Origin of the sequence: Marinospirillum alkalitolerans, from assembly GCF_045055655.1 — a bacterium.
GTDB classification, from domain to species: domain Bacteria; phylum Pseudomonadota; class Gammaproteobacteria; order Pseudomonadales; family Halomonadaceae; genus Marinospirillum; species Marinospirillum alkalitolerans.
Genome location: NZ_JBANFI010000001.1, coordinates 459,952 through 517,622 on the forward strand (window position 1 = coordinate 459,952; position 57,671 = coordinate 517,622).

Genomic DNA, 57,671 nt, shown 5'->3' on the forward strand with positions numbered 1-57,671 from the left:
CCGATTGTGAAGCAGAGTCCAAGTTGGTCGCACACGGTTAACAGTGGGATGATGCTGGCGTCTGTAGAGCAAGGTGTGCGCGCTCTGCAAGCTGAGTGGAGTCAAGGAGGTAGGTATGCTCGATGATTTTGAACTCAAGCAAAAGGTCACCTTGTATCAGGATTTTCCTAAAAAGGGTTATCACATGCGTGATTTATCCGGCTTACTGGATGATCCTAAGGCCCTGCAACTGATCACTGATACCTTTGTGCATCGCTATTTGGATGCCCAGCTGACACGTATTGTGGCCCTGAAAGGACGAGGTACCATGTTTGCTGCGGTTTTGGCTTATCGCTTGAATCTGCCTTTAGTGGTGATTCGTGATCTAGGCGAAGAGCCGGGAGAGGTGCTCTATGAGCGGGCCCCTAGTGCAGCAGGCGAGCGAACCCTTGAAATGCGTGTCGGTGCTGTGCAGTCAGAGGATCAGGTGCTGCTGTTTGACGATATTCTGTCCAGCGGTGCCACGCTGCTGGCCGCCGCATCATTGATTCGCCGCCAGGGAGCACAGATTTATGAGGTGGCAACGCTGATTGATCTGCCCGATCAGGGAGGGAGTGAGCGCTTACAGGAGATAGACGTCTCGACCTATGCGCTGATGGCCTTTGCACAGGATCAGGCTTAGTCAGAGAGCGGGCTCAGGTGCCATGACCTGCGCCCGCTGATGTTTAGGCTGGGTGAGAGAGGGTATCAACCAGTTGAATCCTTTGTGCCAGCTGAGCCTTCTGCTTGGCTTCTAATCCAACAAAATCAAAGAGTTGACGATCGGCCAGCTGTGACGGCGCGACGTTTTGTAGCGCGTTAAAAATAGTCTCGCTGCGCCCAGGAAATTGCTTATCCCAATCCTGGAGCATCTCTTTAATGACCTGGCGCTGTAAGTTTTCCTGCGAGCCGCATAGGTTACAGGGGATGATTGGAAACGCCATCATCTGTGCAAAGGTGGCGATATCCTTCTCTTTACAGTAGGCCAGTGGGCGAATCACCACATTTTTGCCATCATCAGACAGCAGCTTGGGTGGCATGGCTTTTAAGCTGCCGCCAAAGAAGAGATTTAAAAACAGGGTTTCGAGCAGATCATCGCGATGATGCCCAAGCGCAATTTTCGTGGCCCCTATTTCTTCGGCAAAACCATAGAGGCTACCGCGTCTGAGTCGCGAACAAAGGCCGCAGGTGGTTTTGCCTTCAGGAATAATCTCTTTGACGATGCTATAGGTGTCTTTTTCAAGAATATGAAATGGCACCCCGATCTCAGTCAGATAAGCAGGAAGAATATGTTCAGGAAAGCCTGGTTGCTTTTGGTCGAGGTTGACGGCAACCAGCTCAAAGCGCACTGGAGCACTTTTCTGTAAACCCATTAATAGATGCAGCAAGGTAAAAGAGTCTTTGCCGCCAGAGAGGCAGACCATGACCTTATCGCCTTCCTGGATCATATTGAAGTCTGCAATCGCTTGTCCTGCCTGGCGGCGCAGGCGTTTTTGGAGCTTATTAAATTCTTTTTTGGCCTTGGGAAGGAGTTCTTGCATCTGCGGCACCTATTGCGATTGACTTCAAAGGCAGGCAAATTAACCAAAGCCACAGCAAATGTAAATGCCTGAAGCGTTTTCTATCGGCTTCAGCCCTGCTAACATCAGTAGAAGTCTTTTATTCCGTTCAGGCCTAGAGAAAAACATGACTGCTTTACAAGAAACCCGCATATTTGAGGACTTGATCGAAGTCTTACAGGAATTCCCCGAGGGCGTGAATGAGCATACCTTGCTAAAAAAGCTCGATGAAAAGGGCACGGTCGTTCTGGAGCCAGACACTTTTAGTAACACCAATAAGCTCTTTAAAACCCACTTTCTGCTCTATCATGCCCTTTATCAACTCAGGGATGATCTGTGGAAGCGGGCGAAAGGCCATCTGGAAATCACCGCGGTGCGGGTACAACTGCAAACCTATCAGCCAGGTCATGTGGCTTTGCAACAGCATGATCCAATGCGTGATTACTATCTGGATTTAGAACAACTTGAAAAAACCACGGAACAGGATTTAGAAACAGCACTCAAAAATTTCTGGAAAAAACTGCACGAAGAAACAGTCTTTACTGGCGGTGGTGTCAAAGCCAAGGCTTTGCAGGCATTGGGTTTAAAAGAAGGCGTATCGAGTAAGGAAATCAAACTCAGCTACCGTCGTCTTGCCATGCAGCACCATCCAGATCGCGGCGGTGATCCTGAAAAGTTGCAAAGTATTAATGAAGCGATGGAGGTGTTAAAGCCTCTACTCAGAAACGCTTAGCACAGAATAAAAAGGTGGAAAGATGGAAAAGAATCACGGGATGCGCCGTCTTGTGCGCTGGCCCCTTCTCGCATTGCTGTTATGCCTAGGGATTTCGCATAGCTGGGCGAATGACACGGCGGAGCCACGTTTTCATGCCTCAATCTTGCTCTACCACCATGTGAGCAGCAGCACGCCCCCTTCAACCAGCCTCAGTCCTCGTCAGTTTGCAGAGCATTTAGAAATGCTGGAGCGTGATGGCTTTGAGGTGTGGCCTTTGCCGCGCGTGATTCAGCATCTCCAGCGCCGCCGTCCGATGCCTGATCGTGTCGCGGTGCTGACTTTTGATGATGCTTATATCAGTGTCTATGAGAATGCCTTGCCGTTAATGCGCGAGCGTAATCTACCCTTTACTATTTTTGTCAATGCGCAGTTTATTGAGGAGAGGCGACCTCTGTATATGAGCTGGGCGCAGCTGCGCGAAGCTCAGCAGGCTGGTGGCACCATCGCCAACCATAGTTTGACTCATCCTTATATGGTTCGTCGTGATGGAGAAGAGTCAGATGCCGCTTGGGAAGCCAGAATGCGCGCCGAAATCGAAGACAACCAACGTCTTTTAGAAGAGCGCCTGGGCAATGTACCACGCTTATTTGCCTATCCTTATGGTGAATACACCCCTGAGCTAGAAGCGATTGTGGCCTCGCTGGGCTATGTGGCCTTTGGTCAGCACTCAGGGCCAGCCAGCCCTTTTAGCCGCCTGACAGCGATTCCACGCTATGCTGCCAATGGCGTTTTTGCTAATCCGGCTACGCTCAGAACCAAACTCCATGCGCTGCCCTTTCCGGTGGTTGAGGATCTGCCCGCTTCTGATCTAGTCGATGGAGCGCGTCCGCGTCCAACCTGGACTTTTACGATGGAAGCAGGGGATTATCGCCTCAATCAGCTGCGCTGCTATGGTCCTCAGTCGCGTTTGCTCAATACTGATATAGAGCGAGCGGGTGAAGGCCGTGTCCGCGTGACAGTGACGGATTCAACCGCTTTGAATCCAGGGCGCTCACGCTTTAATTGCACCGCACCACATCGCACTGAGAACCGCTACTTCTGGCTATCGCGCCAGTGGCTGGTACCGCGCCCTGATGGAAGCTGGGGGCGCCAGTAGCCTTTTCTAGGATCATCAAAGCCGAGCTAATGCTCGGCTTTTTGTTAGGTGAGGATGAGGCAGGTTACGTATTTAATAGCTGGGCGAAGGCCCTTTCAGCAGACGCACATACATTAAGGCTGTTGTGACGGCATCGCCGAGTGCAGTATGGCGCTCACCCACCATCGGGACCCCCAGCTTCTCGGCAATAGTTTCAAACTGGAGATCAGGTACCAGTTCGGGATTCGCACGCTGGATTTTATGAAGGTAGCAGTGAGACAGCTCAATAGTTTTGTTGGGCAGGCTGAACCCAAAGCGCGGGCGAATAAAGCGATTAAGCACGGTCATATCGTAATCGATATAGTAGCCCATAATCGGACGGTTACCGATAAACTGAATCAGCTCATGCAGGGCATCCCCGAGCACCTCGCCACCGAGCAGATCCACTCCACGGATACGATGCACTTTGATCGAATCTCCGCTCAGGCTCTCTGGTTTTTGTAGCTTAATATCGAGCTTTTCACTGGTCAGGACCTGGGTGCCCTTGATCTTGACTGCGGCAATCGAAACCAGCTCCGCTTTTTGCGGATCAAGACTGGTCATCTCACAGTCCAGAGCAATCACTTCATCCCCTGTATAGGGTTCGAAAATCCAGGCAAATTCGCCATTCTTTTGATTCCATCGATCTGTTGCGCTTCTTATTGTTTTTAAGACCATGGGAACTACCTCTCTAGATGATAGCGGTGGGTCATACGGGATTTAAATTCTTTGGCAATATGTAGGGCTTCCCTGAGAAGATCTCGATCCAGTTTGTTTAATGATGTGGCGGTGATCTGGTTGGCTTCATCGCTACTGGCTTGGCCTTTGGCCGCTTTGAGCTGTTGCTGGAGGCGCAGTTGACTAAACACCGCCAGTGCTTCGGCCAGATCATCGGCAAAATCTTTTTTCAGTATCTTCTTTTCAGCCAGCTGTTCAAGGCGAGCGAAGGTGTTGGTGTCATGAATATGATGTTGCAGGGCCATAGTGCGGATACCATGCACCAGCGGAAAGATTCCTCCTTTTTTCAGATCGATACCATCGGATTTTTTCAGGCCGCCAAAAAAGGTCAGGGGGCTGCTGAATTGGCGCAGTGGCATCGCAAAATAGGAGTAGAACACATCCTTTCCTTGCAGCTTTTTATAAAGGTGTTCACGCAGTTCGGTGAAAAGCTGAGGGGCACCGCTGACAGGATGGGCATCAACAAAGATCGCCAGGTTCATCAGCCCCTTGCCTTCAACGGAGCTGGTCCACTGCTCAAGCTTTTTCTTCCAAGCGCTGACTGGCATAGCCCACTCAGGGTTCGACACCATGATCTTGCCCTTACACAGCGGATAGCCAAAATCGAGCAGCGTTTGCGTGAAGCGCTCCATCACCTTGCTGCACTCGGGCCAGTCCAGATCATCAGCAAGAATTAAGGCATTATCCTGATCTGTTTTTAGAACCTGCTCGCCACGCCCCTCACTGCCCATGACCACCAGGCAGACCTTATGGCGAATTTCCTCAGGCACCAGATATTCAAAAGCCTTGGCGATAATGCGGCCATTTAAGGCAGCAAGAAGATCCATCGCAAAACGGATTTTGACTCCCTGTGCCATCAGCCCACTGACCAGATGGGTGGTGCCCTTGGCCGCACGGGCCAGTTCCTCTAGGTTGCTGGCCCGTTCAATCTGCATGCCGATAACATGAGACTGGCTGGAGAAGAAGCTCAGCACATCCGTCAGCTCAACCAGCCCTGCCAGCTTCGGGCCATTGAAGACCACCACACGCTGTATCTTGTGACGCGTCATCAGGACTAAGGCGTTAAAGAGAAAATCCTCACTTTGTACGGTCAGCAGGTTATAGCTGGCCAGTTCGGTAATATCTGTCTCCAAACTCAGGTTATTGAGCACAACGCCTTCGAGCAGATCAGTACGCGTGACCATGCCATATTGGCTACCTTTACGAACCAGTAGGCTATCGGCATGTTGTTCACGCATGGTGCGGGTTGCCTCTAAAATACTGGTGCCTGAATCAAGCAACACTGGCTCTCTGAGTACTGAGCTGCCTACTTTGGCGAGCATAAAAGCTGACATATCGCTGCCGCCTTCACGCTGGCTGCGACGGCTTTCTAGTAGGCGCGCTTTTTCTGCGAGGGTATTCTGGAAATAGGCTGAGAAGGCGGTGTTGGCTTCGAGCAGTGACAGAAACACCGCCTTGGGAATCATCCAGGCAATGGTTTCTTCAAGCGTTAAAAAGGTATAGCGGCTGACGCCATTGATGATGCTGATCGCACCAAAGATATCCTCGGCAGCATACTCGCGTAGCACACCGGCTTCTGGATCTTGCTGTGCCTGACGTGGATCGATTTCAGCGACCGCACCCTTGAGTACGACAAAAACATATTCGCTACTCTGCCCAGCTTCAATCACCTTTTCCTTGCTTTCAAAATAGCCAATATCCAGGCGTGTGAGCAGCTGCTGTTGTTGCTCAGCCGTGAGTAGATCAAAGGGCGGGTGGGAGACGTCAAACTCATTGCTCATACAGCAGCATCCTTATTATTGTTAGTCTGAGAGCGGGCCATCGATCAAGATGACCTATCTGCAATCTAACAAAGGCAGGCCAGACAAAGAAGCTGGACTTTAGTCTTGACCTGTGTCAGTCGCTGGTTAAGCAGAGTAGAAGGGGCGTGAGCGCTCAGCCTCGCTAGGTCTGTGCGCTCAGTGCTCAGTCTTGATATGGCAGTTAGTCTGCTTGGCAGATCAGCTGTCGTAAGGGGTTGGCTTCAGCCAGATAGCTCATGGCTTGCGGGCGAGGGGTGTGGTTGGCATCAAAAGGAGTGAGTGCACCGTCCTGACAATTGAGCAGATAGCGCTCAACTTCGAGTAAATCAACATAAGCCCGTTCAAAGTGATAAAGATAAAACTCTGCCAGGGGGCCAGAGCGCTGTACCTGAGCGATATCCACGACGGTAAAGCCCGTAGTCATGGGCACCAGATAGGTCCAAGGACGCCAAAAATAGCGGCTTTCCTGAGTGCTGATAATGACGCTGCCTTCAGGCAGTTGTGCCTGCTTGGTCTTCAGCCAGCCATATTCGATGCCGAGCTGGAAGGCCAGCATCGCCACACCCGCAAAAGCCGGAATGATCCACTTCGGCAAACGATTGCGACTGAGTTTTCTCAGTAACAGAGCAACACCAGCAGCACCAAGGCCAGCAAAAACAGCAGCAATTAAATGCCAAATCATCGTTGATTGTTCCTTCCAGAATGCAATCGGGCCTCCATGTGGAAGCCCGAAAGTGTGTGGTTTAACAGTGGGCGCAATCACCCACTTTAAGGGGGTTTGGCTTAGTGATCAACTGCAGCACCAGCGCCTTTAGGGAAGCGAACACTTTCCACCAGATCTTGGATTTCCTGAGGTGGAGCCTGAGTCGCGCTGGAGACAGCAAAGGCCACACTGAAGTTGATGATCGCACCAATCACACCGAAGGACTGAGGTGCGATACCGAACAACCAGTTATCTGGTGTGTTAGGCAGCATGTTGGTGCCAGGAATGAACAACCAGCCGAGGTAAGTGAAAATATACAGCAAGGTGGTGATCAAACCCGCCAGCATACCGGCAATCGCGCCCTTGTCGTTCACGCGCTTGGAGAAGATCCCCATCATCAACACTGGGAAGAGTGAGGCACCCGCGATACCAAAGGCCAGAGCCACCGTTTGTGCTGCGAATCCGGGTGGATTCAAGCCAAGGTAGGTTGCCAGCAGAATGGCGACTGCCATCGAGATACGCGCAGCCAGCATCTCACCTTTTTCACTGATATTGGGGTTGATGGTTTTCTTGATCAAGTCATGACTGATCGCAGAAGAGATGGCCAACAATAAGCCTGCAGCAGTCGATAGCGCCGCAGCAATACCACCAGCAGCAATCAAACCGATAACCCAACCAGGCAGCTGTGCAATTTCAGGGTTAGCCAGTACTAGGATATCGTTGTTGACCGTCAGCTCATTGCCAGCCCAGCCGCGTGCTTCAGCTGTGGGGGCAAAGGCCTGGTTGGCCGAGTTATACATCTGGATGCGGCCATCATTGTTGTGATCAGTAAAGCTAATCAGGCCAGTTTGTTCCCAGGTTTTGACCCAATCAGGACGCTCTGCATATTCCAGTGCAGGCTGATCAGTGCCATCAGGATAGATGGTGGTAATCAGGTTCAAGCGTGCCATAGAACCTACCGCAGGTGCAGTCAGGTATAACAGCGCGATGAAGACCAGTGCCCAACCAGCAGACCAGCGTGCATCAGCGACCTTAGGTACAGTGAAGAAGCGAATAATAACGTGTGGCAGACCGGCTGTACCCACCATCAGCGACATGGTGAACAGCACCATATTGAGCTTGTTAGAGGGGTCCGCTGTATAGGCAGTGAAGCCCAGATCTTGTACCAGCTCATCCAAGAGTTGCAGCATGGGCAGGCCAGATTCAGCGTGGGTACCGAACATACCAAACATCGGAATCGGGTTGCCGGTCAGCTGCAAAGAGATAAAGACCGCAGGAATGGTGTAGGCAATGATCAGCACGATGTACTGCGCAACCTGCGTATAGGTGATGCCTTTCATACCGCCGAAAACGGCATAGAGGAATACGATTAACGCGGCAATCCAGATACCCGCACTGCTGCTCACTTCAAGGAAGCGCGAGAAGGCTACGCCCGCACCCGTCATCTGACCGATAACGTAGGTCACAGAAGCAATGATCAAACAGGCAACCGCGATAGTCCGTGCGGTGCTGCTGTAGAAACGATCCCCGATAAAATCAGGCACAGTAAACTTGCCGAATTTACGCAGGTAAGGTGCCAGAAGCAGGGCGAGAATAACATAGCCGCCTGTCCAGCCCATCAGGAAGGAAGAAGCCGCATAGCCACCTGAGGCCAGCAGACCCGCCATAGAGATAAAAGAAGCCGCAGACATCCAGTCTGCCGCCGTTGCCATACCGTTGGTGACTGGGTGGACTCCGCCGCCAGCGACATAGAATTCTTTTGTCGAGCCAGCACGCGCCCAGATCGCGATCCCGATATACAGCGCAAAGGAGGCCCCGACAAAGAGCAGGTTGATTGCAAATTGACTCATAGTGGCTTACTCCTCAAGACCGAATTTTTTATCGAGCTGATTCATTTTCCATGCGTAGACGAAAATGATCGCGATAAATGCGAGAATCGAGCCTTGCTGGGCAAACCAGAAGCCAAGATCCGTTCCGCCTACCGCAATGCCAGCGAGCATTGGGCGCAGAAGGATGCCAAAACCAAAAGATACCAGCAGCCAAACGGCAAAACTGATAAAGATCAGGCGAAGGTTCGCCGACCAGTATGCAGCAGCATTGGAGTTATTATCTGCCATAGTGTTGCTCTCCGTTTATTGTTATTGAGAGTGGGGATATCCCGCATTGCCTGGAGAAGATCCAATTGCATTCTGCAAAATTCATTGCGGACTGAATAGCCCCGACCTTAGTCTTAAACTGGATGCGTGGCGCAGTTTTTATTGTTTAAATCAATAAAAACAATGGCTTGTATTTGTGTGAATCTTTGGTGGCAGTAGCGGAGCAGGACAATAGTCTAATCTCTATTTGGCGATCAACCTGTCTCAGCGGTGAGGTAGAGCGCTATTGTTCAGCGTCTGAAGCCGTTATATTGTGCGTCGGCAAGGGTAGAAGGCGTTTTTTTGATGCGGATTTCTTTTAAGTGGCGGATACACGATGTTTGATAGCTGGCAGCTGATACTTTTCTCTCTCCTTTATTTGCTTCTTTTATTTGGTATTGCATGGCATGGAGATCAGCAGGCACGTCGGCAGCAGATGCCCGTTGCGCGCCCTTGGATTTACAGCTTGGCGCTGGCTGTCTATTGTACTTCTTGGACCTTCTATGGTGCGGTTGGGCAGGCGGCGGCCGGAGGGTGGATGTACCTGAGCATCTTTCTTGGCCCAGTCTTGACCTATCTGCTGGCCTGGCCTTGGGTGCGTAAGCTGTTTCGTGTGAGCAAGGCACAGAATATTACCTCGATTGCTGATTTTATTGCCTCTCGCTATGGTAAGTGGCAGCCTCTGGCGGTGATGGTGACTCTCTTCGCCTTGGTCGGGACGCTGCCTTATATCGCGCTGCAGTTAAAGGCGATCAGCATGGCCTATAGCCTGCTAACAGACCCTGATCCGGTGGAGGCTCTTTCTGGGTTAGATGGGCTGGGACAGGAAGCGCTGCTACTCGATACGGCCTTTTATGTTGCCTTGGCACTGGGGGCTTTTGCCTTGCTGTTTGGCACACGTCAAGTCAATGCAACCGAGCATCATGAGGGGCTGATGCGGGCCATAGCTTTTGAATCCGTGATTAAAATCGGTGCTTTTTTGCTCTTGGGCAGTTTTGTGATCTGGGGCGTCTTTGGTGGCCTAGAGTCTTTGATCAGCCAGGTACAGCAGCAACAGCCCTTTACCACCCAGCTGGATTACAGCGTTTTGAATCAAGGTTTTATAGCGCAAACCTTGCTGGCCATGATGGCCGTGATTCTGCTTCCGCGTATGTTCCATGTCACCGTGGTTGAAAACGCCCATCGAGATGATGCCCGCTATGCGCGCTGGTTTTTGCCTGTCTATCTTCTGCTGATTGCTTTGATGGTGATGCCACTGGCGCTGGCCGGTTTGCTGACCTTTACGCCAGGCAGTGTTGAACCCGATACTTTTGTGCTGCTGTTGCCGATGGCCTTTGATTCGCCCAGCCTGACTCTGGTGGCCTATATCGGTGGTTTTTCAGCTGCCACCAGTATGGTGATCATGACCACGGTGGCGGTGAGTATTATGGTCTCAAATGAAATTGTGATCCCTTTTCTTCTGAAGGCGCGCTGGACACCGCGTGGCTCACACCAGCACTTTGGTCGTGTGGTGGTACTGGTCAGGCGGTTGACGACGGTCTTTATCATTCTGCTTGGTTATCTGACCTATCGCACGATTGCTGAATTCAACTCGCTGGCTGCCACAGGTTTTCTGGCTTTTGCCGCCATCGGCCAGCTGGCACCAGCCGCTCTAGGGGGATTGATCTGGAAGACGGGCAATCGCTGGGGGGTGCTCAGTGGCCTGCTGCTGGGTGGTTTTTTCTGGGCCTATACACTGCTGCTCCCAAGTCTTGAGATGGCCGGTTTGGTCAGTCACCAGCTGCTCACTCATGGTCCTTGGGGAGTGGCTTGGTTGCGGCCAACAGCCTTGCTTGGGGTCGAGCAGCTCGACTTTTTTACTCAAGGTGTATTGTGGAGTCTTGGAAGTAACCTGCTCGCTTATATACTGGTATCGCGCTTAACTCGTCAAAGAGTGATTGATCGCATTCAGGCTTCGGCCTTTGTCGATAGTCTGGAGCCTAAGGTGGTCAAGGCACCCCGTCCTTGGCAGGGCGCGACGAAGCTGGGTGATCTGCGCGTGGTCGCTGAGCGCTTTGTGGGCCGTGAAGTGGTCGATCGCGCCTTTTATGACTTTGCCTTTAAGCGCGGACTCGAACCGCTGAAGAATGAAGATCCGGCCAGTATCGAGCTGATTCAGCTGACTGAGCGTCTGCTGGCTGGCGTGCTCGGAGCCTCTTCTGCACGTGTGGTGATGAGTTCGGCCTTGCAAGGCAAGGAGATTAAAATCTCTGATGTGATCTCGATTGTGGATGAAGCCTCGCAGGTGCTGGAGTTTAACCGCAGCCTCCTACAATCGACGATAGAAAACCTCTCTCAGGGCGTCAGTGTTGTCGATAAGCACCTCAATCTGGTGGTCTGGAATCAACGCTACTTAGAGCTCTTTCACTTCCCTGATCACTTTATCCGTGTTGGCCGTCCAGCCATTGAGATTTTCCGTTATAACGCTGAGCGGGGAGAGTATGGGCCTGGCGATCCAGAGGCCCATGTGCAGCAGTTGATGGAAAATATTCGCGAAGGCCAGCCCCATGCTTATGTACGCTACCGCAAGGATGGCAGTGTGCTGGAAATCCAGGGGAATCCCATGCCTGGTGGAGGTTTTGTCTATAGTTATCAAGATATTACCCAGCAAAAGCAAATTGAAGAGGCTTTGATCCAATCCGAAAACAATATCCGTATCTATACCGATAATGTGCCGGCATTGATTGCTTATTTTGATACTGAAAAATGCTACCTGTTTACCAACCGCGCCTATGAAGAAGCCATGGGTGTCGATCGCAATCAGGTGATTGGCCGGCCTATTTATGAAGTGCTGTCCACTCTGGACTATGAGGCGCGTCAGCCTTATATGCGGGCCGCTTTAGATGGACGACGCCAGACCTTTGAGTTGGAAATGCCGGGGCATCACGCCATACGCTATGCGTTGGTCACCTATACGCCACACTTGGCAGAAAGCGGTGAGGTGCTGGGCTTCTTTGCGCTCTATCAAGATATAACCGAGAGGCGCTTGGTCGAAGTGGCCCTGCAAGAAACCAATGAGCATCTGGAAGAGCGGGTGCGGGAGCGAACACTGGCGCTTTCTGAACTCAATAGTGCGCTCTTTAAGGAAAATAAGGTGCGTGCTCAGGCAGAAGAGGATATGCGCCACGCCAAGCAGCAGGCGGAAGAGGCCAATGCTTCTAAAACACGCTTCCTTGCCGCGGCCAGCCATGATCTCTTGCAGCCTTTAAATGCAGCGCGACTGTTTACTTCTGCGGTGGCACAGCAGGTACAAGAGCCTGAGCTGAAAACCACCATCTCGCATATTGATAACTCCTTGAAGGCGGCCGAAGAGCTGCTCAGCACCTTGCTGGATATTTCTAAACTGGATGCAGGAGCCTTGCAGCCACGGATCACTGATTTTGCGCTCAGCGAAATTTTTGAGCCTTTAAAAGCTGAGTTTAGTGTGATGGCGGCAGAGCGGGATCTGGTTTTGCGCCAGGTCAAAACCCAATGCTGGGTGCGAAGTGATGCGCAGATGTTGCGGCGCATTATCCAAAACTTTCTTTCTAATGCGCTGCGTTATACCGGAGAAGGCAAGGTATTGCTGGGGTGTCGTCGCCGTGGTGATCAGCTGGTCGTGCAGGTTTGGGATACTGGGCCTGGGATTCCAGAAAGCCGCCTTGGTGAGATTTTTCAGGAGTTCCGCCGCCTTGACTCCACGCCAGATAAGCGCAAAGAAAAGGGGCTGGGCTTGGGGCTCTCCATTGCCGAGCGTATGTCGCGCGTACTAGGGCATCGCCTTGAAGTGAAAAGCTGGCCTGGGCAGGGCACGGTGTTTTCAGTCGCACTCCCTTGCGTACCCGCTCAGCAGCAGCCAGCGCACTTTTTACCAGGGCGACGCAGCTTCAATCGTCTGGATGGCTTGCAACTCTTATGTATCGATAACGAGCCGCTGATCTTGGAAGGCATGAAGGCCATGCTCAGCGGCTGGCAGTGTGAGGTCGCGACAGCGGCTTCAGAGCAGGAGGCGCTGAGCTTACTACAACAGATGGAGGTGCGTCCTGAGATCTATCTGGCTGACTATCATCTCGATGATGACCTGACCGGTGTGATGGCTTTACAGGGGCTGGCGCGTTTTCTGGGTGAGCCTGCCTTGCCGGGCATTATTATTACAGCGGATCGTACGGATGTGATCAGTGAAGAAGTGCGGCAAGCTGGTTATCAACTGCTGCATAAGCCAGTGAAGCCAGCAGCGCTGCGTGCTTTGCTCACACGTATGATGCAGATGCAAAAGCGCAAAGCCCAGGCGTCGGCGGATCAGCCATAAAAAAAGCCAGCAAGGATGCTGGCTTCGAGGCTGCTGCGTGATAGAAAACAGCTTAAGGCGTATTCACCTTGGGCGCTTCAACCTCTAAACGCTTGGCAGCAATCACCGCCTGGGTGCGTGAATGCACACCGAGCTTGCGTAAAATAGCGGTGACATGGGCCTTGATGGTGGCTTCTGAGACATCCAACTCATAGGCAATTTGCTTATTGAGCAGACCTTCAGTGAGCATATTCAATACACGGAACTGCTGTGGCGTTAAAGAAGCCAGTGCCTCAGCAAAACGTGCTTCTTCTTCACTGATCTCATCGAGATGCTCTGCCACCGCTGGCGGAATCCAGACCTCACCGTTCAGAACCTGAGCAATGGCTTGGCCGATGGTTTCCAGAGAAGAGGATTTGGGGATAAAGCCGGATGCGCCATAGTCCATCGCGCGACGAATAACATGATTATCCTCACTGCCTGAGACCACCACCACCGGAATACCGGGATTGACACCACTTAAGAACACCAGACCAGAAAAGCCGTGTGCGCCGGGCATATGAAGATCGAGCAGAATCAGGTCCGCATCTGGATGATGGGCAACGGCATGATGAACAGCTTCCAGAGTATCAGCCTCAACTATCTCGACATCACTTAAGGCTTGGGTGACCGCTTGCTGGAGTGCGGCACGAAACAAGGGGTGATCGTCAGCAACGATAATTTTGTGGCGTAAAGCCATTCACTTTCCTCCAGTAAAAGAGTGTAACTTCAGACCATTATTATCTGACTTTACTGATTTATCAAGGCACAAAAAGAAGCCCCACCGAGTGGTGGGGCCAGGCTAGAGAAATCGCAGAGGTTATTGAATGGCGCGGTTTTCGATCAGATCATCCACCACTGAAGGATCGGCCAGCGTACTGGTATCACCCAGACCATCGGTTTCATTGGCGGCAATCTTACGCAGAATGCGGCGCATGATTTTGCCTGAACGCGTCTTGGGTAGGCCAGGAGAGAACTGAATGACATCGGGTGATGCAATCGGGCCGATCTCTTTGCGCACCCACTTCACTAGCTCTTTGCGCAGCTCATCGCTGGCATCAAAGCCATCCGCCAAGGTGACATAAACATAGATGCCTTGACCCTTGATATCATGCGGGTAACCCACCACAGCCGCCTCGGCAACAGCTTCATGAGCTACGAGTGCAGATTCGACCTCAGCTGTACCCATGCGATGTCCAGAAACGTTGATCACGTCATCAACACGACCGGTAATCCAGTAGCAGCCATCCTCATCGCGGCGGCAACCGTCACCAGTAAAGTACATCCCTTGATAGGTAGAGAAGTAGGTTTGCACAAAGCGCTCGTGATCCCCCCAGATGGAGCGACCTTGACCAGGCCAGGAGTCCAGAATCACCAGGTTGCCTTCTGTCGCGCCTTCCAGAATCTTGCCTTCAGCATCCACCAATGCAGGCTGTACGCCAAAGAAGGGCAGAGTCGCCGAGCCAGGCTTCAGATCTGTCGCACCGGGCAGAGGGGCAATCAAAATGCCGCCGGTTTCGGTTTGCCACCAGGTATCCACAATTGGGCACTGGCTGTTACCGATCACGCGGTAGTACCACTCCCAGGCTTCAGGGTTGATTGGCTCACCAACAGAACCCAGCAGGCGCAAGCTGGAACGCGTCGAGCTGTCCATCACGTTATCGCCTTGGGCCATTAAAGCGCGCACAGCAGTGGGTGCGGTATAGAGAATATTAACCTGATGCTTGTCGCAGACTTCACCTATACGACCATGCGTAGGGTAGCTGGGTACGCCTTCAAACATCAGGGTGGTGCCACCATTGGCCAGTGGGCCATAAACAATATAGCTGTGGCCAGTGACCCAGCCCACATCCGCTGTACACCAGTAAACCTCACCGGGTTTGTAGTCAAAAATATACTGGTGGGTCATCGAGGCATAGACCAGATAGCCGCCGGTGGTGTGCTTTAAGCCCTTGGGCGCGCCAGTTGAGCCTGAAGTGAACAGAATAAAGAGAGGGTCTTCAGCCTGCATTTCTTCGGCAGGGCACTCATCCGCACAATCCGCGACCAGCTCATGCCACCAGACATCACGGCCTTCTTGCCAATCAATGCTGCCTCCGGTGCGCTTCAGCACTACCACATGCTCGACCGTTTTGACAGCTGGGTTGTTCAGGCCTTCATCCACATTTTCTTTTAATGGAACACACTTGCCGCCACGCAGACCTTCATCAGAGGTGATGATGATGCGTGAATCTGAGCCAATGACACGGCTGGCAATCGCATCGGGTGAGAAGCCACCAAAGACGACAGAATGCACTGCGCCCAGACGAGCACAGGCCAGCATCGCAATGGCCGCCTCGGGTACCATCGGCATATACAGGGTGACGACTTCGCCTTTTTGAACGCCCAGTTTTTTCAGGCCATTCGCAAAGCGACAGACTTCATGGTAAAGCTCGCGGTAGGTGATCTTCTTGTCTTCGTTGGGATCATCGCCTTCCCAAATAATCGCGACCTGATCACCGCGCTCTGCAAGATGGCGATCCAAGCAGTTTACCGAGGCGTTGAGGGTGCCATCTTCAAACCAGCGGATATCGACATTGTGTGGATCAAAGCTGGTGTTTTTAACGCGGGTATAGGGTTGCATCCAATCAAGGCGTTTGCCCTGCTCAGCCCAGAAGGCTTCAGGGTTGTTGACTGACTCAGCGTACATGGCAAGGTATTGTTCTTTATTGATCCATGCGGCGTCAGCCACTTCAGGTTTTACTGGATAGACTTTCTGTTGTTCGCTCATCAGACTCAGCCTCTGTGTCTGGGTGGATTTGTTTTTATATGTTGATACTGATGAGAAGTTATACATGCCCAGCGATGGATAAAAATATTAGACCTTGGTCGCAGCTTTTATCTTTTTAAAATCAATGACTTGTGATTTTATGACTGAAGAGTCATGGCTTGGTCACGCTCTTTTCCTGCCGCGCAAAGTGTAAACGACTACCACAGAGGCGGCACAGATAGCCCTGACCACGGCCAATTTTATTATGGCGTCGGATGGTGAGATGATGTTCGCGCCCTACACAGCCACAGTGATAAACAAAACACTGACCCGCAGCTTGGCGCACCTCAAAGGTGTGTGTACGCCGAGCTTGCTGCTTGAAGACTTCTTCCATGATACGACGCCATTCAGGGCCGTGGGGGCGGATGCGACGGCCAAAAAGCTGCCAAGCCACAAGATGGGCGACCTCATGCGGCACGACTTGCTGAATAAAATCCTGTTGGTTCTCTAATAGCAGCTGTTGATTAAAGCGCAGGCGATTCAGATGCCCTTCGGCGATCCCCGCGCTACGTCCACGCAGCTTTAAGCTGACCTGAGGCCGTGGAAAAGCACGCAGATAGTAGGCTTCGGCAAGTTGATAGTGGTGCGTTACGGCGCGATTGAGTTCAGTAAAAAGTGTGTGTAAGTCGGACATATAAAGAGTGAGAGGCAGGCCTGTCGTTGTACTGCAAAGAGACCAGGAATCAGTGCTACAATCTGCCTTGATCGCTATTGATTCCACCTAGCTTGAGTTGTGACTATGAATCCAGACCATGAAGTGCCCCTTAGCTTACTTGATGATGAGCAGCTTGACCAACTTGATCAGCATCTAAGCGATCTTGCTCAGCAGGACGAAGATGTGTTTCAGCTCTTTGAATTGCTGGGCTATATCAGTGCCTTGGCCTTGTTACCCGCGCAGGAGCAGCTGAATCCCCAATGGCTGGGCCCGATTGAAAGCCAGCTTGAGCAGACGCCCTCAGCAAATGCCGTGACCCAGCTGGCGCAGATCGCGCTGGAGCGTGCGCAGCAGGGCTTGTATCAGGGTGGTGGTATCGAGTTGCCCTTCCAAGCTTGGGATGAAGAGCAGGCTGATTGGATCGTCGACTGGGCCGCAGGCTTTATGCAAGCCTGTTTTGAGCAGGAAGAGCAGCTGTCTCTTGATGATCCAGCCTTGGCGGAGTTGCTGCTGCCGATCATGGTGCTGTCTGGCCTGTTTGGCGAAGAAGATGCTGAGTTTGCTGAGATGGAAGAAGACGAGCCGCTATTAGAGCAGTTTGTCCGCCAATTGCCAGATTTGCTGCTGGATCTCTATTGTCAGCTGAATGCACCAGAAGAAAAGGCCGCACCTGTCGTGCAGAAAAAAGCCACCGCTGGTCAGAAGAAAAAAGCACCAAGGCGTCACTGAGGTTGAACTGGTGTCATGCTTGATGAGTGATTGATCTTCTTGGTGCCTAATGCCAGCGTTGAACTAATGCACCAATCCAGCCCCAAAAGCGCTCCTGGATTTTGATCCACCAGGGGCGCTGTTGCCAGAGTTGAGTATCGATCCAGCAGCTGTCCAGCGCAGCCTGTTGAAACCAGGCTTCCACCTGCTGCGCAAGAGCAGCACAGCGCGCTTCTTGGTTCGCTTCTAGATTCCAGCGCAACCCCCAATAGTCAAAATTGCAGGAGCCGATCGAAATCCACTGATCGCAGAGGCTGACCTTGGCATGCAAAAAACGTGGCTCCAGCTCCAGAATACGCACACCCGCTTTGAGCAGCTCGGGATAAAACCTTTGTCCGGCAAAGCGTATGGCGGGGTGATCTGTCTTGGGCCCTGGCAGCAGCAGATGGACTGAAACACCAGCCTGCGCCGCTTGGATCAAGGCGCGCCTCAATCGACGACTCGGCGCAAAATAGGGGGTCGCAATCCAGATCTGCTCTTGTGCCTGATAGATCTGACGCAGCAATGACAGCTTGATGGTGTGGCGATACAGGCCCCAGCCAGTGACCACGCGCCCTTCATTGTCTGAGGCCAGAGCAGCAGCAGGCCAGTGGATGGGCGGATGCGGGCAGAGGGCAGCAGCAAGAGGACGACTTGGCCAGCTCTGGCGAAAAGTCTGCGCCCACTGGGTCACGCAAGAGCCTTGAATACGCAGCGCGACCTCTAACCAGGCCGTTTCTGGCGTGATCCACATATCCGCCAAACCAAATCCACCCACATAGGCGATCTGGTGATCAATCAACAGCAGCTTGCGATGATTACGAACCAGGTTTTGACTCAGTTGCCGCCAGTTCAAGGGATTAAACTCTTGGATCATCACTCCTGCGGTCTTGAGTTGCGCCCGTTCTTCAGGCGCAAAGCGGCGAGCGCCAAAGCCATCTATCAGCAAATAGACCTGCACGCCACGTTGGCTGGCTGCACTTAAAGCTTCGACCCAAGCCTGGGTGACTAGCCCCGATTCAATCAAGTAGAGCTCAAGGAGAATCACCTCCCTTGCCGCTGCGATATCCGTTAACATACGCGGATAAAAATCGACGGCCTCACTGATGAGTTCGAAGTGCTGCTGAGGCTGCCAAGCTAATCCCTTCAGCATCGGCAAAGCTTTTTCGGTAAGAGGGCGGGTTGTCGATCTTCCATCTTGTTAATTTGAATAGGTTGCCTTTTTTTATGTTATTGAAAAAATTGGTGCTGATGCTCTGGGCACCTTTGGAGTTTTTATTAAGCGCTCTTTTGGCTCGCTGGGTCAAGATGCATTTAACACGCGAGCCCCTGCCCAGCTTGAAGCTTGATCGCCCTTGCTTGTATTTAATGGAAAGAAAAAGCTGGGTGGATCGCCTGGTGTTGAAGCAGCTGATTCAGCAGCAAGGCTGGCCGCGTTTGGCGCGTTTGCAACTTGGACAGCATCAGCTGGATTCGAATCTGCTTTTTTTAGAGCAGAGTCCACCTTGGCGACGGGCATTTCAAGGCGCGCAGCCAACAGAAGATCTACTCCAGGCCTGGCAGATGATGCAGGCACAGCCAGAAACCGAGCTACAGGTGATTCCAGTCAGCTTTTATTGGGGGCGGGCACCACGACGGAGTGAGTCTTTATTTAAGTTGATCACGGCAGACTACTGGTCTGGCGGCGGTCGATTGCACAAGTTTTTTGCGGTGCTGTTTCATGGCCGTCAGCTTTGGGTCGCGGTCGGCTTGCCCTTTCTGGCGCATCAGGTGATGAGTCATGAGCGCTTGATGCAGCAGGGTGCTGAGAAAGCAGCTGAGAAAACTCGGCGTTTGTTGAAACTGTACTTTCGCCGTTCGAGAACGCGCCTGTTGGGGCCAGATTTATCCCATCGTCGCACTTTGAAAAAGGTGATCATGACGACACCCGCCGTGAAGCAGGCTATGGCAGAGGAAGCCGCGCAGACCAGTCCGCGTCAGGCAGAAGAGAAGGCATTAAAGTACATTGATGAGATCGCCTCTAACGTTTCCTACCCTGTTTTATTGCTGCTGGATCGCTTGCTGAATCGCGTGTGGAATCGCATCTATGATGGTGTTCAGGTCACTGGATTGGAGCAGTTTAAGGATCAGGCCGGTCGCTATACGCTGGTCTATCTGCCTTGTCACCGTAGCCATATTGATTATCTTCTTTTGTCCTATGTGCTTTTTCAACAAGGGCTGATGACACCGCATATTGCCGCAGGTGTGAATCTGAATATGCCGGTTATCGGGCCTTTTTTGCGTCGTGGCGGGGCTTTCTTTATGCGGCGCAGTTTTAAGGATCAACCCTTGTATCGTGCCGTTTTTTATGAGTATCTCTATACCCTGTTTTTACAAGGGCATTCGGTGGAGTTCTTTGTTGAAGGAGGGCGCTCGCGCACGGGTCGAACACTCTTGCCCAAGCCGGGATTGCTGGCGCGAACGCTACAGGCACAAGAGCGCGGGACTCAGAAGCCCATGCTGCTGATTCCGATTTATATCGGTTATGAAAAGGTGCTTGAAGGCAGCACTTATCTCAGTGAGCTGCAAGGGCAGCGTAAGAAAAAAGAATCCCCCTTAGATGTGCTGCGTGTCATCAAGCACCTGCGTCAGTCTTTTGGGCGGGTGCAGGTCAACTTTGGCCAGCCGATCGATCTGGATAGCTGGCGGGCATCTCGGGTCGATGAGCAGGCGCTGCCAGCTTTACAGCAGGAGATTGCTGGTCGGATTCAGCAGGCTGCAGGTCTGAATCGAACCAACCTAGTGGCCTTGAGTCTGCTGGCTTGTGAGCATCGCGTGCTGGATGGTGGGCTGATGGAGCAACAGATGCAGCTGCTGGCTGATTTAGCGCAGCGTATGGGTGTGTCCTTGATCCCGGAAGGTCGGCCTAGCGAATGGCTGGCTGCCGCTGAAGCCATGCAGTGGGTTGAGCCGGTGGCCCATCCACTGGGGCAGCTGTATCGCTTGAATGAAACCCAAGCCATTAGCCTGACTTATTATCGCAATAATACGCTGCATCTTTTTGCCCTGCCTTCGCTGATGGCTTTTTTGTTGCTTGAGCAGCCTGCTGTCACCGAGGCCACCTTGCTGTTCCAAGCCAAGATGGTCTATCCGCTGCTGCAAGCCGAGTATTTTCTGCCACCGGCTGAAGAGGAACACGCGTTGGAGCAGTTGACGGCCAGGTTGCGCACCACCTTAGAGCAGCTAGCTGAGCAGAAGTTAGTGGTGTGTGTTGATCAGCTTTGGCAGCGTGCAGAAGAAACCACCTCCGAATTCTCTCAGCTTCAGCTGCTGGGGAATTTGGTTCGTCCGGCGCTAGAGCGCTACTATCTGTTGCTGGCACTGCTGGAGCAACAGGGGAGCGGTCAGCTCAGCGTGGTGGAGTTGATTGAGCGGGCGCAGGAATTTGTTAGTCGTTTAGCGCTGCTGCAAGGCTTGCATTCGCCTGAATATTCCGACCGTCATTTGATTGAGCAGGCGGTGCACCAGTTACTGCTGCTGGGTTGGTTGCGCGAGGATGCGATGCAGCGTTTGACCTTCCCTGATCGGCTGGTTGATCTTTTAAGCCAGGCCCGCCAGCTCTTTGATCCGCAGCTGCGCCTGATTCTGACCCACCTAACCCACTGGCGTCCACGAGAGGTGAGTTAAGTCCAGGAGAGGTGAGTTAAGAGAGTGGCGTAAAAAGCCAGGTTCTGTGGCAAAGAGAGTAACTTCCCTTTGCCACAAGGAGGCCACCTAACGGATCAGTGGATCGGTCATCACGTCATCCAGCCCTTCGCTACGCCGTGTGGGGCGTTGCTGCTGCAAGGGATCGGAGCGCACATCATCCAGTGAGCGATCACCGTAGAGGGTGGTGGGACGCACTCTGACGCGTACTTCTTGGCTGGGTGCATTGGCAAAGTGCAGGCGCAGGTTAAAATGGCGGCCTGCACGCAGAGGCTGATGGAGATCTTCGAGCAGAATAAAGGTGTTGCCGCTATTGAGGGTGACAGGGATGTGCTGCGGGAGTTGCACCTGCGCCAGCTGGATGGGAACCAGCTCATCTTCTGTGGCTTGAAGATGAACGATGCGTGCTGAACCGGCCATGTCCGACTCGATGCCGACCAGACGTTCTGTGCCTGATCCCATTTGTGTTAGCGTCATATAGACTGGGACCTGTGTGACCTGTGCTGGGGCCGCTAAAGACCAGGCCTCAAAAACCTGCACTTCTGCTTGAGCCACTTGCCAGCCACTCAACAGCAGGCCCGCTGCCCATGCCAACTTCTTGTTCATTTTGTTCTCCTAGAATCCAGTCAATGATAAGCCAGCGCTATTTCAGCGGAAATGCATCTAAATAGCTAGTCGACTTAAGCCTGATGGTGATCTAGGTCAGCCCTCAGCCCTCAACCCTAGGCATCCCGAGTGAGCTTTTTCAGGCTGTAAATATCAAAACGATTGGCCTGACCGGTGAGTTCAATCTGCGGTGCGCGTTGCATCAGATAGGGTGCATGGCGCGGTCTTTTGACCACCACGCGATGACTGGCGCAATCCAGTGCCATCTCCAATAGCAGATCGGCATCTTCATCCTGACCAACCAGATGATGGAAAAGGCGCATTTCTTTTTTGACTTGCGCCGATTTTTTGCTAGCAGGGAACATTGGATCAAGATAGATGACTTCTGCTTGGAGATCTTGGCTGAGTTCGGCGAGGCGCTGGCTGGCCTGCCCTTGAAATAAACGCAAGCGCGCCAGGATCGAAGCCAGTTCGGGGTCCTGGTGTGCGCTGGCACGTTGGTAGGCATCTTGTCCCAAGGCGGCGACCCAAGGATGGCGCTCCAGCGCCCAGACCTCGGCACCTAAACTGGCGAGCACAAAAGCATCACTGAGCAGACCGGCTGTCGCATCGAGAATGCGCGGCGAGATCCCTGCTTTGAGGCCGCACGCCTTGGCGACAGCTTGGCCCCGCCCACCACCAAATTGACGCCGATGAGCTAAGCGCCCGCCGACCAAATCTACTTGCACTGGGGCCACCTTGGGCTCTTCCGCCAAGGCCAAGCCTAAGCCCTGTGTATTGACCAATAGATAGCAGCCCTGTGTAGGTGGCGTATCACTCAGGGTGAGTTGAAGCTGTTCTGCCCAGGCTTGTGCCTGCTGGCGTTGCTGTGGATCAGCAAGATAGAGAAGGCTGTGCGTCACGCGGGTTCCGTTCAGGCTAGATGTAGAGGTCAATCTGGGATGGGCGCTGACCGCCATGGGCGACCGCCCAATAGAGCATCAGCGCCTTACGAGTGTGCAGATGGGCATCTTCCCAATTGGGCGCGCTCTCACTGGCCGCCAGATATTCCCCAGCCAGACTGGCCGTCGATGCCTGAGGTGCCTCGATGGAGGGCGTCAGGCTGCGCGCAGGTCGGCGAGCCTGAGGGCGAATCGCTGTGGGTGCAGGAAGATGGCGTGGAATCTGCATCATGCTTTTAGTCTGCTTGCGGCTCGACCAGCAGCTGACAGCGTTCACCAGCCACTTCGGCCAGCAAGCGCTCTTGATTCAGCTCTTGGCGTAGCTGGTTGATTTCACGGTGGTGCTGGCGCTTGAGCTGGCGGCGTAACTTACCCATGACAAAGCGCTGAATCTGCTGCTCGGTTTCAAGAATCAGTCCAGGAACGGCTGTCGGTTGGCGGGTTTCTTCATCGACTGCCACCATCGTGAAGTAAGAGGTGTTGGTGTGCTTGACGATATCCTGTTTGAAATCTTCAGAGATCACCTTGATGCCCACTTCCATCGAGCTGTGCCCAACATAGTTGACTGAGGCAAAGAGGGTGAGCAGCTCACCTACCTCGACGGGATTCATAAAATCCACTGAGTCGACTGAGGCCGTCACGCAATAGCTTTTGGCATGGCTGGCGGCGCAGGTATAGGCGATCTTATCCATTAAAGACAGAATCACACCGCCATGCACCTTGCCGCCAAAATTGGCATAAGAAGGCACCATCAGTTCTTTTAAAATGATTTGTGAAGCAGAAACAGTTTTGTAGTGGTGAGCAGAAGACATAGCTTGGCGCTTAACCTTGTTGAAGAGGAACGGGTTGCTGCGTGGCGGGTTGATGCGTCACTTGATTACGCAAATAAGTGGGTTCGATCTCAGCCGCAGAGCACCAGCGCTGAGCTGCCCAATCCTGTAAAGCAAGGGGGAGCATGGCAGCGGCACTGGGCAGCACATCGCTTTTGACCTGTTGAATGGCTTGGCGCGTGAGGGCAGGAAAGCGCGCTTCAAACAGGCCGCCTGATCCCACCACCAGCCAATCTTCGCCCATCTTAGGCTCGACGAGCAGGGCCTCAGGCGCGCTCAATTGCTCCTCCGTCAGCGAGATTAACTGGCCTTGCTGAACTTGATACACCGCCCAATAGATTTCATCCATGCGTGCATCAAGACAGCTGATCAAGCGTGTGGCATAACAATCCTGATGCGCTTGCCAAGCTTGAGCGGCGAGCGTTGAGATGGGCAGCACGGGGAGATCGAGTGCCAGTGCGAGCCCTTGGGTGGTCGCAGCGGCAATTCTCAGGCCGGTAAAAGAGCCAGGGCCACGGCCAAAAACTAAACCGTCGAGATCACTCATGCTGAGCTGAGCTTCAGCCAGTAGGGCTTGGATTTGGGGCAAAATCAGCTGGGCATGTTGACGGGGAGCCAAGCGCGTTTCTTCTAAGAGCTGGCCTTGGTGCCAAAGCGCGACAGAAGAAGCCTCAGAGGAAGTATCAAGAGCGAGTAGGGAAGGCATGAATAAAACCTGATCTGTGAGTCAGGCGGCATGATAACAGGAAAAAAAGCCAAGCGAGAAGTGAACTCCTTCTATTGTCTCGCCAGCATGACACTATGAGCCAGCATGCTGGATGGCTGACTCGGGATGTGTGCAAGGGCACGCCTCTCGCAGGCGCACCCTGCATCCACTTAGCTCAGTGCTTGGAGCACTTGCTGACGGATGTCATCAACACTGCCCACGCCTTCAACGCGAGTATAAGCAGGCGCTGCAGCGGCATCCTGCTGTGCCCAGGCTTGGTAGTACTCAACCAGAGGCGCTGTTTGGTCATGGTAGACGGCCAGACGGTGGCGCACGGTGGCTTCGTTATCATCTTCACGTTGAATCAGATCTTCGCCTGTCACGTCATCCTTGCCTTCAACCTTGGGTGGGTTGTAAACCAAGTGGTAGGTACGGCCTGAGGCAGGATGCACACGGCGGCCAGACATCCGCTTGACGATTTCCTCATCTTCAACGGCAATTTCAATCACATGATCCAGCTTGACACCGGCTTCTTTCATCGCATCAGCCTGAGGAATGGTGCGGGGAAAGCCATCAAATAAAAAGCCCTTGGCACAATCTGCCTCAGCGATGCGATCTTTGACGAGGCCGATAATGATATCGTCAGACACCAGACCACCTGAGTTCATGATTTCTTTTGCTTTCAATCCCATCGGCGTGCCTGCTTTAACGGCAGCGCGGAGCATGTCACCAGTAGAAATTTGCGGGATACCAAAGTGTTCACAAATAAATTGGGCTTGTGTCCCCTTACCGGCACCGGGTGCTCCTAAAAGAATTAAACGCATCTGCTGCTCCTTTACTCAGTTTATTTTAGTGAAGAAGACACTGTCGGGCTCAGATCCTGGGTGCATGGGCCAAACTGCTTCGCTGCACAAGAGCGCTGGAGTCTGGCCTGAGGGCACCGCAGAAAAACTGAGCGCAATACAGAGCCTCTGAAGAGAATACTGGTGTTTTCTTGATCATTGAGCGCGAAGCGCTTGTGATAGAAAGCCCAAACCTTGGGGATGAAGAGAGAAGGCCAAAGGGGTTCCTGCTATGGCGGTTCATGTTGATATCTAAGAAGCCTCTGATTAACTATTGCGCTGGGTGATGCTGCGTTGAAATTGGCCTGACCTGCGCTCATGACGTTAATCAGAGGCCTCCTAAGTAATCAATAGTGACTGCAAAAAGTCATGCTCTTCATCAGGCTATCCTTAGCGCTTCGCAGACAATACAGGGAGTCCCCGATGCTGACAAGCACCAAGGACTCATACCTAAGGTGGGGGTGGTGCCCTAAGGCACCTTAAATGCACTGATGGCCTGCTGAAGTTTTTGCGTGGTTTCAGTCAGTGCATGGCTGGCCGCAGCAGTGGCTTCTGCCCCTTGCGCAGCTTGATCACTACCTTCGCGAATGGTTTGCACACTGAGATGAATCTCATGCGAAACCTGTGATTGCTGCTCAGCGGAAGAAGCGATCTGCTGGCTTTGATGATCGATATCGAGCATGGCATCCAGGATTTTTTGCAGGCTGGATTGGACGGCCTCAGATTGCTCGCTGGTTTGCTGTGCACGCTGGTGCCCGAGGGTGATATGCTCGACAACACCATCGACCACCTGGTGCAGATCGCTGATCATATCAGCAATACTGTGGGTGGATTCTTGGGTGCGGCTCGCCAAGGAACGTACTTCGTCAGCCACGACAGCAAAGCCGCGACCTTGCTCACCCGCCCGCGCGGCTTCGATGGCGGCATTCAGCGCCAGCAGGTTGGTTTGCTCAGCAATGGCGCGAATCACCTCCAGTGCCTCACCGATACGCTGGCTACGTTCGACCAGCTCTTGGCCTGACTGGGCCGCATCAACCAGGGTGGCACTGAGGCGTTGCATTCGTTCTTGCATCGAAGTGACCACTTCCTTACCTTGCTCGACCTGCTCACGTCCATGCGCGGATGCCTGTGCGGCAGAGGCGGCATAGCTGGCCACTTCTTCTGCGCTGGTTTTCATCTCCTGCATCGATGACGAGACACTTTCAGTCTGAGCCTGCTGGTTGCCACTGGTCAGCTGGGCCTGTTCGGCATGGCTGGCCACACCCTGTGCCTGCGCATTGACCTGCTGGGCACTGGCGGCCACGGTAGAGACCAGGCTGCGCATTTTTTCTGTCATGCCAGCAAAGGCTTCGGTCAGAATGCCCATTTCATCATCTGTGGTCTTGTGCGGGGTGATGGTCAAATCCCCCTGTGCCAGAGCCTGCACATGATTCAAAAGCTGATTCATGTTTTCATGCATCGAAACATAAAAGCAGGTATAGAGATAAGCGATCACCAGCAGCTGTAAGCTCAGCAATAAAGCCATCCAGATCAGCGCTCGGCGCTGCTCTTGCTCGGCTATGGCCAGTTCAGCATCACTGAGTGCCAAGAAACGATGTCCCAGATCACGCAGCTGATCCTTGTTACCTTGGCTGGCGAGTAGGAAATCTTGCCAGGCACCATCCAGACTCACGGAGAAGATGATGTCGTCTTCTAGGCTCATCTGAAAGGCCTCAAGCTGAGCCTTGATGTCATCATCGATGCCAGTCAGTGCGCTGCTGAGATGTGGTGTGCGTTGGGCCATGGTATGCAGGTGAAAGTGCCATTGACGTTGCACCTGGTGCAGATGATCGACCAGCGCCTCCAGCTCGTTGCTGCTTCGTGAATCCATAAACTCTTGTAGCAGAACGTGCAGAGCATAGGCTTGACCAAGAGAAAGATCCTGCAAGGTATCAGGCAGCTTAACGTTCAAGACGAACTGCATAAACTGTACTTCAGCGCGCGGATCTTGCATCAGATCACTGCTTTGGCGCAGAGCCTGTAAAAGTTGATAGGTGTTCAGAATCAAGGGTTGGTAATGACTGAGCGTGAGGCCAAGATGGCCCAGTCGCCCTTGGGGCAAAAAAAGACCTTCAGCCTGTTCTTGCAGCTCATTGAGACTGGTTAGTAGCTGTGGATCATCCAGTACCGCTGCGGCTTGTTGGAGGCTATCCAGCTGCTGACGCCAGTTTTGTATCGCCTGTTCACGCAAGCGAGTCAACTCTGAGGACTCGTGGTTTTCAAGCAGTGCGGTCATTAACTGAAACTCTTCACTGCTACGTGCAAGATCGAGTGTTTGACCCTGTAGCTGCAAGCCGGTGCGCTCCTTGCGAATTTGGAGTAGATCGTTCCACAAATTATGGATATGCCAGCCACTGAGCAGCAACATGGGGAGTAAGAAGAGTAAAGCAATGACGGTGAACTTGGCAAAGTAGGCCAAACGGTTCATCAGCGCCATACCTGGCTTGAAGATGGTTTTGAACATAGGTGGGTCCTCTTGGCTACCCTTTGTTTTTATTAGTGAGAGCGATTCCTAAATCATCTGCATCTGCCTACCTTAGCTGAATAGGATAAAAAATCAAACAAATGTTTGATGTTGATTGTGGCTGCTTGCAACGTCGCCAAGGTGACACATAAAAAACCCCAAGGCGAGCTTGGGGTTTGATCTGTATCGGCTATCGCGCTGACCTAGATTAGAGCAGCATGCGGCGGATATCCGCCAGCACCTGAGACAGGAAGCTGGTGAAGCGTGCCGCATCCGCACCGTTAATCGCGCGGTGATCATAAGACAGAGACAACGGCAGCATCAGACGGGGCTGGAAAACCTTGCCGTCCCAGACAGGCTGGATGCTGGCCTTAGATACGCCCAGAATCGCCACTTCAGGTGCATTGACGATGGGTGTGAAGGCGGTTCCTCCGATCGAGCCCAAAGAAGAGATAGTAAAGCAGCTGCCTTTCATATCTTCGCCTTTAAGCTGTTTTTTCTGCGCGCGTGCACCTAAATCAGCGGTTTCGCGTGCGAGCTGGTAAACACTCTTTTTGTTGGCATCCTTGACCACTGCCACCAGCAGGCCATCGGGTGTATCAACGGCAAAGCCGATGTTGATGTACTTCTTCCAGATCAGTGTATCGCCTTCAGCACCTAAGGAAACGTTAAACTGCGGGAAGGTTTCCAGTGCCAGAGCGCAGGCTTTGATGATAAAGGGCAGCGGCGTCAGCTTCGCGCCTTGCTTCTCGGCTTCTGCTTTGATGCTTTTGCGGAAATCTTCCAGCTCGGTGATATCGGCCTGATCGAACTGAGTGACGTGAGGCACATTCAGCCAAGAGCGATGCAGGTTCACGGCACCAGCCTTGAGCAGGCGTCCCATGGGTTTTTCTTCGATCTCGCCAAATTGGCTGAAATCCTGTACGGGAACAGGCGGAATGCCCGCGCCGCTACTGGCAGCTGTGCTCGGTGTCGTCGAGCGTGGCTGCTGAAGAATGGCCTTCACATAGTTCTGAACGTCTTCTTTGAGGATGCGTCCACGTGGGCCTGTGGCGGGTACCAGACTGAGATCGACACCAAATTCACGCGCAAGTAAGCGAACAGCTGGACCAGCATGGACCTTGCCTGAGCTGGCAGGCTGGCTTGCCTTTGGAGCCGCCGGACTAGTGGCTGCCGGCGCGGCGATGGGTGCACTGGCTTGTGGCGCACTGGTTTGCGCTGCACTGGATTGAGAGGCACTGGCTGCGACTGGCGCTGGATTGGCACTGGATTGCGTGCGCAGGATGGCGATCAGATCACCTTCCGAGACCTTGTCGCCGACCTTGACTTTTAGCTCCAGCAGCTCACCGGCAAAGGGTGCAGGAATGTCCATGGTGGCCTTATCGGTTTCCAGTGTGATCAGCGGTGCGTCTTCAGCCAGTTGATCGCCGATTTGGGCGGCCAGCTCGATAATCTCAACCTGACTATGCCCACCTAAATCAGGGACGCGGACCTCTTGCTCACGTGGGGCGCTGGTCACGGGGGCAGCAGGTGCGCTGGGAGCGATCTCTGCAGGTGCTGGCGCGCTGTTGGAGCTGATCGTCGCAGAAGCGCTGCTATCCGCTGTGAGCAGATAAGCAATCAGATCGCCTTCTGAAACCTTATCGCCTTCTTTCACCAGCAGTTCTACAAGCTCACCGGCGACTGGGGCGGGAATATCCATCGTCGCCTTGTCGGTTTCCAAAGTCAGCAAGGTGTCTTCGGCTTGCAGCTGATCACCCACCTTGGCCGGCAGTTCGATGATCTCTACCTGAGCATGACCACCCAGATCGGGCACATAGATGGCTTGGCGTTGTTGGCTGACTGTGGCTGAGCTGACCTCAGCTGGCGCAGGGGCTGGTGCAACAGGTGCAGTCGCTGTGCTTTCTGCTTTGGCAGCAGTTGGCTGTTCAGTGGCGCTGGAGGCCGCTTCGCCCTCGGTTTCGATCTCAATAATCTGAACACCTTGGCTGACCTTATCGCCTTCTTGTACCAAAAGGCGTGTAATGCGGCCGCTCATTGGGCTGGGGATATCCATGCTGGCTTTATCGGATTCCAGCACCAGTAGCGTGTCTTCTGCTTGGACGCTATCGCCCACTGCGACACTGATCTCGATGACTTCGACATCTTCGCTGCCGCCGATATCGGGAACTTGGATAATGTGTTTACTCAAGGTTGTGCTCCTTTTGTTCATTCAGCGGATGCTCTCTCGATCGCCTCACCCTCAATAATAGAGGGCGAGGGCTGCTGTAACGTGCAGTTAGCAGAAGAGAGGATCACATTTGTTCGCATCGATACCGTACTTTTCCATCGCCTGGGTGACGGTCTTCGCGGGGAGTTCACCGCGATCAGCCAAAGCCTTCAGGGCGGCAATCACAACAAAGTAGCGGTCGACTTCAAAGAAGTGGCGCAGTTTTTCGCGTGTATCGGAGCGGCCGTAGCCATCTGTGCCCAGCACCTTGTAATCCATCGGTACCCAAGCACGTACCTGATCAGCAAACAGCTTCATATAGTCTGTGGCGGCAATGGCTGGGCCTTGACGTCCTTGAAGCAGTTGAGTGATATAGGGCAGGCGTGCTTCTTCTTCAGGGTGCAGGAAGTTGTGGCGCTCAACGGATAAGGCCTCACGGCGTAGCTCGTTAAAGCTGGTCGCGCTCCAGATATCGGCTTCAATATCAAAGTCTTGCTTGAGTAGCTCAGCAGCAGCCTCGACTTCACGCAAGATGGTGCCTGAACCTAGCAGCTGCACCTTGTGCTTGGCGGTACCGCCTTCTTTCAACAGATACATGCCTTTGATGATCTGCTCGGCCACTTCGGGACGCTGCGGCATTTCAGGGTGAGCATAGTTCTCGTTCATGACCGTCAGATAATAGAAGCAGTTTTCTTTATCTGCGTACATGCGCTTCAGACCATCTTGAATGATCACGGCCAGCTCATAGCTATAGGTTGGATCATAGGTGCGGCAGTTGGGAATGGTTGCCGCCATCAAGTGGCTGTGACCGTCTTGGTGCTGCAGACCTTCACCGTTCAGTGTGGTGCGTCCTGCTGTGCCGCCCACCAAGAAACCGCGTGCCTGCAAATCACCGGCGGCCCAGGCCAGATCACCAATACGCTGGAAGCCAAACATCGAGTAGTAGATGTAGAAGGGCACCAGTGGGTAGTTGTGGTTGCTATAGCTGGTTGCGGCAGCCACCCAAGCTGACATGGCGCCGGCTTCAGTAATGCCTTCTTCGAGGATCTGGCCTTTTTTATCCTCGCGGTAGAACATGATCTGGTTTGAATCTTCCGGCTTGTACTTCTGCCCTTCTGAGGTGTAGATCCCCAGCTGGCGGAACATGCCTTCCATACCAAAGGTCCGGGCTTCATCCGGTACGATGGGCACAATGCGCTCACCTATGGCCTTGTCTTTGGTCAGGCCAGTCAGAATACGCACAAAGGCCATCGTGGACGAGATCTCGCGTCCTTTGGAGCCTTGCAGCATGGCTTCATAGATCTTGTCATCCAGTGCTGGCGCGGGCAGGGCTTCGAAATCAGCACGACGCGCAGGCAGATAACCGTTCAATCCTTCACGAGTGCGGCGCATATAGCGCATTTCGGGGCTGTCTTCAGCAGGCTTGTAGAAGGGCACCTGCTCCAGCTCTTCATCGCTTAACGGAATGCCAAAGCGATCACGGAATTTTTTCAGCGTCTCGATTTGCAAAGATTTGACTGAGTGGGTGTCATTTTTCGCCTCGCCATCTTCGCCTGTACCATAGCCCTTCACGGTATGCGCCAGAATCACGGTGGGACGACCATTAGCGTTATGGACCGCTTCATGGTAGGCCGCGTAGACCTTATAGGGATCATGGCCGCCACGGTTCAGACCGTAGATATCTTCATCGGTCAGGTCTTTGACCATCTCTTTCAGTTCTGGATTGGCACCAAAAAAGTGTTCACGCGTATAGGCGCCGCCATTGGCCTTGTAGTTTTGGTATTCACCATCCACCACCTCGTCCATGCGTTTTTGCATCAGGCCTTTGGTGTCTTTTTCAAACAGAGGGTCCCAATGACGACCCCAGACCACCTTGATGACATTCCAGCCAGCGCCACGGAAGACGCCTTCCAGCTCATCCATAATGCGGCCGTTGCCACGAACTGGGCCATCCAGCCGCTGCAGGTTACAGTTGATGACGAAAATCAGATTGTCCAGCTTCTCGCGTCCTGCCAGTGAGATCGCGCCCAAAGATTCTGGCTCATCACACTCACCATCACCCATATAGCACCAGACCTTACGATCGTGCATCGGCTTGAGTTCGCGTGAATCCAGATACTTCATCACGTGGGCTTGATAGATGGCTTGAATCGGCCCCAGGCCCATGGAAACGGTAGGGAACTGCCAGAACTCAGGCATTAACCAAGGGTGAGGATAGGAAGAAACCCCCTTGCCATCGACTTCCTGGCGGAAGTGATTGAGTTGGTCTTCTGTCAGGCGGCCTTCGAGAAAGGCGCGTGCGTAAACACCAGGTGCACCGTGGCCTTGGAAATAAACCAGATCACCTTCGAAATCATCTTTGGGCGCGCGGAAGAAGTAGTTAAAGCCGACATCATAGAGGGTGGCGCTCGACATAAAGCTCGAAATATGGCCGCCAATCCCCGGATTTTTCTTGTTGGCCCGCATCACCATCGCCATCGCATTCCAGCGAATCAGGGAGCGAATGCGGCGCTCCATAAAGAGATCGCCAGGCATTCTGGCTTCACGGTGCACGGGGATCGTATTGCGGTGCGGGGTGGTAATCGAAAAAGGGAGCTGCGAGCCATCGCGACGCATCCGGTCAGCGAGTTGGGTCAGTAAGTATTTGGCGCGCGCTTCACCTTCATGAGTGAGCACCGAATCCAGGGCCTCAAGCCACTCTTGGGTTTCCATTGGATCCAGGTCTTTAACCTCCTGATTCATATAACTTCTCCGCTTGCGTTGTTGTCAGTAAGAAAGGGTATGTAGCCGAACTACATTCAGTCTTGCTTTTCGAGCTGGTAGAGCGAGTCAGTCAGCCAAGATAGGCCAGCACTGACCCGGAAAAATTGTCCTGCACAAGAGTGGTCTTGTTGCGCTGCAGCAGATCTGGCTTGGCTTGCAGCGCTTCTTGGTGTTGTTATTCAGTTTTGTAATTTTACTACAAAAAAGGCCAAAGAAAAGCCTTAAGTAGCAAAACCGACCAGTTACGACCAAAGGATAACGCTGAGCGCGAAGACTGCAACCCAGATGATCAGGGCGCGCCAGAGCTGCTCTTTGAGGAGTGCCAGCTCTTGGTCTGCCTCAGGTGTCATCATTTCTGGCCGTTGCTGATAACAGGCCGCAGCTTCGCTGAGATGACCGCAGGCGGTGATCAATTGACGATTCAGAAAAGTCTCGCTCTCAAGTTGCACCTTGAATAGATCGCGGCTCCATTGGCGCAAGCCCAGCAGTGGGCGACCAGCTAAAGCAAAGGTCAGGCCGAGCAGACGCGAAGCGGGCCATTCGAGCAGAAAGTGAAAGTGTTCTATCGCTGGATCGACATCCTGATAAGCCTGCCGCGCATGATACAGAGCACGCTCGCTGAGTCTGACCAGCAGTGCACCCAGTGGGCCAAGAAGCAGGAACCAGAAGATCACCATAAACAAGCGATCAAATGCCAGATAGGTCAGCTTGGCGAGAACCTGAGCATGTACTTGGGTGGCACTTTCTTCATTGCAAGGGCGTTCGAGGAGTTCTTCGGCATAGTAGTAGGCTGCTTGATGGTCTCCTTGACGCCAAGCAATCATATAGCGCTGAATCCATTTTTGTTCATTGCGCCGCCCAAGGGCATAGTAGAGCACGGCAAGATTCACCAGCAGTGCAGGCACACCGGCCAACCAGCCATCCAGCCACCAGAGTACAAGCCAGATGGTGAGTAACCAAAAGATCACGGCAGTGAGAAAGGGGGCGGTGGCGCCAAGATGACTTTTCCAGATCTGGGCACTCCAGCGATGAAAGGCGCGATAAGCGCGATCAAGGCCATGATGTACCCCTTGATTGGGGAGCTTTTGCAAAAGCAGTACCACTAAAAGGGCAAAAAACTTCATCCTATCCGTCCTGTGTGGAGGCCAGCTGAGACAAAAAGTATGGCCAGTCAAAAGCTGGGCCAGGATCTGTTTTGCGCTCAGGGGCGATCTGTTGATGACCGACGATGCGTTGCGTTGTGATCTCTGGATAAGTCTGCATCAGACTCAGCGTGACGGCAATCAGCTGTCGATACTGCGCCTCAGTGTAGGGTTGATGATCCGAACCTTCAAGCTCAATGCCGATGGAGAAATCATTACATTGTTCACGTCCTTCAAAGACCGAGCGTCCAGCATGCCAGGCACGCTGATCAAATCCGACAAATTGGATGATCTGTCCAGTACGGCGGATCAGCAGATGGGCAGAGACTTCTAAGCCTTCTAACTGGGCAAAATAGGGGTGCTGGCTGGTGTCGAGCTGGCCAGTGAACAGGGCCTCGATCCAAGGGCCGCCATAGGTTGTGGGCGGCAAAGCAATATTGTGGATCACCAGCACACTGATCTCTTGCTGTGGGCGGGCATTGAAAAAGGGTGAAGGGCGAGCTTGGGCGCAGCTCAGCCAGTGATCAACTATCTGCATAAAACAGCGCCTCCTCGACGTGTGTGCCTCTTTAGACCAAAAAAGAAGTTTTGCAATAAAATGCGCCTTTAAGCCAGATGAACTCTTATAATAGCGCGCAGATCAATACAGACTTTACCAAACTGCCAGCTTTGGGAGAACTTATGTCCTTTGAATTACCCTTGCCACTTGCTGATCAACTTGCCGATCAGGTTCGTCTTGCGCTTGCAGAAGATGTGGGTTCAGGCGATCTCACTGCCCAGTTGATTCCGGCCACGACCCAAGCTCGCGCGCAGGTGATCACACGTCAGGCCGGTGTGTTTTGCGGTGGCCCTTGGGTTGAAGAGGTTTTTCGTCAGCTCGATCCACAAGTGCGGGTGACCTTACTGGTCGCCGAAGGTGAGCCGATTGCACCCAATCAGGTGCTCTTTACGCTGGAAGGCGCGGCTCGATCACTGTTGACTGGAGAGCGCAGCGCATTAAATTTTGTGCAGTTGCTGGCCGGTGTTGCCAGTCGCTGTCACCAGTATGCTGCCTTAGTGGCCCATACTTCTGTGCAGCTGCTGGATACGCGCAAAACCTTGCCAGGTTTGCGTTTGGCGCAAAAATACGCGGTGACTTGTGGTGGCTGCTTTAATCATCGCATTGGCTTGTATGATGCTTATTTGATTAAAGAAAATCATATTGCCGCCGCTGGCAGTCTGACTCAGGCCGTTACCGAAGCGCGCCGTCTGGCACCGGGCAAGCTGGTGGAGGTTGAGGTCGAGAATTTTGCCGAGCTGGAAGAAGCCCTGGCTGCCGCGGCTGACATCATCATGCTGGATGAGTTTGATTTGCAGCAGACGCGCGCTGCCGTTGCCTTGAATGCTGGGCGAGCCAAGCTAGAAGCCAGTGGCGGTATTGATCAGCATAATCTGGTGGCGGTAGCCGAGACAGGCGTAGATTATATCTCCCTCGGTACCCTGACTAAGGATGTGCAGAGTCTGGATCTCTCGATGCGCCTTGGCGGCGCTGAATGAGCACTGCTGACGTGGACCTCTAGTCCCTAATCCATTAAGCGGCGTATTTCTTCGTGTAGGCGTGCATCAAACAGCAAGGGGGCCTGAGCCAGCCAGCGTTGTGATGTCATCAGTTCACGCAGCAGGGCAATCGAGAGAATCGGGCCCTGCCATTGTGCGCCCTTGCCATCCATCTGCTGGCTCACCTTGTTGGCAAAAGTAGCGCGATAATCTTCCCAGAAGCTGGGAACAAAGCGTTTGACTGGGCGCTGGCTCATCAGTGCTAAGCGTTCTGCGATGACCAGACCACGATGGTCCAGATCCCCGAAATGCACATGGGGGACAAACTGGGGTAAAAAGCGCAGAAAATCACCGGCCAAACTCAGATGCTGCGGCGCGACCCAGACTGCAAGCAGATTATCAGGCAGATCAATATCCAGAAAAACACCACGATCTTCAATGGTCAGCACCAGATAAGGCAGTTCGCCATCGGCTTCTTTGACCTGTTGAAAGTCTCTTTCTGGGATCACGGCTTCACTGAGTTGACGCCAGATTTTTTTGAGCTCGATGGTCTGGCCATGTTTTTTGACCAGCTTCATATCCAGGCTGCCGCGTAAATGCAAGCAGCGATCATCGCACAGCTGTAAATCAGGCAGCTGTTTGTGGAGATGTTCTGGCAGCTCTTGACGAGCATCGCCCAGCAGGGCTTGCTGGACTGTCGCACGATTCAGTGTGCGGGGTAAATCTGCGCGCAGCTGCTCTTTGATAAACCCCCAGCGCTGAGCAAAAACCTCACCCAGCAGCAGGCCATCACCTTCGAGCAGAGCCATCCATTCACGCCACTGCGGCAGGCGCAGATCCAGCAGGGCTTCTAATCCACTTTGGCCGCGCGCGCTGAGGATAAACTGCTCCTCTTCTTCTGCGGGGAGAAGCCAGTTGCTGCTCATCAACTCATCGACCAACGCGGCATTATCTGCATGGCGTTGAATGCGCTGGTTCTTGTAGAGGGCAACAGCAGCTTCTTGGATAGGAAGACTCTGCCAGTTAATCTCTGCGCCAATCATGGTTAACCTTGTCCTTGTGTCCGTGTTTTATTGGGGCCGGCGTTTTTAGTCAGATATTCGATAATCAGGCCGGCAATATCTCGCCCTGTGGCGGATTCAATGCCTTCTAAGCCAGGTGAGGAGTTGACTTCCATCACCAGCGGGCCGTGATTCGAGCGTAGAAGATCCACGCCGCAGACCTTGAGCCCCATTGCCTTAGCGGCACGCACGGCAGTCGAGCGCTCTTCTGGGGTGATTTTAATCAGTTCTGCCTGACCGCCTCGATGGAGGTTGGAGCGGAACTCGCCTGGCTGAGCCTGGCGTTTCATCGCGGCCACCACCTTATCACCTATCACCAGGCAGCGAATATCGGCACCGCCCGCTTCTTTAATATACTCTTGTACCATAATGTTGGCTTTCAGGCCCATAAAAGCCTGAATCACACTTTCGGCGGCTTTTTCGGTTTCAGCCAACACCACACCGATTCCCTGCGTGCCTTCTAACAGTTTGATCACCAGTGGCGCCCCACCGACCATGCGGATCAAGTCATCGATATCATCCGGTGAGTGGGCAAAACCTGTGACAGGCAGACCTATGCCTTTGCGTGATAGAAGCTGCAAAGAACGTAGCTTATCGCGTGAACGGGTAATGGCGACCGATTCGTTCAGTGGATAGACCCCCATCATCTCAAATTGACGCAATACCGCCGTACCGTAAAAGGTGACTGAAGCGCCAATGCGTGGGATCACAGCATCAAAGGCTTCTAAATCCTCACCTTTATAGTGAATGGTTGGCTTGTGGGTGGTGATGTTCATGTAACAACGCAGGGTGTCGATCACACGGATAGTGTGCCCCCGTTCTTCAGCGGCTTCGACTAAACGGCGGCTAGAGTAAAGATTGGTATTACGAGATAGAAGTGCGATATGCATAGCGCGAGCCTAAAAAAGAGATCTAGATCTGTTTATCCAGCTGACTGCACCCACTAACGCCAATAGCATCAGCGCACTGAGTTAGGCTGGTGAGCGGCGAGAGCAGGGTGATCAGATGAGCTGTGGATAGGTGCAGATTGGATGTAACTACGACTGGGTTCAACGATTACGGGATGACGCATGGCACTACGGCCTAGCAACATAGAATATTTCATTCGTGAGCGATCAGCTAGTGTGAGTTGGACTTTTTGTTGTAGGGCGCCAATATGGAGCCAAGTTTCAATCACTAAGCGTTCTTGTAACACACCATTGGAGCTACGCACATGGCGTTGGGTGACCACGGGCAGACGCAGCTGAATCAGCTCTTCATCTGGTGCAACCCAGGTGTCAAACTCGACCCAAAGCTGCTGATCTTGCTCAAAGGTACGCAGATTCAGTGCATGTAAAGACGAGGTTTTGGCCCCTGTATCCACCTTGGCTCTGAGTGTCAGGTTGAGTTCAGGCAGCTTAACCCATTCTTTGGCACCAAGGCGAATTTCACTGGGTTTTGCGGTTGGTGATTTTTTGATCAGTGTCTCATTCATAAAGCGGTCACGTTCTTTGAGCGATTTGTACTAAAGATATCCACATGAATATCCACTTAGACTGTGAGTAAGTGTAGCTGAAATACAAGATGCTTCACTTGCTGCACATCAGCCTTGAGCTTTCTAGCGGCCAGTGACGAATCTGGGTCTGAATCTGCCCTTGAGCTGTGATATCAACCCAGCGTAGCCCACCCCCCACCTCTGGCGCGAGTGCAAACTCCTGACTTGTTGATGAAAATTGCATGACAGTCGAAGGGGCGACCCAGCATTGTGCTTCTCTTCTGCTCTGCTCAAGGGCTTGATGCCAGTGGCCAGCCAGGATCACACAGGGAGCGGTGCGATCTTGTAACGCAGTCCAAAAATCAGCGGCATTCTCAAGACCGATGCTATTCAGCCAGGGACGATCAGCCAGCAGGGGGGGATGATGCAAGGCGATCAGCAGTGGCTGATTCTGGGCGCTGGCTTGCTTAAGGCGCGCTAAACTACTTGCGTTCAGCCGCCCTGCCGCACTGTGGGGCTGATGGGTGGACAAACCGATGACCTGCCATCCTGCCCAGATGGCCTCCCATTCCGTTGCCGCCCAGCTCTGCATCATTTCAGGTGCATCGTGGTTGCCGGGTAGCCAGTGCCAAGGTCGTCCCGTTTTTTCAAGCTGCACCACCAACCAAGCATAGGTTGCTGGCTCGACATCCTGTGCCAGATCACCGCTGAGTAGCAGCCGATCCGCGCCACCGGCACAAGCCTGATCGAGTGCCAGACAGAGCGCCTGCCGACTGGAGCGCCCTCGATAGAGGCCTTGATCTGAAGCCGTGAGGTGCAGATCACTGAGCTGGGCGATACGCAGGCGAGTCGTGGACATCAGTCAGTCACCTCAGGCTGGAGTCGAAAGGGCTGGATAGCCAGTCTGGAGGGCTTCATGGAGCCACTCTCTCAATAGCTGGTTGATTTGGCGCTTTTCGTCTGGATGGTACATCTGCGCATTCGGATAGGTGTAGCGTCCCTCGCGGACTTGCTGGCGCTGATAGGCGATGACCTCAGCAAGATGCACATCCTGATAGTAACGCACCAGCATTTGTTGATCGATCAGCCAGGGTTGTGCCTCTTCTGTCGCCACTGACCAGGTCAGCTGGATCAGCTGTGTCCAGCGTGTGTTCTCAAGGCAGCGGCCTTCAAGGCGTGTGGGTGCTGAGGCGCTGCCGAGTATCAATTGCCACTGGGTTTGGGTTTGCCCATGCAGCAGTTTATGTAACAGCACATAGTTGTAGGCAGCGAGATCCTGAAGGGCTTTCAGTGTACGACGGTTAGGCTGGGTCATGATGGGCGAGCAGCTGGGCTTGTTGTTTTAAACGCGGTGCATGCAAAGCAAGCCAATGTAGCGCGATCAGGCTCATGGCATTGGCTGCGCGTCCACTCAGTGCTTGCTGCAAGGCCTCAGCGGCAGGTAAGCAGACGACGCGAATATCTTCCTGCTCATCAGCCAGCCCCGCCAAGGTGGCGGCTTGTGAGGCATCAACCAGCGCACAAAAGAGATCGACCTGTTCATCAGTGACGCCAGGACTGGAGTAGTAGCGCGTGATTTTTTCAAGGCTGAGCAGTGTGAGCTGGGCTTCCTCCCAGGCTTCACGATGGGCCACAGCCTCAGCCTCTTCGCCTGGCTCAATCAAGCCAGCGATCAGCTCCAGCAGCCAAGGACTCAGTGGATCTGTACGTGCACCGATCCGAAACTGTTCGACCAAGACGACCTGATCCCGCCAAGGATCATAAGCCAAAACACCGACGGCATTTGGGCGCAGCAGGACTTCACGACGCAGCGCTGGTGTCCAGCCGCCGGCAAAGCGCCGATGCTTGAGCTCAACGGCGGCCAGTTGGGTAAAGCCCTGATAAAGGGACTCTTGCGCGATGTACTGCACATCCTGATGCTGGAAGACCTGCGCAGAAGGGGGATCTTGCGTCATCTGACGGACTCCGTATGATGGCTCTTTTGGCGAACAGGATAACATGATGCGCGGACGAAATATGCACAGATGGCGTGATCCAGCCAAGGATCCACGCGCTGAAGAACGCTCCAATGTGATTACCCCAGAAGGCTATCAGCGCCTTCAGAAAACCCGAGACTTTCTCTGGCGGGTCAGGCATCCAGAGCTAGCGCAAAAGGTACAAGAGGCGGCTGCTCAAGGAGATCGCAGTGAAAATGCCGACTACACCTACAATAAGCGTGAGCTGAATCGCACTCTGGCGCGCATCCATCATCTAGATCGGCGTTTAGATGTGCTGAAGGTGGTGGATCGTTTACCGGCGGATCCGCAGCGGGTGTATTTTGGTGCTTGGGTGACGCTGGAGGATGAGGCGGGCGAGACACAAACCTGGCGTCTTGTCGGGCCAGATGAAGCGCGCCCCCAGCAAGGCTGGTTGAGTATCGATGCCCCCGTGGCCAGACGTCTGCTTGGGCAGCCTCTGGATGCCAGTGTGCTGCTTCCCGCTCAGCTTGGCCGTGTGCAGTCCAAAGCGCCAGCCGCCAATCCAGCAGCCAATCCAGCCGCTGAGTGGGAAGACGCGCAGGATGACGAGGAGCAGTATGAAGAGGAGCCGTCGACCTCAGTCAGCTGGACAGGGCCAGAGGCACAATACATCATTGTCGAGATCCGCTATCAGGCTGATCTGACCTGAGTTGCTGCGGCTTGAGCTTGCAGGCTATCGATAAAATGGCTTGCCAGCAGATGCAGATGGGCAACCTGATCATCCAGATCATCGGCTTCCTGGCGTGCAGCCTGCCCTGCGGCGACAGACTGTTCAGCCAGATGAGCCAGTGCACCCATTTGCTCTGTCGTTTGCTCGCTCAGTGCAGCCTGTTCTTGTGTCATTTGATTGACCAAGGCAGCAAAATCACGCATTTGATCGACCGCCTGAAGAATCTCTGCAAAACCTTGACGCATCTGATCGGCCAAAGAGACAGTTTGTGAGGAGGTGTGGACACCCTGAGTGATGGCGCTGACTGAGGCCTGGGTCGCGGTTTGTAACTCCTCTACGATGCGATTGACTTCAAGCGTGGACTGGTGGGTACGCTGAGCCAGAGCGCGAACTTCATCGGCCACCACAGCAAATCCTCGGCCCGCCTCACCGGCCCGCGCGGCTTCAATGGCCGCATTGAGAGCCAACAGATTGGTTTGCTCGGCGACCTGTGAGATGACTTCCATCACCTGTTCGATTTCTTGGCTAGTCTCAGCCAGTTCAGCAACCTGATCCTTGGCCAGATTCAGCTCTTGAGCTTGATGCATGATGGCTTCTGTCACAGCATGAATACTGGCCTGCCCGACCTGCGTTGCCTGGTGAGATTGTGCGACCGATTGCGTTGTTTTGGCCGTGCCCTCAGCGACTTCTGCTAGGCTGGCCTGCTGAGTTTGTAAGGCCTGGCGCGCTTCTTCAATCAGGCTGCCTTGGTGCTCTACATGATCGAGAGCGGCTTGGAGTTGCGCATCAGAGTTGGCTTTTTTGTGCCTGACCAGTGCAGCATTACTGTGTAGTCTGGCGACGACTGCGAGCAGTTCGCTGGTGCGGGTGGCAAGTGCAAATTCAATTCGTCCCAGTTCATCTTGGCGTCCGGTATAGAGCCAAGTCATGAAAGGATGATCATTGATTTGCCGCGCTTGTTGCTCTAAGGCCTTCAGTCCTTGAGTCAACCAATGGAGTCCACCGAGCAGAAGCAGGCCAGATCCAGCCAGCACTAAGCTCGCACTGCCACCCAGTTGCCAGAAAGCCAGCCCACTGCCAAGAGCCGTGATCAAGAAGGTGCACAAGAAGAGCTGTTGGCGGAGTGATAGGCGAATAGGCTGCTGTGGGCGAGGCGAGTTTGACCAGCGAGCATAGATACCTTCTGCGCGTGCAATCAGTGCGCGAGGTGCAGCGCGGCGCACAGACTGGTATTCCACTATTTTGCCATCTTTTTTAATCGGGGTGACATAGGCATCGACCCAGTAGAAGTCACCGTTTTTGCAGCGATTTTTAACTAGTCCCTTCCACGAACGACCCGATTGGATGGTCTTCCAGAGATCTTCAAAAGCGGCTTCGGGCATATGAGGGTGACGAATCAGATTGTGATTCTGGCCGATCAATTCTTGCTGGGTGTATCCAGAAATCTCTGCAAAGGCCTGATTAGCATCAGTGATGATGCCGCGCAGGTCAGTGATGGTGATCAGCTGGTCTTGGGGACTAACGAGGCGCTCTTGTTCGGTGATGGGTTGATTAACACGCATGACACTCTCCTTGAGTCGATCTGTGTCAATCTAAAGGCTTATTTATTGTAATGCTATTGACGCACATCAAGCCGGCTGCGATCAGTTGCCCGGGCGGCTTCTGTTTGACCTCTCCTTGTTTTGGCCTAGCTATGGATTGGCTTTAGTCCATCTGCTGTTGATGGAGCAGTTCTGGCAAGAGGGTTTCAAGGGCTTCCAGTAGGCTAAAATACAGTGGCTCAAGCTGGTTGAGCGGTAGGGCTTGGTGACAGCTGGCTTCAAGCTGACGAGCCTTGTCTTCGGCTTCTTGAGCCGCAAAGGTGGCCAGCAGACTTTTTAAGGTGTGAGCCTCGGCAGCCAGAGCAGGGAGATCGACCTCTTGCCAGGCTTTGATCAGCTGGCGTTGGTGTTGTTCATATTCATCAATAAACATATCCAAGGCCATACGCAACAGGCCAGCATCACCGCCAAGACGCTCTACAGCCAAGGGCCAGTCTATTTTAGGTGGCTGCGGCTGTAACAGTGGGCGTTCAGGCGCTGGATGGCTTGAGTCTGAGGGGGTATGAAGTGTTTGTGCGAGTAGATTGTCGGCCTGATCGAGCAACGCATCCCATTCACTTTTTGGCTCTGGGGTTGATCGTTGCTGAGCTGTGTTGGTCGCCAACTCTTTTGGCTGCATCACCCGCTGGATTTCCTGGCGTAGCTGCTCGGGATTAACGGGTTTCGGGACATAGCCTTGCATACCTTCTGCGAGACACCGCTCCTTGTCTCCCTGCATCGCATTGGCGGTCATGGCAATAATCGGGATGGGTGGCAGGCCTTGTTCCTGCTCATAGAGACGACGTTGCCGAGTGGCTTCTAAACCATCCATCACTGGCATCATCATATCCATCAGAACCAGATCAAAAGAAGCGGTGCGGAGTTGATCTAAAGCGGCCTCGCCGTCTTCAACCCAGCTGACCTGATGGCCATCGCGTGCCAGCAGCTTCATGGCCAGCTTCATATTAACCTGGTTATCCTCTGCCAGCAGGATCTTGAAGCCTGTTGGATGGCTCGCTGCGAGAGTCTGGGGTTGGTGCTGGGCCAGCAGGCGCTGTAAGGCCTCTTGCAACTCGGTGAGTGTCAGCGGTTTAGTGAGATAGCCCATTAAGCCCAGTTCATGGCAGCGCTTGGCATCACCTGTCTCCGCTGAGGCGCTGAGCATCAGCACCTGGGTTGCGGCAAGCTGCGGTTCTTGGCGCAGCTGTTCCACAAAACGAAAACCATCCATGCCAGGCAGATGCGCATCCACCAAAACCGCATCATAGGGTTGATGTTGTTGGGCCTGATATTTGAGCTGAAAAAGTGCTTCCGGGCCAGAGGTCGCCAAGCCAGGCTCAAGGCCGAGCTGCTGGAGCATCGCACTGATCACGCGGCGACTCACTGGGTGATCCTCAGTTAGTAGAACGCGAAAACCACTGAGATCACAGGGGCGCACAGGTTGATGGTCTGAGGCTTGCATCAGTTGGATGGGGAGTTGAAGCCTAAAGCAGGAACCTTGCTGTAACTGACTGGTGGCCTGAATACGTCCGCCCATCAGCTCAGCCAGATCTTTGACAATCGAGAGTCCAAGGCCTGTCCCTTCAAACTGGCGATTGCGCTGATTTTGCGCTTGCTCAAAGGGTTCGAAGATATGTTCAAGCGTTGCAGCATCCATACCTATCCCTGTATCGCGCACCACCAGCTCCAACTCAGCTGTTTTCTCACTCGCGGCCACCAGGCGTGCTTCGAGCGTCACCTCACCCACCTGGGTGAATTTAATCGCATTGCCCAGCAAATTGATCAACATCTGACGCAGGCGAGCTGGGTCGGTCATCACATAGCGTGGCAGATTCGGATCAATATCATAATGCAGCTGTAGGCGTTTGAGCTTGGCACGCGCGGCCAGACTTTTGACTGTTTGACCAAGCAGCTCGATTAAATCAAAGGTTTTTGGTTGCAGATCTAGCTTACCGGCTTCGATCTTGGATAAATCGAGCAAGTGATTAATGATTTCCAATAGGTGATCTGCGGACATGCGTGCCAGATCGAGATATTCTTTTTGCTCTTCGTTCAATTCACTATGCAGTACCAGATCCAGCATGCCGAGGATGCCATTCATCGGTGTGCGAATTTCATGGCTCATATTTGCGAGAAACAGGCTTTTGGCCTGACTGGCCTGTTGTGCTTTTTGCATCTGTTCGGCGAGCTGTGCTTGGCTGAGGCAGCCAAGACAAAACTGAGCAAGGCGATCCATCAGCGGTTGGAGCTGCTCAGGATGCAGTTCGGCTTCAAGTGGCTCACTGGTTTCTAGCCAGAGTAATCCAAAACCAGGCAAAGAAAAGAGCACCTGATGGCGGTTGTTGTCAGACCATTGCATGGGCAGGGTCTGCGCGGCCCATTCCAAGAAGGGGTGATAGTACTCAGGCCAGTTGAACTGCTGCTCTAGCTTGCTCAGCGCCACACTCGCAGCGGCAGTGTTGGGAAAATGATTGAGCGGTGTGAGGCGTGCTGTCAGCAAGCAGCGCGCTTCCTCGCCTAGCCCTGCGTTCCAGATTTCTTGTTGATGGCGCACCAGCTGCCACACCTGAGCCGAACGCACAGGAAGATGCTCCATCAGTCCTTTCAGCGTGCGATCCAGCATCACCTCCAGCTCCTGACTGGTGCCCATGCTGAGCGCAAGTTGATAAAGGTGAGCGTCTTGAGAGGCGTTATTCATGGGCAGACTCGGATGAAGTAAACAAGGGCTGAGCAATGGCTTGGCAGGCTGTCACCAGCTGGGGACGCCATAAGGCAAGATGATACATAAAGTAGTGCAGATCAGCACTCAGTGATGCCGAAACGGGTTGATCTAACTGCGTGATCAACTGTTGAAGTGGTGTCACGAGATGGTGGACTTGCAATAGGCTAAGCTGGCTGAATAGCAGATGGAGCAGCGGAGCGAGAGGCTGCTGCCTGGCCAGCGCCTGTTCGATGTCCGCGCACAGAGGATCGAATTGCGCCAAGACATGTGGCGCATAGTCAGCCAGCAGCGTGTTGGGCAGCGCTGTCCACTGCCACTCAGTTGGCAAGATCGTCAGGCCAGGTGGTGGCAGGGGTTGATAAAGCTGCTGCACCTTTGCCTGTAACTCGTCCCACAGGGGCGGCCAGCTCAGATGCTGTGTCCTGCTACACTGCTGCAGCTGCTGCTGATCTTGATGTGTTAGTAGTGGAGCCAGCAGCAGGATGGGCTGATGCCAATCAGGGTGAGCCTGTTGGTGGTTCTGGATCCACTCCAGTGCATTGAAAAATGGCGGGTAATGGAGAATCACCAGCGGTGCCAGTGGCCATTGTGCCGTGTCGGCTTCGAGATCCAACTCGATCACCTGTGCGCCTTGGGCACTGAGTAGTTGCTGGCCGCTGTAGCGACTGGTGGCCTCACTGGCGAGCCACAACAGAGGCTGGGGCTCAGTTAAGGCGGGTAAGCGCGCCCGCCCCGGCTGGATCACTTGCAGAGCGAGTGTCACGGTAAAGCTCGAGCCTTGCCCAGGCTGGCTGTTGAGGCTGAGTTCTCCACCCATCAGCTGAATCAAATGCTGACAAATGGAAAGCCCCAGCCCTGTGCCACCGAATTGGCGTGTCGTTGAGGTATCGGCTTGGGTGAAGGCTGAGAAAATGGCCTGCTGTTGATCGGCGGCAATACCTATACCGCTGTCTTCAAGTGTCAAGCTGAGTTGCCCTTGATCTGCGCTTGTTTGCTGCCAGCTAAAAGACCAGCGTAGATAGCCGCTTTGGGTGAATTTAATGGCATTATCACCTAGGTTCATGATCACCTGACGCAAGCGCCCGCTGTCCAGTAAGACTTCTTTGGGCAGTTGATGCACTGGCTGAGTGAGCCCCCACTCAAAACTCAGGTTCTTTTGGTGCGCGCGCATGGCAAGGCTTTTCATCGGTTGCGTCAGCAGAGCGAGCAGATCCGTTGGTTGTGGATCAAGATGGAGCTTGCCCGCTTCGATTTTAGAGAAATCAAGCAGATCATTGAGCAGTACCAACAGTGCCTGTGCTGAACTCTCGACGAGCTGCAAATAGTCTTTTTGCGTCGGCGTCAGCTGTGTTTCCAGTGCTAGCGCTGTCATGCCCAAAATCCCATTCATCGGTGTGCGGATTTCATGGCTCATATTGGCGAGGAACTGGCTTTTGGCTAAGCTGGCCGCTTCTGCTGCTTCTTTGGCCTGCAACAGGCTCGCCTCCCAGGCGCGGCGCTCACTCAGATCAACCACCACACCGACCAAGCCCAGAATGCTGCCATCTTCCGCCGTTAATGGCTCTTTATGAAAACTGGCATAGCGTTCGCGTCCGCTTCCATCTCTATATTCGGCTTCATACTGCTGTCCCTTGCCTTCTAGAATCAGCTGTTGATCGAGCTGCTCATGCAGTTGTGCCAGCTCAGGTGTAAATAAATCCTGAGCGCTCAGACCGATGCAGTTGCTGAGGTGCATCTGCTGTTGAAAAGCCTGATTCACTTGCAGATAACGCCCTTGACGATCCTTCAAAAAAACCGGTAACGGCACCGCCTCCAAAATATCACGCATCCATAAGTACTGTTTGCGCAGATCCTGTGCCATTTTTTCCAGTGCTTGATTCTTGGCAAAGAGCTTTTCTTCAAGGCGTTTTTGCTGGGTGATATCGGTGCGTATCGCAATATACTGCTCTGGTTCGCCCTGAAGATTCAGAAAAGGCACCAACGTAGCTGCCACCCAGTAGAGCTCGCCTGATTTGGCTCGGTTACAAATTTCGCCATGCCAGACTTCGCCCTGTGCAATGGCTTTCCACAGCTGACTAAAAAAAGCCCGTGGATGGTGGCCACTATTCACAATGCGATGGTTTTGCCCAAGCAATTCTTGCGCGCTATAGCCGCTGATATTGACAAATTGCTGATTCACATAGGTGATGGTGCCAGCTGGATCCGTCATGCTGACAATACTATGTTGATCCAGTGCAAATTCACGTTGACGCAGTGCATGGGTCGTTTTTTCCAGAGCACGGCTTTTCTCACGCGCCAAGCGCAAGGCACGTACGATGCGCCCATCCATCCAGATCAGCGCTCCTACACCACATAACAGCACACCGAAAATCATCGCAAAAAAGACCGTCAGGCGCTGATTCTGTTGAGCAAAGGCTTGATGTATCGGCAGGCTCACGACCTGAATACCGCGCAGATCACCCACCTGCCAATCACGTCGTGGTGAGGCCGGATGCTGGTTATGGCAGCCAACGCAAGAGGCATCAAGACGAATGGGCAGGGCATAGCTTAAAAACGGCTGACCCTCAATCTGATCGACTCGGTGATAGGCGCTATGATCAGGCTGGGAGAGATGGGCGAGGGCTTCTTGCTCAAAAGGTTTGAGCTGGCGTTCAGCACGTTGAGGAAAGGGGTAGTGGCTGACCTGCGACAGATAGACCTGCTGATCTTGCTGATTGATATATTCGACCAGATCCAGTGTCAAGGTTGCGGGTATCGGCAGCGCAAACTCCTGTTGTTGATAGTCTTCGCTGATGATTAAATCAGGGTGATGATGCAAAGGAGCCAGCAGGATATCAGAATAAAAAGAGCGGAACTGCATGACTGCATCAGAGTAGGCTTTGGAAGAGCGCAGTAAGACATCCTGCTCAACACCACGCGCCATCCAGCTGCCAAGAAACATCAATCCGAGCGCGACAAGGACGGCCGCAATAAAGATGAGATTGCGAAAGCGACGATACTCCAGCTGAGTGCTGAGATGGGAATCGGAGGAAGGTGTCGCCATGGACTGCTACCAAAAGACGGTTTTTTTTACATTTTGCCACAAAAACCCTAATATGCGCAGTGATTCTTGGTTCGAGTCATTCTTCTTCATGGATAGCAACCTAAAGGCCTTCAATTGAGTACATCTGCCCCTGCCGAGCCCGCCCCGATTCGGGTCATCATCGCTGACGATACTTCGATCATGCGTAGTCTGCTGCGCCAAATCCTGAAGGATCGCGGTTTTCAGGTTGTGGCAGAAGCGGGGAATGGCGTGGATGCTGTCCAGCTGGTCAAGCAGCATAAACCTCAGGTGGTGTGTCTCGATATTGAGATGCCAGAAATGAGCGGTTTAGAGGCTTTGGTTAAAATCAGAAAAATGGACGAGCCACCTGAAGTCATTATGGTCACTGGCGATAGTCAGGCTGCTAGTGTCCAGCAGGCGATGCAGGCTGGCGCGCGCGGCTATATTTTGAAACCCTTCCAAGCGGATAAGATCGTTAGCAGCATTTATAAAGCCTTGCAGCCTAAATAAGCTTTAAGCCAATGAGCGCGGTGCAGTCAAGCGCCGCGCTGCTGGATGCTGATCAGCCTTGTGTTGAGCGCAAACGAAAATGATCCAGTACCGCTTGAGCGAGTTCGTTGGCATCAAATTTGGCAATAAAATTATCAGCGCCGACGCGAGCCACCATCGACTTATTAAACACCCCAGATAAAGAAGTGTGCAGCAATACGTGCAGTGGAGCCAGGCGCGGATCTGCCTTCACTTTGCGGGTCAGTGTATAGCCATCCATCTCCGGCATTTCGATATCAGAAATCATCATCAGGTATTCCTGATTAATATCCTTGCCCTCGTGAGCGAGCTGCATCAAATGTTCGTAGGCTTGCAAGCCATCTTTGAGCAGGAAGGACTCCAGTTCGACTTCTTCAAGGCAGCGTTTGATCTGGTTACGGGCGACCACCGAATCATCAACGACCAACAGCTTGCGTGGCACCTGAGCCGTTTTGAGTGATTCAAAGTCATCATTGAGTTGTGCGTTCATGTGCATCGCTGAAGGCGTGACTTCAGAGATGACCTTTTCGACATCCACTATCTCAACCAGCTGATTGTTATAACGCGTCACAGAGGTCAAATAGTGCCGATGACCTATGCCTTTGGGGGGCAGCAGAATATCGCTCCACTGCAAGTTAATAATGTTCTCTATCGATTGGACTAAAAAGCCCTGCATGCGGCGATTGTATTCGCAGACAATCACCTGCTGCTTGCGTGGTTCAGTCACCTTGCCTGATTGAATCGCGCTCAGCATATCCAGAATAGGGAGCGGGCCATCCATAGTGTTGGCCACCCCCACCACATGGGGGTGATGATAGGGAAGTTGAGTCAATGCTGGGCAAGGAATGATCTTTTTGACCTTAAATACGTTAATGCCGTAAATCTGCCCGTTTTGTAAGCGAAACAGCAGTAGCTCTAGGCGATTCTCACCTGCCATCTGTGTGCGCTGATTCACATTGTGTAGCAACTGGCTCATGGCTATCCCTCAGGTTCATAAACTGGCAGGCTGATTGAACCTTGAAGCATAGCAGGATGCAAACATTATTCATCAAAACTTAAAAAAGAAAGACAAAAAAGCCCATCAGTTTTACCTAGATGGGCCTTTGGGTTGCTGTTGCTATTTGAAGGCGCTGCCTGTAGGAATGCCAAGCTTTTTGAATAGCATCACTGCAGGGCAGAAGCCGGTAAAGCTGGCTTGGAGCATGTTCAGGCCGATCAACACGGTGAGCCACATAAAAGCGGGATGCACCAGTTGCGTGAGAGCGACGCTGACCAGAATCATGATGCTGGCAAAGGTCAGTAGAGCGCGATCAATATTCATTGCGTGACTCCTAAAAAGAGGGGTTGGGTAAGAGCTTTATTGCTGATAGATTAAATAATTAGATCATTCTTATTTAGTCTTAGCATACACCCTCTGGCTAGAAGCAACAAGTGGATCTCTCCCTAGGCCATCATCCATTACAGGCGATAAACGCTCTTAGTCATCACCTTGGACATCAATGTCATCACCTTCTTCACCGGTGCAGGAAAACGCACCCCCCCAGCAGCCAGTGCCCAGTCAGCATGATGAGCTTCGTCCTCATGCATCTGCTGTAAAATCGCGCGCGAGCGTTGATCCTGTGCAGGTAAGGATTCAAAGTGCTCTTCTAGGTGATGACACACCTGATCTTCGGTGGCGGCTACAAAACCGAGGCTATAACGATCGCCCGCCAAGCCCGCAGCAGCGCCGATGCCAAAAGACAAGCCATAAAAAAGAGGATTCAGGAGGCTGGTGCGGCTATCCAGTTCTTGTAAGCGCTGGTCACACCAAGCCAGATGATCGATTTCTTCTTGTGCTGCCTGAGTCATCTGGTCGCGGACTTCATCCAGTTTGGCCGTCAGTGCTTGGCCTTGATAGAGAGCTTGGGCACAGACCTCACCGGTATGGTTGATCCGCATCAGGCCAGCGGCATGGCGTTTTTCTTCATCGCTCATCTCTGTGTGTTCTTGTTGTAACGCAGGATTCGGGCGATAGGGTTGCGCTGCGCGTGGAATCAGCGTGCGCAGCAGGATATCGACCTGTTCAATCATCTGGTCGGTTCGATTCAGTTGGCGTGAACGAGACATACTGGCCTCCATTGGCAAAGGTAAACCCCCAGTCACGGAGGTGGAATGAAGATGCAGCCTGTATCTGATCTGGGCTTTTGCAGGATCGCCTGCAGCAGCCCAGTGCTGGGTTCTTTAGGCGACGCCCAGTTGTTTCAGTGTATGGCGCGCAATCATCTTTTCTTCGTTGGTTGGAATAGAGAAGATTTTAACGCGACTGGCGTCAGATGAAATCAAATATTCATTCGCTTGGTTACGTCGTGGATCGATTTCCATGCCCAGCCAGGCATTTTGCTCAACCACAGCGGCGCGCAAATCAGCATCGTTTTCGCCGACACCGCCAGTGAAGACCATCACATCGACACCACCCAGTGCTGCGGCCAGTGAGCCTGTCTCGCGCGCAATACGATAGACAAACATATCGATTGCGGCCCGAGCCAGTGGATCACTGGATTGCTTCAGGGTGATCATTTCTGAGGCGATCCCACCTGAAACACCATACCAGCCGCACTCTTTATAGAGCATTTTTTCCAGCGCTTTGGCATCCATGCCCTTTTCTTGCATTAAATACAGCAGCACACCAGGATCGAGCTGACCACAGCGCGTGCCCATTGGCAGGCCCTCAACGGCGGTAAAGCCCATGGTGGAAGCGCGGCTCTGGCCTTGATCGATAGCGCACATCGAGCTGCCTGCACCAAGATGCGCCACGATCAGTTTTTTCTCTGCCAGCTCAGCATCCAGGCGCGAGAGCTTATCGTGGATATATTCATAAGAGAGGCCATGGAAGCCATAGCGTCTGACGCCTTCGTCTGTGTACTGGCGCGGAATGGCAAATTCACTGGCAATGCGTGGAATGCTGGTATGAAAGGCCGTATCAAAGCAAGCCACTTGCGGACAGTTGGGCAAGAACTCTTGACAGAGGTAAATCAGCTTTAAGTTATACGGCTGGTGGAGCGGGGCCAGCGGCACCAGCGTTTCTAAAAAGGCCATGACATCGGCATCCACAACAACGGGTTGCGCATAACGCTCGCCGCCATGCACCACTCGATGACCAACCCAGGCAATTTCATATTGCGGCGTGTTTTTCTCTATCCACTGCAAGACAAACTTAAGCGCATGGGCATGCGCCTGCTGATTGGCCACATCAAGCTGTTCTTTATCCAGTACTTCTTTATCAACCAGCACACCATCTGGATGTTCGCTGTGATCATAGATCTCAAGGCGTGCAGGCCCAGCAAGGTTCGCGACCTTGACGCGAAAATGCTGGCTGACTTCACCCTGATCCACATTAAAGAGTGAGCATTTCAGGCTCGAAGAGCCAGCGTTGACGATCAAAATCATTTGTTTTTTGCTACTCATACTCCACTCCTTGAATTAAACCAGACGGCCCATTTTGCGGGCGACCATGACAGCCACAGCACAAGAGGATAAGCGCTCTAAAGGTTTGGCGGCACGGCTGGTCAGAATGATCGGGACGCGCGCCCCCATCACGATGCCTGCGGCCTTGGCATTGGCCAGATATTGCAGCTGCTTGGCAAACATATTGGCCGATTCCAAATCAGGAGCTGCCAGAATATCGACATCACCGGGAATGGGGGAGTTGATGCCCTTGTCTTCGGCGGCTTCTTTAGAGATGGCGTTATCAAAGGCCAAGGGGCCGTCGACCAGTGCGCCAGTGATCTGGCCACGATCGACCATCTTGCACAGGGCCGCCGCATCCAGTGTTGACTGAATATGGGGCTTGACCTTTTCAACCGCGGAAAGAATAGCAGCCTTAGGCAGATCGACACCCAGCGCATGTGCGCAATCAATCGCATTTTGCAGGATATCGCGCTTATCCAGCAGATTTGGGGCGATATTGATCGCGGCATCAGTGATGAAGAGTGTCTTGTGATAGCTGGGCACGTCCATGATGAAGACGTGAGATAGGCGGCGTTCGGTGCGCAGTCCGCCTGTTCTGGAGACAACCGCGCCCAAGAGTTCGGAGGTGCCAAGCTTGCCTTTCATCAGTGCGTGGACCTGGCCGAGGCGTGCCATTTCAACGGCCTTCTCCGCGGCTTGGTGGCTGTGCTCGGTATCGATGATTTGGTAGTCCTTCAGATCCAGCTGGTTTTCAGCAGCGACAGCACGAATTTTCTTTTCTGGACCGACAAAAATGGGGGTGATGATGCTGGCTTCGGCAGCCTCAAGTGCGCCTTCTAGGCTATTAAAATCGACTGGATGAACCACCGCTGTCGCCACAGGTGGAGCATCCTTGGCTTGCTGGAGAATGTTTTCGAGCTGGTAGTGCTTAACGTTTTTGGCTTCAAGTGCGTGGGGGGCTAGAACCTTCTTGATGGCATCATTCATTGCAGATCATCCTTTTATCAAAAAATAAAACAAGAGAGTCGGTGGGATATTAAAACTGTGTTCAATCTCAATGCGGTGACAAAGGGCTGATGAGTTGATGACCAGCAGGTGATCAGCCCTCTGCCAAGAGCAACAATACGCAGAGGTTTAACCAGGTGGCCAGCTCAGACCGCGCCCAGCCAGCACGTGCATATGGATGTGCCAGACAGTTTGACCGCCATCCTGATTGCAGTTCATCACCACACGATAGCCTGCATCAGCAAACCCGAGCTCTTTGGCCAGCTTAGCGGCAGTGATTTGTAAGCGTCCCACCAGCGCGGCATCTTCTTCTTCGAGATCATTTAAGGTGGTGATGTGCTTTTTCGGGATCACCAGCAGATGGATAGGGGCAGCAGGGTGGATGTCATGGAAGGCGATCACCTGATCATCTTCGTAGGCAATCTTGGCAGGAAGTTGATGCTGGGCGATCTGACAAAAAATACAGTTTTCCATAGGCGCTCCTTAAAAAAACGGCCAGAAATCGCTCTGGCCGTGAAGTGAATCTGCTTACTCTTTTAATAGATACTGGCGTTTGTCCTTTTTACCATCCCATTCTGCGGCCTCAGGAAGCGGGTCCTTGCGTTCGCTGATATTAGGCCAGACTTCAGCCAGTTCAGCATTGATCTGCACGAAGTCTTGCATGTCGGACGGCAGTTCATCCTCTGAATAGATCGCCTTGGCTGGGCACTCAGGTTCGCAGAGGGCGCAATCGATACATTCGTCTGGGTTGATGACCAAAAAATTGGGCCCTTCATAAAAGCAATCAACCGGGCAGACTTCAACACAGTCTGTATATTTGCAACGAATGCAGTTTTCAGTCACAACAAAAGCCACGCGCTTCTCCTCATCTCATTTTATGGGTGTGGCAGAGGATCAACCTCCTCTGCATTCTACTCCGGCTGATCTTTTTTTCCAGTCTTACCCCAGAGAGCGGGCTTGTTCCTGCAGCCGATAGAGGGCATCGAGGGCTTGTCGCGGTGTCATCTGATCCAGATCGAGCTGATTCAACTGCTCTAGTGCAGGATGAGGCATGGCCGCAAACAGATCAGCCTGCTGGGGTGTGGATGAACGACGCCCAGCTTGGCGTGCTGTTTTTGCAGGAGCCACGCTGGGCTCTTTGACCGGCCACTCTTCCACTGGCTGCTCTGTGACTCTTGGCTGGGCTGGTGTTTTCGGCGGCGTCGCTGCGGGTGGCGCGCTTTCGAGTTCGGCCAGCTTGAGCTTGGCCTGTTCGATGACCTCGCGCGGGACACCGGCCAGCTGGGCCACTTGCAGGCCAAAGCTTTGGCTGGCTGGTCCGGCCTCAACGCGGTGCATAAAGATCAGGCGATCTTCATGCTCGGTGGCCGAGAGATGCACATTACGGATGCTGGGGTAGGTCTCACTAAGGCAAGTCAGCTCAAAGTAGTGGGTTGCAAAGAGTGTCCAGGCTTGGCGTTCTGCCAGCGCTTGCGCACAGGCCCAAGCCAGTGACAGGCCATCAAAGGTACTGGTGCCGCGCCCGACTTCATCCATCAAGACCAGGCTCTGGCGGGTGGCGTGATGGAGAATATTGGCGGTCTCTGTCATCTCCACCATAAAGGTCGAACGCCCTGAGGCCAGATCATCCGCCGCGCCAATCCGTGTAAAAATGCGATCAATCGGGCCAATTTGGGCGGCTTCGGCGGGGACGGCACTGCCGATATAAGCCAGTAGGGTGATCAAGGCAATCTGGCGCATAAAGGTGGACTTACCGCCCATATTGGGGCCGGTAATCATCAGCATGCGGGTATCTGGATCAAAATGCAGATCATTGGCAACAAAAGGATCACTGACCACCTGTTCTACAACCGGATGTCGGCCTTGAGTGATCTGGATGCCTTCTTGCTCGCTCAAGCAGGGCAGCGACCAACGCAGGTTGGTGGCTCGCTCAGCTAGGCAGGTCAGCACATCGAGTTGCGCCAAGGCGGCGGCGGTCATTTGCAACGCGGCGAGCTGGGTTTGGAGTTGTTGTACCAAGGCTTCATAGAGGCCTTTTTCACGCGCGAGCGCACGGCTTTGGCTGGAGAGGACCTCATCTTCGAACTTTTTCAACTCGGGCAGGATAAAGCGCTCTGCATTTTTCAGTGTCTGGCGGCGCTGATAATCGGCAGGAGCCTGATCCGACTGGGCGCGGCTGATTTCGATATAGTAGCCATGCACACGGTTGTAGCCGACTTTCAGTGACGATAAGCCAGTGCGTTCTTTCTCACGCTGTTCAAGATCGAGCAGATAGCCGCCGGCATGATCACGCAGTTGGCGCAGTTGATCCAGTTCAGCATCATAGCCTTCTGCGATGACGCCGCCATCTCGAATCAACATCGGTGGGGTCTCAACCAGTGCGCGCTTGAGTTCTTGTGCTACTTCAGGCAGTGCCGCGATCTGGCTGTTGAGCTCCTCAAGCAGCGGTGCACTCAAATCGGCCAGCTTGTTTTTAATGTCAGGCAGGCTGGCTAAGGCTTGACCGAGGCGGACAAGATCGCGTGGTCGTGCTGATCCCAGTGCCACACGCGACAGGATGCGCTCCATATCACCGATCTGCTTGAGATCTGCGGCGAAATCTAAGCTGAAAGCCTGCTCTTGTAGCTGTTGCACTGCCTTCTGGCGTGCTTGAATGATGCCGGTGTGGCGCAAAGGCCGCTGGAGCCAGCGCCCTAACAGGCGAGACCCCATAGGGGTGACGGTATGATCGAGCACCGCTAGCAGGGTGTGCTCTCTGCCTCCAGAGAGGTTGGTGGCCAGCTCCAGATTGCGACGGCTGGCGGCATCAATAATCAGCGCTTCATCTTCTTCTTCACGCTGTAATCGATGGAGATGCGGAAGTGTGGATTGCTGCGTTTCGCGCGCATAGTCGAGCAGTACACCCGCGGCAGCGAGTGCCGGGCCGAGCTGCTCACAACCAAAGCCGCGCAGATCATGGACCTGAAACTGTTCGCAGAGTTTGCGCCGCGCCGTATCCTGATCGAACTGCCACGGACTGAGCCGATGCAGACGTTGTGGATCAGGCCAGCAGTGGAGCTGCTCCAAGCCTTCTTCGAGCAGCACTTCTGCCGGAGCAAGACGCGCGATCAGGGCTTCGAGGGCCGAAGTCTCCTCTAGCTCGCTGAGTGTAAAGCGTCCGCTGGCGAGATCTAGCCAAGCGACACCATAGCCCTGCTGTTGTTGGCAGAGGGCGAGGAGCAGATTGTCACGGCGCTCATCGAGCAGAGCTTCATCGGTCAGCGTGCCCGGTGTCAGTATGCGCACCACCTTGCGCTCGACTGGCCCTTTGCTGGTGGCAGGATCCCCGATCTGCTCACAAATCGCGACCGATAAGCCAGCCTTGACCAGCCGTGCAAGATAGCCTTCAGCGGCATGGTAGGGAATGCCCGCCATCGGAATGGGTGTCCCAGCCGAAGCGCCGCGTTGTGTCAGGGTAATATCGAGCAAGGCGGCTGCTTTTTTAGCATCCTCATAAAACAGCTCATAAAAATCGCCCATCCGATAGAATAAAAGGGTATTAGGGTGCTCTTTTTTGATACGCAGATACTGGCGCATCATCGGGGTGTGCTGGGCAAATTCTTCCTGCTGCATGGGTGTTGAGCCTTTGGTGATTCTGATATGTTGATGACAAACAAGAGCGCGCACTTTAGCAAATCACAGACTGGCTGGCATCAGTGAACTTGGGTGTGAAGCTTGATCCAATAGCCTTGAAGGAGAGACTGCTGCATGCAAATACGTTTGGCTGCCCCTGCTGACTTTGAGCAGATCTGGCCTTTTTTTAAAGAGATCGTCGCCGCAGGCGAGACCTATGCTTATCCGCGCGATCTGACACAACAAGAAGCCGCTGCACTCTGGATGACAGCACCGCGTGAGACCTATGTGGTCGAGCAGCAAGGCCAGTTGGTGGGGAGTTATTATCTTAAAACCAATCAGGCGGGGCCGGGAAGCCATGTCTGCAATGCCGGTTATATGGTGGCTGAAGCAGCGCGAGGCCAAGGTGTGGCTGCGGCCATGTGCGCACACTCTCTGGAACGTGCGCGTGCTTTAGGCTATCTGGCGATGCAGTTTAATCTGGTGGTGTCGACGAATCAGGGGGCCATCGCCTTATGGCAAAAAATGGGTTTTGATGTGGTTGGGCGCTTACCGCGTGCCTTTGCCCACCCCACGGCAGGCTATGTCGATGCCTTGGTGATGTATCAATGGCTGGCACCTTCTCTATCTGGGGAAGCAGGATGAAGCCCGAGCATCAGCCTTTAAAAATCTGGCTCACAGGGGCGGGATCAGGCATCGGGCGGGCGCTGGCCTTGCATCTGGCACAGCAAGGGCATCAGCTGGTGGTGTCAGGGCGCAGTGAAGCGCCCTTGTTAGCCTTGGCGGCAGAGCAGCCGCATTGCATCATCCCGCTGGTCTGTGATGTGATCGATGCAGATTCAGTGCGTCAGGCGGCCCAGCGCATTGAGGCCCGTCTGGGCTTTTTGGATCAGGTGATTCTCAATGCTGGAACCTGTGAATATATCGATCAGGCTCAGGTGGATCTGGCGTTAGTGCGACGCGTCATGGAAACCAATTTTCTTGGGTTGGTGGCCTGTGTTGAAGTGGCCTTGCCACTGCTTAAAAAAGTGCCGCTTGGTCATCAGCCGCGTTTGGTTGCCATCTCCAGCGCGGCGGCTTTGGCACCCTTGCCGCGGGCCGAGGCCTATGGCGCTTCTAAAGCGGCGGTCAGCTATTTTATGGAAAGCCTGCGTCTGGATCTGGCTCAGCAGGGCGTGGCGGTGACGGTGGTTTACCCCGGATTTGTGGCCACGCCGTTGACAGCGCAGAATGATTTTCCGATGCCAATGCAGGTCACGGCCGCAGCGATGGCTGAGGCGATCGTACGTGGTGTGGCGCGTGGCCAGCCAGAAATTCGTTATCCGCGCCTTTTTGTTGGTCTGGTGGGT

50 protein-coding genes (2 of these 50 only partly in view) are annotated in these 57,671 nt (G+C 53.4%); 12 read left to right on the forward strand and 38 right to left on the reverse strand.

The genetic code is table 11. The annotated features are described in order from the left end of the window. Positions 1 to 41: the 3' portion of a fumarate/nitrate reduction transcriptional regulator Fnr gene (gene fnr / locus V6U78_RS02065; protein ID WP_405336683.1), read on the forward strand. 676 nt of this gene lie to the left of the window's left edge; only the last 41 of its 717 coding nucleotides appear in the window; its start codon lies off the left edge, out of view; it ends in the stop codon at positions 39 to 41. A 74-nt stretch (positions 42 to 115) separates the two neighbouring features. Beyond that, the gene (locus V6U78_RS02070) at positions 116 to 661 is read left to right on the forward strand and encodes a purine phosphoribosyltransferase family protein (protein ID WP_405336685.1); all 546 of its coding nucleotides are present in this window, start codon (positions 116 to 118) and stop codon (positions 659 to 661) included. 43 nt (positions 662 to 704) lie between these two features. Here V6U78_RS02070 and ttcA read toward each other — a convergent pair whose 3' ends face one another. Further along, positions 705 to 1,559: a tRNA 2-thiocytidine(32) synthetase TtcA gene (ttcA, locus tag V6U78_RS02075; protein ID WP_405336687.1), complete on the reverse strand. Its 855-nt coding sequence runs from the start codon at positions 1,557 to 1,559 to the stop codon at positions 705 to 707. Positions 1,560 to 1,704: 145 nt separating this feature from the next. Here ttcA and V6U78_RS02080 point away from each other — a divergent pair, with 145 nt between their 5' ends. Further along, positions 1,705 to 2,310 (forward strand): DNA-J related domain-containing protein, encoded by a 606-nt coding sequence (locus V6U78_RS02080; protein WP_405336689.1) that lies wholly within the window; start codon positions 1,705 to 1,707, stop codon positions 2,308 to 2,310. A gap of 22 nt (positions 2,311 to 2,332) precedes the next feature. Further along, positions 2,333 to 3,448 carry a polysaccharide deacetylase family protein gene (locus V6U78_RS02085; RefSeq protein ID WP_405336691.1) on the forward strand — a complete coding sequence of 372 codons (1,116 nt, stop codon included), beginning with the start codon at positions 2,333 to 2,335 and terminating at the stop codon, positions 3,446 to 3,448. Between the two features lie 72 nt (positions 3,449 to 3,520). Here the strand turns inward: V6U78_RS02085 and V6U78_RS02090 are convergent, their stop codons facing one another. The 5 genes from V6U78_RS02090 to V6U78_RS02110 all read right to left on the reverse strand — a co-directional run bounded on the left by V6U78_RS02090 (position 3,521) and on the right by V6U78_RS02110 (position 8,826). Continuing rightward, a complete protein-coding gene (locus V6U78_RS02090; protein WP_405336693.1) occupies positions 3,521 to 4,144 on the reverse strand; it encodes a 3'-5' exonuclease in 624 nt (207 codons plus the stop codon). 5 nt (positions 4,145 to 4,149) lie between these two features. Next, entirely contained in the window at positions 4,150 to 5,985 is a 1,836-nt protein-coding gene (locus V6U78_RS02095; RefSeq protein ID WP_405336695.1) for a DUF294 nucleotidyltransferase-like domain-containing protein, read from the reverse strand. Between the two features lie 202 nt (positions 5,986 to 6,187). Then, positions 6,188 to 6,688, reverse strand: a complete 501-nt coding sequence (locus V6U78_RS02100) for a hypothetical protein (RefSeq protein ID WP_405336697.1) — start codon at positions 6,686 to 6,688, stop codon at positions 6,188 to 6,190. 101 nt (positions 6,689 to 6,789) lie between these two features. Next, positions 6,790 to 8,559 carry a sodium:solute symporter family protein gene (locus V6U78_RS02105; RefSeq protein ID WP_405336699.1) on the reverse strand — a complete coding sequence of 590 codons (1,770 nt, stop codon included), beginning with the start codon at positions 8,557 to 8,559 and terminating at the stop codon, positions 6,790 to 6,792. Between the two features lie 6 nt (positions 8,560 to 8,565). After that, positions 8,566 to 8,826 carry a DUF4212 domain-containing protein gene (locus V6U78_RS02110; RefSeq protein WP_405336701.1) on the reverse strand — a complete coding sequence of 87 codons (261 nt, stop codon included), beginning with the start codon at positions 8,824 to 8,826 and terminating at the stop codon, positions 8,566 to 8,568. 355 nt (positions 8,827 to 9,181) lie between these two features. On the opposite strand from V6U78_RS02110, the gene V6U78_RS02115 reads away from it, so the two are divergent. After that, positions 9,182 to 13,171 carry a NahK/ErcS family hybrid sensor histidine kinase/response regulator gene (locus V6U78_RS02115; protein ID WP_405336703.1) on the forward strand — a complete coding sequence of 1,330 codons (3,990 nt, stop codon included), beginning with the start codon at positions 9,182 to 9,184 and terminating at the stop codon, positions 13,169 to 13,171. A gap of 52 nt (positions 13,172 to 13,223) precedes the next feature. On the opposite strand, the gene V6U78_RS02120 is transcribed toward V6U78_RS02115, so the two are convergent. From V6U78_RS02120 to V6U78_RS02130, 3 genes are all read right to left on the reverse strand, one after another. Further along, positions 13,224 to 13,889 (reverse strand): LuxR C-terminal-related transcriptional regulator, encoded by a 666-nt coding sequence (locus V6U78_RS02120; RefSeq protein WP_405336705.1) that lies wholly within the window; start codon positions 13,887 to 13,889, stop codon positions 13,224 to 13,226. A gap of 120 nt (positions 13,890 to 14,009) precedes the next feature. Further along, positions 14,010 to 15,959 carry an acetate--CoA ligase gene (gene acs, locus V6U78_RS02125; RefSeq protein WP_405336707.1) on the reverse strand — a complete coding sequence of 650 codons (1,950 nt, stop codon included), beginning with the start codon at positions 15,957 to 15,959 and terminating at the stop codon, positions 14,010 to 14,012. A gap of 151 nt (positions 15,960 to 16,110) precedes the next feature. Continuing rightward, positions 16,111 to 16,632 (reverse strand): SprT family zinc-dependent metalloprotease, encoded by a 522-nt coding sequence (locus tag V6U78_RS02130; protein WP_405336709.1) that lies wholly within the window; start codon positions 16,630 to 16,632, stop codon positions 16,111 to 16,113. Between the two features lie 105 nt (positions 16,633 to 16,737). On the opposite strand from V6U78_RS02130, the gene V6U78_RS02135 reads away from it, so the two are divergent. After that, complete coding sequence (locus tag V6U78_RS02135; RefSeq protein WP_405336711.1) at positions 16,738 to 17,382, forward strand: YecA/YgfB family protein; 645 nt, start codon at positions 16,738 to 16,740, stop codon at positions 17,380 to 17,382. A 46-nt stretch (positions 17,383 to 17,428) separates the two neighbouring features. On the opposite strand, the gene V6U78_RS02140 is transcribed toward V6U78_RS02135, so the two are convergent. Continuing rightward, positions 17,429 to 18,553, reverse strand: coding sequence for a phospholipase D-like domain-containing protein (locus V6U78_RS02140; protein ID WP_405336713.1), 1,125 nt, complete (start codon positions 18,551 to 18,553; stop codon positions 17,429 to 17,431). Between the two features lie 74 nt (positions 18,554 to 18,627). On the opposite strand from V6U78_RS02140, the gene plsB reads away from it, so the two are divergent. Further along, complete coding sequence (gene plsB, locus V6U78_RS02145) at positions 18,628 to 21,066, forward strand: glycerol-3-phosphate 1-O-acyltransferase PlsB (protein WP_405336715.1); 2,439 nt, start codon at positions 18,628 to 18,630, stop codon at positions 21,064 to 21,066. 87 nt (positions 21,067 to 21,153) lie between these two features. On the opposite strand, the gene V6U78_RS02150 is transcribed toward plsB, so the two are convergent. The 11 genes from V6U78_RS02150 to ampD form a co-directional block, all read right to left on the reverse strand. Continuing rightward, positions 21,154 to 21,690: a copper chaperone PCu(A)C gene (locus V6U78_RS02150; RefSeq protein WP_405336717.1), complete on the reverse strand. Its 537-nt coding sequence runs from the start codon at positions 21,688 to 21,690 to the stop codon at positions 21,154 to 21,156. A 116-nt stretch (positions 21,691 to 21,806) separates the two neighbouring features. Next, positions 21,807 to 22,592, reverse strand: coding sequence for a class I SAM-dependent methyltransferase (locus V6U78_RS02155; protein WP_405336719.1), 786 nt, complete (start codon positions 22,590 to 22,592; stop codon positions 21,807 to 21,809). Positions 22,593 to 22,608: 16 nt separating this feature from the next. Continuing rightward, positions 22,609 to 22,863 (reverse strand): hypothetical protein, encoded by a 255-nt coding sequence (locus tag V6U78_RS02160; RefSeq protein WP_405336721.1) that lies wholly within the window; start codon positions 22,861 to 22,863, stop codon positions 22,609 to 22,611. 4 nt (positions 22,864 to 22,867) lie between these two features. Beyond that, complete coding sequence (locus V6U78_RS02165) at positions 22,868 to 23,443, reverse strand: acyl-CoA thioesterase (RefSeq protein ID WP_405336723.1); 576 nt, start codon at positions 23,441 to 23,443, stop codon at positions 22,868 to 22,870. Positions 23,444 to 23,453: 10 nt separating this feature from the next. Then, positions 23,454 to 24,167, reverse strand: coding sequence for a tRNA (adenosine(37)-N6)-threonylcarbamoyltransferase complex dimerization subunit type 1 TsaB (tsaB, locus tag V6U78_RS02170; RefSeq protein ID WP_405336725.1), 714 nt, complete (start codon positions 24,165 to 24,167; stop codon positions 23,454 to 23,456). A 170-nt stretch (positions 24,168 to 24,337) separates the two neighbouring features. Next, entirely contained in the window at positions 24,338 to 24,991 is a 654-nt protein-coding gene (adk, locus tag V6U78_RS02175) for an adenylate kinase (RefSeq protein WP_405336727.1), read from the reverse strand. Positions 24,992 to 25,478: 487 nt separating this feature from the next. Continuing rightward, complete coding sequence (locus tag V6U78_RS02180) at positions 25,479 to 27,512, reverse strand: methyl-accepting chemotaxis protein (protein ID WP_405336729.1); 2,034 nt, start codon at positions 27,510 to 27,512, stop codon at positions 25,479 to 25,481. A gap of 208 nt (positions 27,513 to 27,720) precedes the next feature. Next, complete coding sequence (aceF, locus tag V6U78_RS02185; RefSeq protein ID WP_405336731.1) at positions 27,721 to 29,703, reverse strand: pyruvate dehydrogenase complex dihydrolipoyllysine-residue acetyltransferase; 1,983 nt, start codon at positions 29,701 to 29,703, stop codon at positions 27,721 to 27,723. Positions 29,704 to 29,790: 87 nt separating this feature from the next. Continuing rightward, the gene (gene aceE, locus V6U78_RS02190; RefSeq protein WP_405336733.1) at positions 29,791 to 32,463 is read right to left on the reverse strand and encodes a pyruvate dehydrogenase (acetyl-transferring), homodimeric type; all 2,673 of its coding nucleotides are present in this window, start codon (positions 32,461 to 32,463) and stop codon (positions 29,791 to 29,793) included. Between the two features lie 263 nt (positions 32,464 to 32,726). After that, a complete protein-coding gene (gene ampE / locus V6U78_RS02195; protein ID WP_405336735.1) occupies positions 32,727 to 33,608 on the reverse strand; it encodes a regulatory signaling modulator protein AmpE in 882 nt (293 codons plus the stop codon). Position 33,609: 1 nt separating this feature from the next. Then, positions 33,610 to 34,164 (reverse strand): 1,6-anhydro-N-acetylmuramyl-L-alanine amidase AmpD, encoded by a 555-nt coding sequence (gene ampD / locus V6U78_RS02200; RefSeq protein ID WP_405336737.1) that lies wholly within the window; start codon positions 34,162 to 34,164, stop codon positions 33,610 to 33,612. A gap of 143 nt (positions 34,165 to 34,307) precedes the next feature. On the opposite strand from ampD, the gene nadC reads away from it, so the two are divergent. Further along, entirely contained in the window at positions 34,308 to 35,162 is an 855-nt protein-coding gene (gene nadC / locus V6U78_RS02205; RefSeq protein WP_405336739.1) for a carboxylating nicotinate-nucleotide diphosphorylase, read from the forward strand. Positions 35,163 to 35,188: 26 nt separating this feature from the next. Here the strand turns inward: nadC and V6U78_RS02210 are convergent, their stop codons facing one another. From V6U78_RS02210 to V6U78_RS02235, 6 genes are all read right to left on the reverse strand, one after another. Then, entirely contained in the window at positions 35,189 to 36,205 is a 1,017-nt protein-coding gene (locus tag V6U78_RS02210; protein ID WP_405336741.1) for a hypothetical protein, read from the reverse strand. A 2-nt stretch (positions 36,206 to 36,207) separates the two neighbouring features. Next, entirely contained in the window at positions 36,208 to 37,113 is a 906-nt protein-coding gene (gene rimK, locus V6U78_RS02215) for a 30S ribosomal protein S6--L-glutamate ligase (RefSeq protein ID WP_405336743.1), read from the reverse strand. A gap of 68 nt (positions 37,114 to 37,181) precedes the next feature. Then, a complete protein-coding gene (locus tag V6U78_RS02220) occupies positions 37,182 to 37,697 on the reverse strand; it encodes an ATP-dependent zinc protease family protein (RefSeq protein ID WP_405336745.1) in 516 nt (171 codons plus the stop codon). 94 nt (positions 37,698 to 37,791) lie between these two features. Continuing rightward, positions 37,792 to 38,556: a metallophosphoesterase gene (locus V6U78_RS02225; protein ID WP_405336747.1), complete on the reverse strand. Its 765-nt coding sequence runs from the start codon at positions 38,554 to 38,556 to the stop codon at positions 37,792 to 37,794. A 12-nt stretch (positions 38,557 to 38,568) separates the two neighbouring features. Continuing rightward, positions 38,569 to 39,012: a DUF1249 domain-containing protein gene (locus V6U78_RS02230; protein WP_405336749.1), complete on the reverse strand. Its 444-nt coding sequence runs from the start codon at positions 39,010 to 39,012 to the stop codon at positions 38,569 to 38,571. Next, positions 38,999 to 39,652: an NUDIX domain-containing protein gene (locus V6U78_RS02235; protein ID WP_405336751.1), complete on the reverse strand. Its 654-nt coding sequence runs from the start codon at positions 39,650 to 39,652 to the stop codon at positions 38,999 to 39,001. The genes V6U78_RS02230 and V6U78_RS02235 overlap by 14 nt, the downstream gene beginning before the upstream one ends. A 46-nt stretch (positions 39,653 to 39,698) precedes the next feature. Here V6U78_RS02235 and V6U78_RS02240 point away from each other — a divergent pair, with 46 nt between their 5' ends. Further along, positions 39,699 to 40,364 (forward strand): GreA/GreB family elongation factor, encoded by a 666-nt coding sequence (locus tag V6U78_RS02240; RefSeq protein WP_405336753.1) that lies wholly within the window; start codon positions 39,699 to 39,701, stop codon positions 40,362 to 40,364. Here the strand turns inward: V6U78_RS02240 and V6U78_RS02245 are convergent. From V6U78_RS02245 to V6U78_RS02255, 3 genes are all read right to left on the reverse strand, one after another. Next, positions 40,346 to 41,947 carry a methyl-accepting chemotaxis protein gene (locus V6U78_RS02245; protein WP_405336755.1) on the reverse strand — a complete coding sequence of 534 codons (1,602 nt, stop codon included), beginning with the start codon at positions 41,945 to 41,947 and terminating at the stop codon, positions 40,346 to 40,348. The genes V6U78_RS02240 and V6U78_RS02245 overlap by 19 nt on opposite strands. 142 nt (positions 41,948 to 42,089) lie before the next feature. Then, positions 42,090 to 44,663, reverse strand: coding sequence for a response regulator (locus V6U78_RS02250; RefSeq protein ID WP_405336757.1), 2,574 nt, complete (start codon positions 44,661 to 44,663; stop codon positions 42,090 to 42,092). Next, positions 44,656 to 47,730, reverse strand: coding sequence for a PAS domain-containing protein (locus V6U78_RS02255; RefSeq protein WP_405336759.1), 3,075 nt, complete (start codon positions 47,728 to 47,730; stop codon positions 44,656 to 44,658). Before V6U78_RS02255 ends, V6U78_RS02250 begins: the two co-directional genes overlap by 8 nt. Positions 47,731 to 47,844: 114 nt before the next feature. On the opposite strand from V6U78_RS02255, the gene V6U78_RS02260 reads away from it, so the two are divergent. Then, a complete protein-coding gene (locus V6U78_RS02260) occupies positions 47,845 to 48,240 on the forward strand; it encodes a response regulator (protein WP_405336761.1) in 396 nt (131 codons plus the stop codon). A 52-nt stretch (positions 48,241 to 48,292) separates the two neighbouring features. Here the strand turns inward: V6U78_RS02260 and V6U78_RS02265 are convergent, their stop codons facing one another. From V6U78_RS02265 to mutS, 8 genes are all read right to left on the reverse strand, one after another. Then, positions 48,293 to 49,234, reverse strand: coding sequence for a chemotaxis protein CheV (locus tag V6U78_RS02265; RefSeq protein WP_405336763.1), 942 nt, complete (start codon positions 49,232 to 49,234; stop codon positions 48,293 to 48,295). A gap of 141 nt (positions 49,235 to 49,375) precedes the next feature. Next, on the reverse strand, positions 49,376 to 49,579 hold the full coding sequence (locus V6U78_RS02270) for a YgaP family membrane protein (protein ID WP_405336765.1): 204 nt from the start codon (positions 49,577 to 49,579) through the stop codon (positions 49,376 to 49,378). Between the two features lie 137 nt (positions 49,580 to 49,716). Further along, complete coding sequence (coq7, locus tag V6U78_RS02275; protein ID WP_405336767.1) at positions 49,717 to 50,364, reverse strand: 2-polyprenyl-3-methyl-6-methoxy-1,4-benzoquinone monooxygenase; 648 nt, start codon at positions 50,362 to 50,364, stop codon at positions 49,717 to 49,719. A gap of 114 nt (positions 50,365 to 50,478) precedes the next feature. Continuing rightward, entirely contained in the window at positions 50,479 to 51,702 is a 1,224-nt protein-coding gene (locus V6U78_RS02280; RefSeq protein WP_405336769.1) for an acetate/propionate family kinase, read from the reverse strand. A 15-nt stretch (positions 51,703 to 51,717) separates the two neighbouring features. Beyond that, positions 51,718 to 52,692 (reverse strand): bifunctional enoyl-CoA hydratase/phosphate acetyltransferase, encoded by a 975-nt coding sequence (locus V6U78_RS02285; RefSeq protein ID WP_405336771.1) that lies wholly within the window; start codon positions 52,690 to 52,692, stop codon positions 51,718 to 51,720. A 147-nt stretch (positions 52,693 to 52,839) separates the two neighbouring features. Next, entirely contained in the window at positions 52,840 to 53,184 is a 345-nt protein-coding gene (locus tag V6U78_RS02290; RefSeq protein ID WP_405336773.1) for a histidine triad nucleotide-binding protein, read from the reverse strand. A gap of 54 nt (positions 53,185 to 53,238) precedes the next feature. After that, the gene (fdxA, locus tag V6U78_RS02295) at positions 53,239 to 53,565 is read right to left on the reverse strand and encodes a ferredoxin FdxA (RefSeq protein WP_405336775.1); all 327 of its coding nucleotides are present in this window, start codon (positions 53,563 to 53,565) and stop codon (positions 53,239 to 53,241) included. A gap of 84 nt (positions 53,566 to 53,649) precedes the next feature. Beyond that, positions 53,650 to 56,322, reverse strand: coding sequence for a DNA mismatch repair protein MutS (mutS, locus tag V6U78_RS02300; RefSeq protein ID WP_405336777.1), 2,673 nt, complete (start codon positions 56,320 to 56,322; stop codon positions 53,650 to 53,652). Positions 56,323 to 56,457: 135 nt separating this feature from the next. Between mutS and V6U78_RS02305 the strand changes: the two genes are divergently transcribed. Together V6U78_RS02305 and V6U78_RS02310 are read left to right on the forward strand one after the other, a co-directional pair. Beyond that, positions 56,458 to 56,967 (forward strand): GNAT family N-acetyltransferase, encoded by a 510-nt coding sequence (locus tag V6U78_RS02305; RefSeq protein WP_405336779.1) that lies wholly within the window; start codon positions 56,458 to 56,460, stop codon positions 56,965 to 56,967. Beyond that, positions 56,964 to 57,671 carry the 5' portion of an SDR family NAD(P)-dependent oxidoreductase gene (locus V6U78_RS02310; RefSeq protein ID WP_405336781.1) on the forward strand. Its footprint extends 60 nt past the window's final position, so the window shows 708 of its 768 coding nt (coding positions 1–708); it begins with the start codon at positions 56,964 to 56,966; its stop codon lies off the right edge, out of view. The genes V6U78_RS02305 and V6U78_RS02310 overlap by 4 nt, the downstream gene beginning before the upstream one ends.

Coding starts and splice junctions, on each gene's coding strand:
- V6U78_RS02070 (WP_405336685.1), top strand. CDS start 116: ATGCTCGATGATTTTGAACTCAAGCAAAAGGTCACCTTGTATCAGGAT.
- ttcA (WP_405336687.1), bottom strand. CDS start 1,559: ATGCAAGAACTCCTTCCCAAGGCCAAAAAAGAATTTAATAAGCTCCAA.
- V6U78_RS02080 (WP_405336689.1), top strand. CDS start 1,705: ATGACTGCTTTACAAGAAACCCGCATATTTGAGGACTTGATCGAAGTC.
- V6U78_RS02085 (WP_405336691.1), top strand. CDS start 2,333: ATGGAAAAGAATCACGGGATGCGCCGTCTTGTGCGCTGGCCCCTTCTC.
- V6U78_RS02090 (WP_405336693.1), bottom strand. CDS start 4,144: ATGGTCTTAAAAACAATAAGAAGCGCAACAGATCGATGGAATCAAAAG.
- V6U78_RS02095 (WP_405336695.1), bottom strand. CDS start 5,985: ATGAGCAATGAGTTTGACGTCTCCCACCCGCCCTTTGATCTACTCACG.
- V6U78_RS02100 (WP_405336697.1), bottom strand. CDS start 6,688: ATGATTTGGCATTTAATTGCTGCTGTTTTTGCTGGCCTTGGTGCTGCT.
- V6U78_RS02105 (WP_405336699.1), bottom strand. CDS start 8,559: ATGAGTCAATTTGCAATCAACCTGCTCTTTGTCGGGGCCTCCTTTGCG.
- V6U78_RS02110 (WP_405336701.1), bottom strand. CDS start 8,826: ATGGCAGATAATAACTCCAATGCTGCTGCATACTGGTCGGCGAACCTT.
- V6U78_RS02115 (WP_405336703.1), top strand. CDS start 9,182: ATGTTTGATAGCTGGCAGCTGATACTTTTCTCTCTCCTTTATTTGCTT.
- V6U78_RS02120 (WP_405336705.1), bottom strand. CDS start 13,889: ATGGCTTTACGCCACAAAATTATCGTTGCTGACGATCACCCCTTGTTT.
- acs (WP_405336707.1), bottom strand. CDS start 15,959: ATGAGCGAACAACAGAAAGTCTATCCAGTAAAACCTGAAGTGGCTGAC.
- V6U78_RS02130 (WP_405336709.1), bottom strand. CDS start 16,632: ATGTCCGACTTACACACACTTTTTACTGAACTCAATCGCGCCGTAACG.
- V6U78_RS02135 (WP_405336711.1), top strand. CDS start 16,738: ATGAATCCAGACCATGAAGTGCCCCTTAGCTTACTTGATGATGAGCAG.
- V6U78_RS02140 (WP_405336713.1), bottom strand. CDS start 18,553: ATGCTGAAGGGATTAGCTTGGCAGCCTCAGCAGCACTTCGAACTCATC.
- plsB (WP_405336715.1), top strand. CDS start 18,628: ATGTTATTGAAAAAATTGGTGCTGATGCTCTGGGCACCTTTGGAGTTT.
- V6U78_RS02150 (WP_405336717.1), bottom strand. CDS start 21,690: ATGAACAAGAAGTTGGCATGGGCAGCGGGCCTGCTGTTGAGTGGCTGG.
- V6U78_RS02160 (WP_405336721.1), bottom strand. CDS start 22,863: ATGATGCAGATTCCACGCCATCTTCCTGCACCCACAGCGATTCGCCCT.
- V6U78_RS02165 (WP_405336723.1), bottom strand. CDS start 23,443: ATGTCTTCTGCTCACCACTACAAAACTGTTTCTGCTTCACAAATCATT.
- tsaB (WP_405336725.1), bottom strand. CDS start 24,167: ATGCCTTCCCTACTCGCTCTTGATACTTCCTCTGAGGCTTCTTCTGTC.
- adk (WP_405336727.1), bottom strand. CDS start 24,991: ATGCGTTTAATTCTTTTAGGAGCACCCGGTGCCGGTAAGGGGACACAA.
- V6U78_RS02180 (WP_405336729.1), bottom strand. CDS start 27,512: ATGTTCAAAACCATCTTCAAGCCAGGTATGGCGCTGATGAACCGTTTG.
- aceE (WP_405336733.1), bottom strand. CDS start 32,463: ATGAATCAGGAGGTTAAAGACCTGGATCCAATGGAAACCCAAGAGTGG.
- ampE (WP_405336735.1), bottom strand. CDS start 33,608: ATGAAGTTTTTTGCCCTTTTAGTGGTACTGCTTTTGCAAAAGCTCCCC.
- ampD (WP_405336737.1), bottom strand. CDS start 34,164: ATGCAGATAGTTGATCACTGGCTGAGCTGCGCCCAAGCTCGCCCTTCA.
- nadC (WP_405336739.1), top strand. CDS start 34,308: ATGTCCTTTGAATTACCCTTGCCACTTGCTGATCAACTTGCCGATCAG.
- V6U78_RS02210 (WP_405336741.1), bottom strand. CDS start 36,205: ATGATTGGCGCAGAGATTAACTGGCAGAGTCTTCCTATCCAAGAAGCT.
- rimK (WP_405336743.1), bottom strand. CDS start 37,113: ATGCATATCGCACTTCTATCTCGTAATACCAATCTTTACTCTAGCCGC.
- V6U78_RS02220 (WP_405336745.1), bottom strand. CDS start 37,697: ATGAATGAGACACTGATCAAAAAATCACCAACCGCAAAACCCAGTGAA.
- V6U78_RS02225 (WP_405336747.1), bottom strand. CDS start 38,556: ATGTCCACGACTCGCCTGCGTATCGCCCAGCTCAGTGATCTGCACCTC.
- V6U78_RS02230 (WP_405336749.1), bottom strand. CDS start 39,012: ATGACCCAGCCTAACCGTCGTACACTGAAAGCCCTTCAGGATCTCGCT.
- V6U78_RS02235 (WP_405336751.1), bottom strand. CDS start 39,652: ATGACGCAAGATCCCCCTTCTGCGCAGGTCTTCCAGCATCAGGATGTG.
- V6U78_RS02240 (WP_405336753.1), top strand. CDS start 39,699: ATGCGCGGACGAAATATGCACAGATGGCGTGATCCAGCCAAGGATCCA.
- V6U78_RS02245 (WP_405336755.1), bottom strand. CDS start 41,947: ATGCGTGTTAATCAACCCATCACCGAACAAGAGCGCCTCGTTAGTCCC.
- V6U78_RS02250 (WP_405336757.1), bottom strand. CDS start 44,663: ATGAATAACGCCTCTCAAGACGCTCACCTTTATCAACTTGCGCTCAGC.
- V6U78_RS02255 (WP_405336759.1), bottom strand. CDS start 47,730: ATGGCGACACCTTCCTCCGATTCCCATCTCAGCACTCAGCTGGAGTAT.
- V6U78_RS02265 (WP_405336763.1), bottom strand. CDS start 49,234: ATGAGCCAGTTGCTACACAATGTGAATCAGCGCACACAGATGGCAGGT.
- V6U78_RS02270 (WP_405336765.1), bottom strand. CDS start 49,579: ATGAATATTGATCGCGCTCTACTGACCTTTGCCAGCATCATGATTCTG.
- coq7 (WP_405336767.1), bottom strand. CDS start 50,364: ATGTCTCGTTCACGCCAACTGAATCGAACCGACCAGATGATTGAACAG.
- V6U78_RS02280 (WP_405336769.1), bottom strand. CDS start 51,702: ATGAGTAGCAAAAAACAAATGATTTTGATCGTCAACGCTGGCTCTTCG.
- V6U78_RS02285 (WP_405336771.1), bottom strand. CDS start 52,692: ATGAATGATGCCATCAAGAAGGTTCTAGCCCCCCACGCACTTGAAGCC.
- V6U78_RS02290 (WP_405336773.1), bottom strand. CDS start 53,184: ATGGAAAACTGTATTTTTTGTCAGATCGCCCAGCATCAACTTCCTGCC.
- mutS (WP_405336777.1), bottom strand. CDS start 56,322: ATGCAGCAGGAAGAATTTGCCCAGCACACCCCGATGATGCGCCAGTAT.
- V6U78_RS02305 (WP_405336779.1), top strand. CDS start 56,458: ATGCAAATACGTTTGGCTGCCCCTGCTGACTTTGAGCAGATCTGGCCT.